Below are 55,581 nucleotides of genomic sequence, written 5' to 3' on the forward strand. Positions count from 1 at the left end.
CCAGCGGCGGCAGCACCGGCGGCTGCGGCGCCCAAGCCGGCGCGTGCCGCCGCCCCGGCGCGCGCCGCACGCCCGGCCCCGCGCGCCGCGGCCCGCCAGCCTGCGGGCGCGGACGACTGGGAAGAATTCTGAAGCCGGCGCGCGGGCCGGGCGCTCAGGCGCCTTGCCTGCGGCTATAGGCTGCCGCCGCCAGCCACGCCAGCACGCCGCCCAGCCCCCACGCCGCCGCGGTGGCCAGGGTAGCAGCGCCGTTGAAGCCGACCAGGTCGAGCCCCGCCACCTTGCTGGAATTGAGCGCCACATACCAGGTGAACAGGAACAGCGCGAGGAACAGCCGCGCGCCGCGCGTCAGCCCGCCCAGCAAGGCCGCGCCGGACGCCAGCGCCAGCACGCCTGCCGCCGCAGCGGCCGCACGCGCCGGCTCGGTGGCCGCCCAGCGCAGCGCCACCAGCGCCAGCGGCGCCGCCAGCACCAGGCTCGCGCACCACTGGCGCAGGAAGCGCCGCAGCGTCCCGCCCGGCAGCAGGGCCGTCATCGCATCGGCCCCATGCTGCCAGTCGCGCGGCGCGATGGCGCACACCACCACGCCCCAGCCCACCACGCCCACCTGCATCACGCCCGCCAGTTCCGGCGCGCCGGCCAGCAGCGCCGCCGCGCCCGTCGCCAGCAGCGCCAGGGCCGCCGCCGGCGACATGGCCAGCACCAGCGCCACCTCGGCCAGCACCTCGCCGGCGAAACCCGGCACGCGCATGGCCAGCGCCGGCAAGGGCCGCAGCAGCCAGCCCACCGGGCGCAAGGCGCGCTCGGCCAGCAGCAGCAGGCGGTTGCGGCGCGCCGCACGCTGGCGCACCCGGTCCGGCGAATAGCGGTGGAACAACAGCGCCGCCGGCAGCAGCACCAGCAGCGACAGCGCCAGCGTTGCGCAGCGCAGGCCAAGCGCAGGCCAGGTCCAGTGCGACTCCGGCAGCACGAGCGGCGCCAGCGCCGCGTCGAAGCCATTCCGCCCCAGGCTGAAATTGGTCGTCCCGTAATGCTCGCCCAGGGTGGTCAGCGCCACCGACAGGCCGGAAAAATCAAACAGCATGGGCCAGGTCGCGCCCGGATGCTCCATCACCCAGGCCAGCGTCGCGAGCTGCAGGCACCACAGGAAAAAGAACAGCACGTCGCCGCGCTTGCCGACCAGCGGCCCGAGGTTGTCGAACAGCACAGCGCACGCCGCGCAATAGCTGACCAGCGGCAGCAGCATCACCGCATACTCCTGCAGGTACACCAGCAGCTGCAGCGGGCCCTCGCCGCGCAAGGCATGCAGCGCCAGCGTCGAGCACAGGTACGCCAGCACCACCAGCAGCAGGTAGGCCACCCCGCCCAGCCAGCGCCCCAGCGACAGCAAGCCGTTGCCGGCACCGGTGGCCGCGATCACCGCGCCCATGCCGCTCTCCAGGTCCTGCGCGGTGCGCCCGCGCAGCAGGTAAAAGCCGGCCAGGCCGACCAGCATGCCGGCGATGTGGGCGCTGCCGAAGGCCAGCGCCTGGCTGGTGTAGAGCACGCGCCGGTGCTCGATCACCATCAACGTGACGCCCTCGGCCGGATCGGCGATCGCCAGCCAGCACAGGCCAACCGCCGCCAGCAGCACCACCAGCGTCGACAGGCGGCGCAGGCGCAGGCGCATCTCGTTCAGCGCGAGCACGCGCAGGGCATGCCAGCTCATGCCGCTTCCGCCAGCGCATAGCGCTGCGCCATCAGGGCCTCTTCCAGGCTCGGCTCGACCGCCTGCGCGCCGGCGAACGGCAGCCCGGGGTGCGCCACCCGCAGCTGCACCTGCGCGCCCTGGCGCTGCGCCTGCAGCACATGCAGCTGGCCGCGCAGGGATTCGTATTCCGCCGCGTCCACGCTGGCTTGCCACACCTGGCCGCGCGCACGCTGCAGGATCGTCTCCGGCGTCTCGAGCGCCAGCAGGCGGCCCTTGCGCATGATGGCCAGCTGCCCGGCGATGCTTTCCACGTCGGGCACGATATGGGTCGAGACGATCACCAGCTTGCCGAAGCCCAGCTCCGACAGCAGGCGCCGGAAGCGCAGGCGCTCCTCCGGGTCCAGGCCGGCCGTCGGCTCGTCCACGATCAGGATGTCGGGATCGTTCAGCAGCGCCTGCGCAATGCCCAGGCGGCGCCGCATGCCGCCGGAAAAGGAGGCCGCCGGGCGCGCCGCGTGTTCGGCCAGGTTGACCAGCTCCAGCAGGTGGCGGATGCGCGCCGGGTCGCGCACGCCCTTCAGCGCGGCAAAGTACTGCAGGCATTCCAGCGCCGACAGGTTGGGATAGACCCCGAACTCCTGCGGCAGGAAGCCCAGCCGGCGCCGCATCGCATCCGGCGTGCGCACGATATCGGCGCCGTCGAACAGGATGCTGCCGGACGTCGGCCGCGCCAGCGTCGCCACCAGCTGCATCAGGGTGGTCTTGCCGGCCCCGTTATGGCCGACCAGGCCGACCACCCCGGTGCCCAGAGTCAGCGACACATCATCCACCGCCTTCAGCTCGCGGTAGGCCTTGCAGACATTGCGCAATTCAAGCATGCGATCATCCCCCTTTTTATCAATGGGGCAACTGTAGCGGCCCGCGCCGGGCGGCGCAGCCGCGCTGCGACGAACGGTCGTTTCCGCCGGACGAATTGCATTAGTTTGCAACTAGTTTCACTAGTGGAAATTCCACTTGCATTTTCCCCACAGTTATCGCCGCTTCCAGGCAAATAGTCAGGCATAAAGCGGCTTTCCCGCCTGCAACAGGCATATAATGGGTCGCACACAACGCTCACGCCACACCAAGGACCCAAGTGCCAGGCTTTCCGGTTTCGACCATTACCAAGCGCCTCCACCAGCTGCTCGGCGCCTGCCTGCTTGCGCCGCTGTTTGCCCTGGCCCAGTCGCCGCTCGATGCCGACATCGCCCAGATCCGCGAGCAGGTGCGTTTCGTCCCCGAGAAGGCGCTGGTGCAGCTGCAGCAGATGGAAGCGCTGGCGCGCACCGCCCCGCCCCTGACCCGCGCCGAATTCCTGTCCCAACTGTCCCTGACCCACCGCAGCCTGGGCAAGTTCGACAGCGCCCTGCTGCTGGCCGAAGAACTGCATGCCTACGGCCGCGCGCAGGACAACAAGATCATCATCGCCAAGGGCCTGCTGACCAAGGCCTATGTGCGCTCGGCGATGAACGAGCGCCAGCTGTCGCACGAACTGGCGTTTGAAGCGGAAAAGCTGGCCAATGCCACCGGCGACCTGGTGCTGCGGGTGCAGGCCACCATCACCGCCGGCCAGAGCTACGCCGAGCAGGGCAACTACCCGGTGGCGCTGAACCGCCTGCAATCGGCCGTGGAGCTGGCGCAGAAGGTCAGCGACGACAGGGTGCCGCTGGCCAGCGCCCTGAACGCCCTCACCCTGCTATACACCCAGATGCGCGAGTACGACAAGGCGTGGGAAGCGCTGGCCGAGACCTTCGAGGTGTCGGAAGCGCTGAACTCGCCCGGCCGCATGTCGATCGCCAACAACACCGAATACGGCCTGGCCATCGACACCCGCCAGTACAAGCGCGCCATGCGGTCGCTGCTCAACAACCTGGAGCTGACGCGCAAGATCGGCGCCAAGCGCATGATCGCCACCACGCTGGTCAACCTGTCCGACATCAATCTGAAGCTGCACGAATTCTCCACCGCGCTGCGCTTTGCCAACGAAGCCGCCGCCGCCGCGCGCGAAGCCAGCGACGACAGCGTGGAGGCCACTTCCCGCATCAACGCCGGCCAGGCCTATATGGGCACCGGCAAAGTCGCCGAGGGCAAGAAGGCCTTCGCGCAAGGCATGGCCTACTTCGAGAAGACCGGCGACAAGCCCGAGCTGCAGGCCCTGCTGACCGAATACGGCCAGGCCCTGGAACGGGTGGGCGACTACCAGGGCGCGGTGCAGGCCTACCACCGCGAGCGCGCCATCTCGAACGAGCTGTTTGAAGCGCAGCGCAAGAAAGCCATGTGGGAGCTGCAGGAAAAGTACGACACCGAAAAGAAAAAGCGCCAGATCGAATCGCTGTCGCACGAGAACGAGGCCAAGAGCGCCGAGCTGACGGCGCGCCGCCTGCAGCAGCGCATCTGGTGGCTGCTGGCCGTGGTGTTCGCGCTGGCCGCCGTGATCGTCGGCCTGCTGTACCGCAAGGTGCGCCAGGCCAATGCCCAGCTGGAGGTGAAGAACCTGGAGCTGAAGGCGCAGTCCTCGCTCGACCCGCTTACTTCGCTCTACAACCGGCGCCACTTCCAGGAATACATGCGCACGCACAACCAGGTGGAGCGGCGCGGCGCCAACGGCGAGGATATCGTCGGCGCGCTGTTCCTGATGGACGTCGACCACTTCAAGCACGTCAACGACACCTACGGCCACGCCGCCGGCGACGCGGTGCTGAAGATGATCGCGGAAAGCCTGCGCGTGGCGCTGCGCGAGACCGACATGATCGTGCGCTGGGGCGGCGAGGAATTCCTGGCCTTCCTGCCGGCCATCCCGCGCAACGGCGTGGACGAAATCGCGCGCCGCATCCTGGGCTGCATCTCGTCGCAGCCGGTGCCGTTCCAGGACCACCTGATCCACGTCAACGTGTCGGTCGGCTTCGCCCCGTTCCCGCTGGCGCCGGGCGGCACGCCGCTGCCGTGGGAGCGCGCCGTCAACCTGGTGGACATGGCGCTCTACCTGGCCAAGGCCCACGGCCGCAACCGCGCCTACGGCGTGCGCGGCTTCGAGAACTTCGAGCAGACGTCGATGGAAGCCATCGAGCAGAACCTGGAACAGGCCTGGCGCGCCGGCTATGTCGACCTGACCCTGGTGCTGGGCGGCGCGCCCGACGAGCCGCCGCCCTCCAACGTGGTGCCGCTCAAGGCCAAATCGGGCAACTGACGGCGCTGGTGTTGCGTGCGAGGCGCGCTAGTCCTTGCCCTTGCGCGCCTCGCGCGCCGACTCCTGGATCTCCTTGCCGGCCTGCTCGACCTTCTCGCCGATCTTCTCGGTCGCCTGGTTCAGCTTTTCGCCCGCCTGCTGCGCCGCCGCGTCCAGCTTTTCGCCGGCCTGCTCCAGCTTCTCGCCGGCCTTCACGGCCGCCTGGTCGATCTCGCGCCCGGCCTGCTCGGCCGGCCCGATGCGCTTGTCCTCCGGCTTCTGGCAAGCGCTGGCAGCCAGCAGCAGGCAGCCCGCCAGCAGCACCCTGGTCATGCTTTTCATGGTCTCTCCTTTCCGTAAAGCATAAACAAAATCTTACGCTAGAATACCCGCATGGACGCGCACATTCCCATCCTGAAGCGGGCGGGCATGGTGCTGGTGGTGCTGGGCGCCTGCGACCTGCTGGCCATGCGGTCCGGCCTTTCCCTGCCCGGCGCGGCAGCCGGCATCGGTTTGCTGTGCGGCAGCCTGCACGTGGCGTCCGCCGTGCGCTGGCTGGCCGTGTTTGCCCTGTTCTCCCTCGGCGTGATGCTGCTGGCCTGGCCCCTGCTGCAGCCGGTCGACCTGACCCTGACCCAACTCAAACTGCAACCGCGCATGCTGCCCGCGCTGGCTGCCAGCGCCACCTGGCTGGTGCTGCTGCACTGGCTGTACCGCACGCTGGGCGCGCCCGCCGTGCTGGCCGCGCGCCGCGCCGCCGGCCACAAGCCGCGCCATATGGGCCTGCCGGCCGCCGGCGGCGCCGTGCTGTCGCTGCTGGCCTGCCTGCTGCTGTTCCAGCTGCTGAACGGCGAAGCGGCGCAGCGCGCGCGCCGCGCCGCCGAGCGCCAGTTCGGCCCCGACTACCGCTATCACGTGGCCGCGCTGCGCGTCTCGGACGGCGCCGGCGGCAAGCGGGTGGAGGGCCTGGTCATGGCCTGGAATGGCAGCGAAATCCGCAACATCCCCGTGGCGTGGCAGGAAGACGCTAGCGGCGGCCGATAAGCAGGGCGCCGACCAGCGCGGCCAGGCCGAAGACCAGCAAGGTGCTGGACAAGGCCAGGTTGAGGAATTTGGACAGGTTGAGCACCCCGAGCGCGGCCGCGCCGAGGAAGGCCATGGCGCAGAACATCAGCCAGCCGGCGGTCTCGGCGGCCGCCATTTCGGCGCCGTGCGCGCGGGCGTGGCGCCGGAAAATGTGGCGCAAAGCGTTGGATGCCAGCAACAACAAGAGGAAGACGCCAGCGGCGGCGAACAGGCTGTCCTGCATTTTGCCCTCCATCCCGGCCGGCACGATGCGCGGCCCCTGGAGGCTAATGGTAGCACCGCGCCTTAATCGGCGACGATCTTTTTCGGCGGCGGCGGCGGGGCGAAGGCGACGGTATCGCCTTCCGGCGCACTGTCCTGCGCGTCCGAGAACTCCAGCCAGCGGTCAAGGCTGGCGCGCCGGCGGATGCTGATGCCCTTGGTGCTGATGTAGCCGACCTGTTCGAAATTCTCCGGCTTGCACACCATCTTCGAGGTGGTGGGCAGGTTGTCCAGCAGGCGGTCGTACGCCTTGCGCGCCTTCTGTTCCCACTTGGCCAGGGTCGGCTCGTTGAAGCGGTTGCTCTCGTAGTAGATGGTCAGCGTGTGGTCATGGTTGCCAAAACCGACCACGGCCGCCCCCTTGCGCACGGCGGCCAGGATATCTTCCTTGATATTGGCGGTAGGGACGAAGACCGCCGCGCGGCTGTCCTCCTTGTCGGGCCGCTGCAGCGGCAAATCCTGGCCAAACTGTACACCCATTGCTGCTCCCCGCAAGATGGTGGTCCGGGCGATAAAAAAGTTTCTTCCCGGCTATATTTGTCCGATTCTACATCGGCCCCCTTCCCGGTACAAGCGGCGGCACGCCGTATAATGCGCAGGCCTCATCCTCTTTATAGCCGCAAAATGACGCCTTTTCCACCTGCCGCATGGGATTCCGCCGCCCGCCATGTGCGCGACCTGCTCGCCCACGCCATTGAATACGCCCCGCCGCAACAGGCTTTAGTGGTTTTCGACCAACGCAGCGCGCTGTCCGAAGTGCTGGCGGCGGCCTACCGCGCCGCCCTGCCGGCCGGCCGCTTCATCGATTTCGACACGGTGCAGCCGGACCAGGTGCTTGCGGCTTTCGAGCAACTACAGGCGGGCGACCTGGTGGTGCTGGTGCAGACCACCAGCTTCCGCCTGAACGAATACCGCATCCGCATGGAGCTGTTCAAGCGCGGGCTGAAGGTGATCGAGCACATGCACCTGTCGCGCATGCCGGGCGAACAAGGCCTGGTCTACATCGACGCCCTGGCCTACGACCCGGCCTACTACCGCGGCGTGGGCCACGCCCTGAAAGCGCGCATCGACCGCGCCCGTAGCGGGGTGGTGGAAAGCGGCGGCGAACGGCTGGTGTGGGCCTCGCCGTTCGAGGAAGCCAAGCTCAATATCGGCGACTACAGCGCCATGAAAAACGTGGGCGGCCTGTTCCCGATCGGCGAGGTGTTCACCGAGGCGCAGGACCTGGAGTCGGTCAACGGCCGCTGCAAGGTGTTCGTGTTCGGCGACACCACCTTCCACGTCAACCGCCCCGCCACCCCGATCACCATGATCGTGGAAAAGGGCCGCGTGGCGGGCGCCGAAAACAGCACGCCGGAATTCGACAATATGCTGTCCATCATCCGCGCCCACGAAGGCGAAGTGTGGGTGCGCGAGCTGGGCTTCGGCATGAACCGCGCCTTCTCGCGCGAGCGCACGGTGGACGATATCGGCACCTACGAGCGCATGTGCGGCATCCACCTCTCGCTGGGCGCCAAGCACGGCCAGTACCAGAAGCCGCAGTTCAAGCGCAAGGACGCCCGCTTCCACGTCGACGTCTTCGTCCAGACCGACGCGGTCTACCTGGACGACGACCAGATCTACCGCGATGGCGGCTGGGTGGCCGGAAACTGATCCGGCGCCGACAGGGTGGCCAGGAATGCGGCCATGTCGCGCACGTCCTGCTCGCCCAGCTTGAGGCGCTCCAGCTCGGACTTGCCGATCTTCGCTTTCGGCGCGGCGCGGTAATGCGCCACCACCTCGGCCAGGCTGCCGACCTGGCCGGCATGCATGTACGGCGGGCGCAGCGCCACGTTGCGCAGGCTTGGCGTCTTGTACGCGCCCTCCAGCGCAGGCCCGTCGGCGATGAAACGCAGCTCCCCGCATTGCTCGGGTTTGGCGTCGCTGAACGGGCCCAGGCAATTGAATTCGTCCGCCAGGACCTTCGCGATGCCGGCGCGGCGGCCCAGCACTTGCGGCATTGGACCGTGCGGCGCGATGCCGGTGTTGTGGAACTGCTGGTCCGTCAGCATTGGACCGGCATGGCATGTCACGCAGCGGCCAGCGCCGATAAAGAGCCGCAAGCCATTCTTCTCAGACACGGTGAGCAGCTGTTCCGCCGACTTGTCCCCCGCCAGCACGCCATCGATGTAGCGGTCCAGCCGCGACGCCTTGAATTGCAGCGTCTTCTCATACGCCGCAAGCGCCTTGCCGATATTGGCGAAAACGCGCGACACCTCTTGCTGGGAAGCCTTGTCCATGGCCTGCCATGCGGCTTGCTGCTGCGGCGTGCCGAGCGGGCTCGCATCTGACGGCAGCTTCCGCAGGTCCGGCAGCAAGCCAAACAGCGCCTCATACTCGTTGCGATAATGCTGCTGCACCACACGTGCAAAGGCCAGTCGATTTCCGCCATGTTCAGCCGCGTCCTCCAGCGGGCCAAGCGCCTGCGCCCAGAGACTGTCCTTTCGCCCATCCCAGAACAGGAAGGCGCTGTAGCCGCTTCCCGTCACCGGCATGGTGCGCCGGATCCCCGTGCCAACACCCTGCCCGACCGCCCGGCCATCCTGGAACTGCTGTTTCGGATCATGGCAGCTGGCGCAGGACACCTTGCCGTTGCTGCTCAAGCGCGGATCAAAGAACAACTGCCTGCCGAGGGCAACCGCCTGCGGCTTGCCTTCCACGCGGTTGGAGGGATCGGCCGGTACCGGCGGCAGTTGGCTGAGACGAAGCGTCGCCAGGATGGCGCGCTCGTTCCCGTTCCAGTCGGCGGCAACGGCGCTGGCCGCCATTACTGCGGCAATACAGAAGAAGACCAGGCGCCTCATGGCAGCACCAGGTTAAAGGTCACCTGGTCGGGTCCCGGTGCGGCATCGATGCTCAACTTGAGTTCCCACCAGCCGGACATGCTGAACTTTACGCCTTCCAGCAGGTAGCGCCCCTCGCCCAGCTCCTGCGTCACGCGCGGCTGCGTCGGCAGGCCATGGTGATGCTGCGGCATGCCGCCGTCGACCACGAACCTGGCGCCGGTCACCGGCAGCCCGGACGGCCGCTTCAGGCTGACTTCCCAGGCATGCAGTTTGCCGAGCAGCACCGGCTCCGCCACCGGCTTCACCTGCACCGAATAGCGGCGATCAAGCGTGGTACGCTCGCGCGCCAGATCCAGCCCGCTTGGCGGCGACATGCAGCCGCTCAACGCCAACATAGCCACAAAAGCAAACATACGGAACATACAATCCTCCTTCAAAGTCGTGATGGGAGGACTGTAGACTTTGCTATCGTGGGAAGGTCAAGCGTTGTTCGGGGCCGCGCTTCGCCACGTCCAGTTGGTGATTGACCTGAGCAGCCATTCGGCGGGGCCGTAGGTGTGGCGCTTGAGCCACCACGTGCTGAGGGCCATTTGCGTGAAGTAGATGGCAAACACCAGGGCCATCACCGCCAGCGGCGGCAGCTCGTCGCACAGGCGCAGCCCGTAGCCGGTGAACAGCAGGGCCATCACCACCGACTGCATCAGGTAATTGGTCAAAGCGATCTTGCCCATCGGCGCCAGCGCCGCCACCAGGCGCGCGCCGCAGCGGCCGTCGAACAGCATCAGCAGGCCCGCCACGTAAGCGGCGGTGAGGAACGGCGCCGTGAGGTAGCTGAGCGCCGTGGCGAACATGGTCATCGCACCGCCCGGATCGTACTCGGAGGCCGCCGCATACAGCGTCGCCCCCGCCAGGCCAACCGGCAGCCCCACCATCAAGACGCGCGGCAGCAGGTGGCGGAAGGCATCCACATGCGCAAACAACTGCACACGCCCCGCCGCGCGGCCGAGCAGGAACATGGCCAGCGCGCTCGGTCCCTGCGCGAACAGCAGCAAGGCCACGGTCGACGGGAATTCGCTGGCGATGTACGCCTGCGACGCACGCCAGTCGCCATGGAAGGCCGCCAGCTTGGCCAGCGCCGGCCTGGCATCGGCCTGCATGCTTTCCGGCGCCAGCATCACCACGGCGCCGAGCAGCGCCAGCATCAGCGCCGACAACAGCAGCAACAGCACAGCCCAGCGCACCGCGGCGCGTTGCGAGGCGCTCCACAGCACCAGCACGAAACTGAGCAAACCGTACAGGTGCAGGATGTCGCCGTAAAACAGGAAGAAGCCATGCAGCACGCCCAGCGCCAGCAAGCCGCAAGCGCGCCGCAGCATGCGCGGGCGGAATGCCGCCCCGGCCCGCTCCGCCGCCGCCATCTGCAAGGTGAAGCTGTAGCCGAACAGGAAGGAAAACAGCAGGTAGAACTTGGTCTCGAACAGCAGCGCCTCGACGAAGCGCACCGCCAGGTCAAGCCCGCCGGCATAACGCGGGTTGTTGATGCCGACCGCGAAATAAGGATCGGCAAAAGCCCAGATGTTGACGGCCAGGATGCCCAGCAGCGCAAAGCCGCGCAAGGCGTCGACATTATGGAGGCGGAATTGGTTCATCCCGCGATTATATATTTTGCAACCCAGCCTCCGCCAGCGCCTTATCCCAAGGCGGCACCGGCTGGTATTCCGCCACCAGGAAATCGATCAGGGCCCGCACCTTGGGCGAGAGCTGCCGCGTGGCTGGATACAGGGCGCTCAGGTGGTTCAGCGGCAGCTCCCAGTCCTGCAGCACCGGCACCAGGCGCCCTTCCAGGATTTCGCGCCAGGCCAGGAAAGTAGTGCTGTAGACGATGCCCAGGCCGCGCAGCGCCGCATGCTGCAGCACCAGCCCGTTGTTCGCCGTGAAGGCGGGCGTCACGCGCACGGTGGCCTGCTCCTCGCCGCGCGAGAAATGCCAGGCCACGCCGCCCGTCAGGTGGCTGAAGTGCAGGCACTGGTGGCGATGCAGGTCGCCCGGCGTCTCGGGCCGGCCAGCGCGCGCCAAATAGGCCGGCGACGCGCACAGCACGCCGCGGCAAGGCGCCAGCGGCCGGATCGCCAGGGCCCGGCTGTCCGGGATGCCGCCGACGCGGATGGTCAGGTCAAAGCCATGCTCGATCGGATCGAGCAGCGCGTCATCCACGTGCAGCAAGGGCGCCAGCTGCGGGTGCGGCAGGCTGAAACGAGCCAGCGCATCGGCCAGCCACTCGCTGCCGAAACTGGACGGCGCCTGGATGCGCAGCGGCCCCGCCAGCTCGATCCCCGCGTGCGTCACCACGCGCGCCGCCTCCTGCGCCTGCAGCACCGCCAGCGCGCACGGTTCCAGGTAGGCCTGGCCCGCGTCGGTCAGGCTCACATCGCGCGTGGAACGGTGCAACAGGCGCGCGTTCAGCTTTTCCTCCAGCGCGAGTACATGCTTGCTCACCATGGCGCGCGACATGCCCAGCCGGCGCGCCGCGCCGCTGAAGCTGCGCTGGCGCGCCACCTCCACGAAGATTTCCATTGCCCTGAGCTGGTCCATGGTGTCGATTGTCTCCATTTTGGAGACAATGTGTCAACCGTTTGCGCATTGTTCACAACCAATCGCCTCCTTACAATGACCTGTATCAAGAAAAGGAGAGCTGCACATGCTGACCGACGCCCAGAAGGCCCAATACGCCAAGGATGGCTTCATCGTCATCCCCGGTTTCAAGACCGCCGCCGAAATCGCCGCCCTGCGCGCCCGCGCCGCCCAAGTCGTGAACGACTTCGACCCGACGGTGGCGCAAGGCATCTTCACCACCAGGGAGCAGGAGAAGAAGGCCGACGACTACTTCCTCGGCTCCGACAACACCGTACGCTGCTTCTTTGAAGAAGAAGCCTTCGGCCCGGACGGCCAGCTGAAGCAAGCCAAGGAACTGTCGATCAACAAGATCGGCCACGCCATGCACGACCTGGACCCGGCCTTCCGCGCCTTCACCGCCGACGCCCGCCTGGAGCAGATCGCGCGCGACATCGGCCTGGCCGAACCGCAGGTCTGGCAATCGATGTACATCTTCAAGCAGCCCGGCATCGGCGGCGAAGTGCGCTGGCACCAGGACGCCACCTACTTCGACACCACCCCGGTCAGCGTCACCACCTTCTGGTTCGCGCTGGAAGACGCCACCCTGGAAAACGGCTGCATGTGGGCCGAACCGGGCGGCCACCGCTCGCCGCTGCGCGAACGCTTCGTGCGCGAAGGCGACCAGGTGCGCGTGGAAAAGCTGGACAACACCCCATGGCCGACCGACGCCACCGCCGTGCCGCTCGAGTGCAAGGCCGGCTCGCTGGTCTGCTTCCACGGCCTGCTGCCGCACTACAGCGCCCCGAACCGCTCGCCGGTCTCGCGCCACGCCTACACCCTGCACGTGACCGACGGCCGCACCGAATACTCCAAGCGCAACTGGATCCAGCGCGACGCAACCTTCCCCGTGCGAGGCTTCCTGTGAAAATCAGCATCTTCGCGCCGCACTGGGGCAGCAACGACCTGCCGCCGGACGTCTTCATCGCCAAGGTCAAGGAGGCCGGCTTCGACGGCATTGAAATGTCGCTGCCGCTGGACCGCGCGCAGCGCGACAACTGGGCCTACAAGATCGCCAACGCCGGGCTGGATTTGATTGTCGCGCAATGGGAGACAGTGTTCCACAGCGACTTCGCCGCCCACAAACAGGCGCTCGGCGAACTGCTGCGCAACGCCTGCGAAGTGCAGCCGGTGCTGGTCAACTCGCACACCGGCAAGGACTGGTACACCCCGCAGCAGAACGAAGAGCTGATCGCCCTTGCGGCCGACATCTCCAAAGAGTACGGGGTGCCGGTGGTGCACGAAATCCACCGCAGCCGTTTCAGCGGCCACCCGATGCTGCTGCTGCCCTACCTGGAGCGCCTGCCGGCGCTGCAACTGAACGCCGACCTCTCGCACTGGTGCGTGGCCTGCGAATCGCTGCTGGAAGACCAGCCAGCCACGCTGGACAAGGTGCTGCCGCGCGTACGCCACATCCACGCCCGCGTCGGCCACCAGCAAGGCCCGCAGGTCGCCGACTTCCGCGCACCGGAAAACGCCGACGCGCTGAAAGCGCACCTGGCATGGTGGGACCGCATCATCGAGCTGCGCCGCGCCGACGGCGCCCAACGCATGACGCTGACGCCGGAATTCGGCCCGGCGCCGTACACCTACACCCTGCCCTACACCGGCCAGCCGGTCAGCAATGCGTGGGATCAGAATGTGGCGATGCTGAAGCTCTTGCGCGAGCGGTACTGCCAGTAAGCCTGCAAGGCCCTGGCAGCAGGGCCTTACTGCGCCAAGGCACGGCCGTGCTCAGCGAGCCATGCCTTGAACCGCGCCAGATCCTGGAACAGACCCTCGGCGCCGCGTTCGCGGAAAAAGCCCTCCTTCGCCCTGACGCATCACGTCACCGAACTCCTCAAACAGCAAATCCCCCTCAGCGACGACAGCCTCCATTAACGCCCACGCCGACATTGGCGCCGGCAATGGAGTGGGATGGCCGAAACGAGGTGTGGCGCCTTGACACATTTACCGGTGCGGTCATACAAGGACGATGAATCGCATGGGTGCTCGGCTGGTCGAGTCAGAGGCGTAACTGATACCGCATGGGGCGTGGTTCCTTTTTTGGATGCCCCGTCTAATTGAGTCTAAACCGAGATATTCCGGTCTAAAGCGGTCTAGAAATGCAGGGGGCCTCAATTTTTTAGACCGAAATAGACCCTGCGCGGCAACCCTTAGACCGGTTTAGACTTTTTGCCTGTCCCGTTTAGACCGAATTAGACTGCTCGGAGAGGGGTTTTAGACTGGCTAGACTGCGCTCGCCATCCCTCAACCGGTATGTGCCGGCGCGTACCCAGTAGTCGTCCCCCGGAAATCGCAGCCAGACAAAACGCCAGGCGTTGCGTCCTTTGGCGTTCCGGTAGAAAACATTCTTCCATTGGAACCCTCGCATAGCCTGACCTCGTTCCCTCAAGGCGCTTCGCTCCATCTCAACTGCCAGCCAACGCTTCACGAGGTCGGTAACAAATGCGTCCAGCTTGACGCCGGGGTGCGCATCCATCAGGTACAAGTCGAGTTTCAAATAATCGGTCACTGGCAGGTGGACTGCCTGTCTTGCATCGTAGTCCATGATTCGGCCCCTTCTAAAATAGTCTAAAACTTGGACTACGGAACTGAAAAATAGTTCACTTTAGACTATCGGCCTCGAAAAAATAGACCGTATTAGACCGGGCCCGCGAATTCTTAGACCGGTTTAGACTTCGACACACGACTTTTAGACCGGTTTAGACTCAACGAGTACGAATTAGACCGATTTAGACTGGGGGGCGCCATGAAATACCCCTGGGGTATGTCCTCAATGGGTGAATGCTGTCCCGCATCGGACCGGCCTCTCCGTTAGGAAAGGCTAACTAACTCCCGGCCCTGAGTTTCGGGCAGAAGAATGACAGCAAACAGCACCAGTCCATAAGCGCCGACAACAAACAACGCGATCGCATGTCCAACACCGAGAAGTGCCACGAAAGACATCGCCCGCCGCGAAGCCCAGGCAAGCACCCAGCTACTGCTCAAGCGGTTTGAAGGCCACTGGGCTGCTTAACAAACAGGTTGCGTTCGAGCTGGGCTTAAGCGAGATCACGATCAAGCTTCATCGCGCATCCGTGATGCGGAAGATGGATGCCGGCAGCCTGGCCGATCTCGTCAGAATGTCTGAGAAACTTGCCGGCGTGGGCTTCTCTTCTCCTCGACTGCCCTGACATGCGCAACACCAGCGCAGCAACGACCTGCCGCCGCTGGAACTGCTGCCCGAGCGGTACCGCCAGCAGGCGCTGCCAGCGGTCTAGGAGTGCAGCAAGCTGGCCGGCTGTTCGCCGTGGCCGCCGGCTTTGGCCGCGGCATCCTGCACACTGCATACGCGGTTGCGCCCAGTGCGCTTGGCGTGATACAGCGCCTTGTCGGCTGCAGCAAGCAGTGCCTCCGGCGCGGCATCCACCACCTCCATGGTGGTCGCCACGCCGAATGAGGCGGTGGCCGGCACCCGCCGCCCCTGGTAGCTGAAGACCAGCGACTGGATGGCTTCCCGTACCTCGGAAGCACGGCGCATCGCATTTTCCAGGTCGCACTCCGGCAGGATCAGCACCATCTCCTCGCCGCCATAACGGCAGGCGATATCGCATTTGCGGATGGACTCGCGCAGTATGCGTCCCACTTCGCGCAGCAGCCCATCCCCCGCCTCGTGGCCAAAGTCGTCATTGACACGCTTGAAGTGGTCGAGGTCCACCAGCACGACCGCAACAGGCTTGCCATTGCGCGCTGAACGCGCCAGCTCGCGCTTCAGCGTTTCGTCCATGAACCGGCGGTTGTACAACTCCGTCAGCGGGTCGACCACCGACTGCCTGCGCAGCGACAGGCGCAGCTGGACATTACTGAGCGACACGGCAACCTGCTCGGACAGGCGCTCAACCCATGCGCGGTCGATCGCCCCCATCACGGTGACGACACCGATGACATCGCCCTGCGATACGAGGGGCACGCACAGCCGGGGCGCCGCGGTGAGGGAGTGCGCGACATGCTTGCAATGCAGGCCCGCTTCCCCCTGAGAGAAATGCGCGCTGCCGCTGCGCAGGCCCCAGCACTCCGACGGCTCCAGGCTTTCCGGCTCCGCCGAATCATCGCCCCATGAAGCTTTGCGTTCGAGCAGGTCACGCGAGTTGCGGTACAGGTACATGGTACCGGTGGTCTCCGGCAGCAGCCAGCTCAGGTAAGCGGAAATGATCTCCGACGACTCGTCAAGCGTCTGCGCCATGTCCAGCGCATGCATCAGCTGCGCGCTGCCGGCCAGCTGCTCATTGTGCCGCTGTGCTTCCTGCGAGCGCGCTTCCAGCGCGGCGCTTGCCTCGCGGGCAGCCGCTTCCGCCAGCCGGCGCTTGCGCGATGTGGTGTGCGCAGTCACCAAGACGGCGCACAAGGCGAGGATATTCGCGATGCCGGCCGCGATACTGATATTGGAAGCCGTACGGGTATTGGCCAGCAGCTGCTCGCGCAGTTCATCGCGCAACAGACGGTATTCGCTGATCTGCTCCCCGACCAGGCTGCGCAGCAGATCCATTTGTTCCTTACCCTTGCCCTGGACCACGACCGCTTGCGCCGCCTCGAAGCCCGATTGGCGCCGCAAGTTCACGGTCTGCCCCAGTTCAGCGAGCTTGCGGTCGATGGCCAGCTCGATCTGGCGCAACGATTCGGCCTCCTCGGCATTACGCGGTCGCCCGCGCAATTGCTCGCGCAACGAGGGCAGCATGCCCAGGGCGCCCTCGTACGGCGTAAGATAGGCCTCGTCGCCGGTAATCACATAGCCGCGCTGCCCGGTTTCCGCATCGCCCAGCATGCCAAGCAGCACCGTATAGTATCGCTCGCGCTTGGCGAGGTCGGCCAGTTCATGGATCACCTCATTAATGCGGCGATCGACAAGGTAAGGAATGGTCGAGGCTACGCCAACGACCACCGCGACGATGGCCGTTGTTAACCGCAGTGTCGCATTGAGCCGCATGCAAGCACCCCGCTAATGTCCTGGACGCGGCATCGGAACGCGGCACCCCGCCCGCCGCAAGGCGCGCGCCAGTGTGCTCTCCAATGCGTTTGGCGTGAATGGCTTGATCAGGTATCCATGCGCGCCCATTTGCAGCGTGGTTTGCACACTGCCCGCATCGTTATGGGCGGAAGCGACCACGATAACCATGTCCGGATTGATTTCGATAATCCTTGGAATCAGGTTAATGCCATTCCCGTCTGGCATTTCCAAATCAAGGATCACGATATCCGACGGCGTCGATGCCAGCTTTTGCTGCGCAGCCAGCAAGGTGCCCGCCTCGCCTACGACCTCGTAGTCTGTCTCGCCCAACAGCAGCCGCATGAGCGACCTGGTGGCTTCGACATCGTCGATCAAGAAAACGCGATACCCCATCAAGCGGCCTCTCGCTGAAAAGAACGATAAGCAAGTATGCCACGCATGCCAAGCCATTCCGGCGCGCCCGATGATCTTTTTTGAGTCGCGCAAAACTATCAAATCGCAATGATGAGGCGCCGCCCGGACTTGCGTGGCATGGCCACATTGCGGCAAACTCGCGAGTTGAAAATTATCCAACCAGCCGACCGATTCCGTCGTTGCTGGGCAACCCCACGAAAGAGGCCTTTCGTATGAAAGTCTGCATTATCGGCGCCGGCGCAATCGGTGGCTTTATCGGAACCCGCCTGGCCGTTGCCGGCCGCTGCGAGCTGTCCACGCTTGCGCGCGGCGCCACGCTGCAGGCATTGCAGCAGCATGGCTGGCGCCTGCAGATGGGCGGCGAAACATTGACAGCGCCGGCGCGGGCCGCGGCCGACGCGCGCGAACTTGGGCCGCAGGATTTGCTGATCATCGCCGTCAAGGGTCCGGCCCTGCGAGAGCTGGCGCCCACGCTGGCGCCGCTGCTTGGCGAGCACACGATGGTGCTGCCGGCAATGAACGGGGTGCCGTGGTGGTTCGGCGAGGGCATTGCCTCCCTCGGCACGCAACCACTGGAAAGCGTGGACGCTGGCGGCGTCATCTCGGCCGCCCTGCCCGCACACCGCGTGCTCGGTTGCGTGATCCATGCCAGCACGCAGACGCCCGAGCCGGGACTGGTGCGGCACGTCATGGGCAATGGCCTGATCGTTGGCGAGGCATTCGGCGGCGAATCGGAGCGGGCGCGCCGCGTGGCGGACCTGCTGATCCACGCCGGCTTCAACGTCACGCTGTCGCCGCGCATCCGCTACGACATCTGGTACAAGCTGTGGGGGAATATGACGACCAACCCGGTAACCGCCATGACCGGCGCGACGGCCGACAAGCTGCTGGACGATCCGCTGGCCAGCGCCTTTTGCATCGCGGCCATGCGCGAGGCGGCGGAGATAGGCCGTCATATCGGCTGCGACATCAGCGAGTCGCCGGAAGACCGCCACAACGTCACGCGCAAGCTGGGTGCGTTCAAGACCTCCATGCTGCAGGACGCCGAGGCGGGGCGTCCGCTGGAACTGGACAACCTTGTGGGCGCCGTGCGGGAAATCGGCCAGCGTGTCGGCGTGGCGACACCCAACATCGACGCCCTGTTCGGCCTGGCGCGCCTGTTCGCACGCTGCCACGGGATGTACCCCGCGTGATGCATTTGCGCGCCGCCACCATCGCGGACTTCGAGATAGTCGCGTCCTGGATCCCAGATGCGGCGGCGGCCCGCCGCTGGGCGGGGCCGCTCCTGGTCTATCCCTTCGCGGCATCCGACTTGCCAGCCGCACTGGCGATTCCCGGCTGCGAGACCGCCAGCGATTGCCTGGTGGACGGCGACCAGAGGCCGTCAGGTTTTGGCCAGCATTGGGTATCCCAGGCGGGTGCAGTGCACCTGGGCCGCATCATTGTGGCCCCGGAGGCGCGGGGACGCGGTATCGGGCGGCTTCTTTGCCAGCATTTGATCGACGCCGCCCTGCATAGCACGCAAGCCACGGCGGTCACTTTGCGGGCTTATAGAAGCAATGCCGGGGCGGTCGCTCTCTACGAGAGCCTCGGCTTTTCAGAGGTAGCGTCCGAATCGACCGACGAAATTCTGTTCATGAGAAAGATGGTCCGCTAATGCCCCGCCCCGCCGCGCCATGCAGGCACGCGCAAGATACACTTTCGTTTGGTGTTGCCGCCTCCGCGCCGGTGCGTTCACCTGCGCATGATCACTAAAGCCCCGCTCCTCGGCCATGGAACGATTCACGAACATAGAAGAATTGGTGCGCTTCGAGCGTCGGTGGAAATTTATCTTCACGTCCTTCGCGTTTGTTTTCGCGGGCGCATTACTGGAGCACATGGTGCGAAATCCGAGCGGTGAGGAGGCCATGTGGTGCTATGGCTTGGGCACGGCCGCCTTTTTCGGCGCCCTCTTCTCGGCACATAAACTACGTGACGCAAGGCGTGAAGCTGGCGTTCGAGGCGGACTGGATTTGCTGGCCGAAGACTGCTCGGCGGGGGACCTTGATGACTAGTCCACGTATTCCCTACCCGCCGCACTGGCTTTCAATTATGTTTGCATCGAGCTGCATGCCGTTGCAAGCGGTCCTTGCCGCCCCAGATCCAGTATGCGAGCCGCTCAAGAATTTTGCCCTCTCGGTCTCACCTGGGGACTCAAGAGCTGTCGACTTCATGACAACATGGGGCGCCAATTTCAAGGACTCGCCCGATCCCGCGTTATCAGCGAAGCGCTGCAATCATTTTGGATACGCGCCGGCACAGGAACTCTGCGCAGTGTTACTGAAACATGGCGCCACAGAATTTGCGGGCATCAATTTCAGGCGTGCGCTGGTATGTTTATCATTCCCACAGCACCCCACCTGATCTCGGGAATGTCACCGTGAACTTCGACAGCAACGGTCACCACCGCCGCGTCGAGCTGGGACTGGTCGAGAATCCTGCCATCGGTGGCATGATTTTGAGAATCAGGGCCGAAGGGTATTGAGGATAGAATGGATCGTGTCACCTCGATCGCATCAGCCGCCCTATGCCAAAAATTGCGCTCATCGCCTCCTGCCTACTACTGTCGGCCTGCGCTTCCATCGGACCAGCTGGTTCGGCCAGCTCGCGCGCCACGCCGTACCTTGACTACCACCAGCACCTGGTCAGCCCTGCCTTTGCGCCGATCGTCAAACTGCCGGAACGGGATGGCGCGATGCTGGTGCGCGAACTCGATGCTGCCGGTATCGAGCGTGCAGTCGTGCTCTCGGTCGGGTACAGCTTCGCCGACGAGCGCAAGGCGCTGGTCGATCCCGACCGCCTGACGCGGGAGCAGAACGATTGGACTTCCGCCGAGGTGGCGAAGAATGCGCCTCGCCTGTATGGTTTTTGCAGCGCGAATCCGCTGCGCGCCGAGGCGCTGGGTGAGATCGGACGGTGCCTGGGACTGCCCGGCATGGTCGGCATCAAGCTCCATCTCGGCAACAGCGGCATCAGCCTGCGCAACGCCGCGCACGTCGCTGTGCTGCAGGACATATTCGCCCTCGCGCAGCGCAGGATGGCGACGGTCCTGGTCCATATGCGTGCACGCGGCGGCAGCAATTACGGCGCCGAGGATGCAAGGATCTTCCTGGACCAGGTTGTGCCGGCGGCGCCTGGCATCGACATCATCGTGGCCCACATGGGTGGCTCCGGCCCCGGCTATCCGCCGCAGAATGACGACGTGATGGCGGCCTTCGCACACGCTGCGGACCGTAAGGAAGCGGCGATGAAGAACATCTATTTCGATGTCGCGACCAACGTCACCGAACAAACCTCCCCCGCCGAAGCGCAGCTCGTAGCACAGCGCATCCGCCAGGTGGGCGCCAGCCGGGTCCTCTACGGCTCAGACCTGAGCCCTCCGGGCGGCAGCATCCTGCGTGGATGGGAGATATTCCGCTCCAGGGTTCCGCTAGGGGCGGATGAATTCCGGCAGATTGCGGGCAACCGGCTGCGTTTCGCGCGGGACTGAAGATGCTCCGCATTCGTCGCCGCCTCTGTTTGTTGACTTGCGCGCTGCTGCTCCCCCTTGCTGCGCTCGCGGGGGCCAAAGACGCGCCGCTCGAACTGCGCATCGCCGTGCCATCCGACCGGCAAGCCACCTACTTCATCCGCCTGCTCGAAGAATCGCTGCAATTAATTCACCAGCCCTACCAGATCGAGTACGTGAAAGACATTCCTGCCCGGCGAATGTGGTCGATGCTGGGCAGCGGCGGCATCAATATCTTCTATGGCATGCAAACGAAGGACAAGGACCGCAGCAGGCAACTGGTGACGGTGCGCCATGGGCTGACCAATGGCTTGATCGGCCAGCGCGTATTGCTGGTCCGCCGCGGCGATGCCGACATCTTCGCACGCGTGAAGTCCTTGCAGGACCTGAAGTCCAGCGGCATGGTCGCGGGATTCGGCGCCGGCTGGGGCGATACGAAAGTGTGGAAGGCGGCCGACTTACCGTTTTATGAACACAGTGCGCCGTGGTCCACCATTTACGCCATGGTGGCAGCGGGCAACCGCAATGTCGATTACCTGCCGCGCGGTGTGAACGAGGTGCTGGCGGAGGCGCGCCAGCACCCCGAACTGGTCGTGGAGCAGCGCCTGCTGATGGTGTACCCCGGCGACCTGGTTTTCTACCTGTCCTCATCCGCCGCCGGCTATAGGCCCATCATCGAGCGCGCCTTGCGGGAGGCGGAAAGCACGGGACTCAAGGAGCGGCTGCTGGACGAGGCATTCGGTGCGGACATCAAGGCACTCGGTCTCAAACGCCGTTTGCGCCTGCAGCTTTCCGCTCCGGCAAAGTAGGCCCCTTGCGCTGCCCTATTGCTTTCAAAACGTAAGCTACCTGAATCCAGTCCAGCCCATGTGCCGCCGCACACAAACGGACCAGGCGGGATCAGTTGGAACTTTCGGCCCGATCGGCCATACTTTCACGGCATATAAATTTAACTCTTCAACAACCATGGCACCGAATTCCACCGACGCGCGCAAACAATCTCCGTTCCGGATGCTGGCGCTCATTACGCTGTTGCTGGGCATTTTGGAGCTGGTGATATGGGTCCAGGGCGGCGGCACGGCTACTCCCCACCTGCTGACAGGGCTGGGCTTCCTGCTCATTACGCCGAACGCGTACATCAATCCGGTGGACGGCAATGCGAAGGTCAGCACGCTGTTCAAGGGCCAGCCACGCGCGCAGGAGGCGGGCCTGCCGCAACTGGCTGGCCTGCTTGGTACCCTCTTGCTGGTCGCCAGCTTTGCAGTCCGCTGGTTTTAAGTAAAGGAGAAAGCAATGTCTGACTTGAAGAAACCGGAGAACCAGACACTCATCGGCCTTGGCATGAGCCTGGGCGTCGCGATTGGCTGCGCCATTGGCATCGCCTTCGGTAACCTTGCGCTGGGTCTTGGCGTCGGCATTGGCGTCGGCTTTGGCCTGGGTATGGCGATAGCGAAACGGCGCGGCTGAAGCCGGATGATCAGCCGCCGCCACTTCCTGTTGGCCGGTGCGGGGCTTCCGCTCCTCTCGGCGTGCGCCAGCGACATCATCTCGCTAAGCGACCGCCCGCCTGAGGTGCTGACCAGGGAACTTGGCGTCGGCGCGGCATCGTACGTTGTACTCCGTGGTGGCAAACCTGTCCCTGCGGTCGCACTCTCCGGCAAGCCCGATGCGATTTTCCAGGCGGCGTCGCTGACCAAACCGGTGGTGGCACTGGCTGCACTGCGCCTGGTGCAGGCGGGCCGGCTTGAACCGGGTGCGCCGGTTTCGCGCTACCTGCCAGGCGGCTATAAGCACTTCCACAATCCCTTGCGGCGGGCGGCTGGCGATGCATTTGATCTGCTCCCTGCGAGTACGCTGGAACGCGTGACTGTGGCCCAGCTGCTGAACCACAGCGCGGGCTTTCCCAACTGGTCGAGCGGCGCCTTGTCTTTCAAGTCCGAGCCGGGTGCGCGCTGGGGTTATTCCGGCGAGGGCTACGTGATGCTGCAAGAGGTGATCGAGGCGGTCACGCAAACCGGCCTGGCAGCCTATCTCGAACAGCAACTGTTCGCGCCACTCGGCATGGTGGATTCCAGCCTGGTGTGGCGCGACGCTTTCGCCGGGCGCGCGGTGGGCGGTGCCATGATGCTGGGCGTGGAGCAGCGCATGCGCTTCCAGAGTGCCGTGGCGGCATCCTCGCTGTACACCACGGCTGCGGACTACGCGCGCTTCATGTCGGCCCTGCTGACGGACGAATCGCTGCTGGCGATGACACTTTCCACGTCCGTGGAAGCGGATAAGCCGCTTGGCCTGGCGTGGGGCCTGGGCTGGGGCATCGAACAAGGCGCCGGCGGGCCGTATCTCTGGCAATGGGGGAACAACCCAGGCTTCCGCGCCTTCGCCATGGCCTCCACCGTGTCGAAAGACGGTTTTGTCGTCCTGACGAACAATGCGAACGGCATGCCGCTCGCAGCCTCCCTGGCGCGGCTTGTCCTGCCGGCCGAACACAATGCCTTCCGCTTTTCCTGGGTGTCCTAGATGCTGAACTTCCTTCGCCTTGTTGCCCTTGTCCTTGGCTGCACCTTGACGGTGGCGCCGCTGTTTCTCGCACTGAAGTTCGCTTACGGCGTGGGCGAGCCGCCAAACGGGCATTGGGACATGCTCTACTTCTCCATGTTCCTGCTGCTTGGATTGCCGTTTGGGCTGGGCCCCTTGATGATCAGCCTCCCCAACACCGTGGCGGGACCGCAAACGCCGGTAGCACGCCTGTTCGCCGGCGGCTTCCTGCTCGTGACGATCGCCACGCTTTTGCTGATCGGCTTCGACGGCACGGTCACCCGCATCGCATCGCCCGCGATCCTGCTGCTGGAAGCCGCTTTGTTTGCACTCTTTATCTGGCCTGCACGGCCATTCCCGAGGAACGCATGAAAAAAATCCTGTTTGCAGTCCTGGCAATCGGCCTGTCCGCGCCGGCATTGGCCCAGTCCGAGGCGGAAGCGCTGTTCGCCAGGTACCAGGCGATGGAGCGCGCCTTTGATCCGGAATTGGTGAACCTGTATTGCGACACCGCGCTGATCCGCAATGTCCGCACCTATCCGGACGGCCAGCAGCGCACGCTCGAGCTGCCCGCCCCCAGGTACAAGGAGTTGATCCGCAACGTGATGCCGCTGGCGAAGGCCAAGGGCGATGTCAACTCCTACACCGAAGTCACCTTCGCGCAGGAAGGCGGCAACACCCGCATCAACGCGACGCGCTATTGGGCCGCTGCGGGAATGCGGTCGGCATCCTGGAAGAACTGAGCCAGTCGCGGGGCTGACGGTGATCCTGTATGGCGCGGCGGCTTCCGGCTCGGTGGCGGTCGAGGCGGCGCTCACGCTGCTGGATATTCCGTTCGAGCTGATCGAAGGCGAGACCTGGTCGTCGGAAGCGGCCCGCGCCCGCGTGGGAACGCAGAACGCCATGCGCCAGGTTCCGACCCTGCTGCTGCCGAACGGCGAGACACTGACCGAAAGCGCGGCGATCCTGGTCCACCTGGCGGATGCGCATCCTGCGGCAGGGCTGGCGCCGCGCCTGGACGATCCGATGCGCGGGCAGTTCCTGCGCTGGATGTTCTTCGTCTCGTCGGCGATCTACTCCCTGCACTGGATCAAGCCGGACGTCGGGCGCATCGGCGCCCCCCCGTCTGCGCGGGACGATGTGGTGAACGCAGTCCATGAGCGCATTGCCTTCTGCTGGCAGGCCATGGATGCGCAAATACAGCCCGCCCCCTACCTGCTGGGCGGGCGCCTTGGCGTGCTTGACCTGTACGTGGCGGTCGTCTCGCGCTTCGGCCCCTGGCGCGAACGCTTTTATGCCGAGGCGCCGAACATGGCCCGCGCCATCCGGCTGGTCGACGACGATCGGCGCCTGCAGGAGCTCTGGGCGCGGCGCTTTTAAGCTACTCCGCCTTGCGCAGGATGAATTGCGGGAAGCGCGCCTTCACCTGAGCGACCAACGCATCGTCCAGCGCGGCCGGGTGGCCCAGGTTCAGCACGTCCTGCGTGCGGCAACCGGTGGAACGGAAATCCTGCAAAGCATAGCTGGTGCAGCCCATGCCGGCGATCTGCCGCGTCAGCGCCGTCAGGTGGGCGGGCGTGGTCAGGCTGGGGTGCACCGTGGTGCGGAACTCATAGGGCACGCCACTGGCCAGGATCAGGCTTGCCGCGGCCTGCGCGGCGACGGCGCTGCCGGGGACGCCGGTCAGTTCATCGTAGGCGTCGAACGAGGTCTTGATATCGAGGCCGACCCAGTCCAGCAGCGGCAGCACCGAACGCAGGCGCTCGGGATAGATGCCCGCCGTATGCAGCCCGATCTTGAAGCCGAGCGCCTTCACCTCGCGCATGGCGTCCTCCAGCGCCGGGTCCAGCGTCGGCTCGCCGCCCGAAAAGACCACGGCGTCCAGCAGGCCGGCCCTGCTGGCCAGGAAGGTGCGCACATCCTGCCAGGGCATCAGCCCCTCGCTGGCGCGCGGCTGCAGGTGCGGGTTGTGGCAATAGCCGCAGCGCCAGGGGCAGCCCTGGACAAAGACCACGGCCGCCAGCTCGCCCGGATAGTCGGTCGACGTGAAGCGCGCATAGCCGCCGACCTTGAGCCCGCGTTCAGCCATTGTCCGGCCGCTCGACGAAACAGGTGCGCTCGCGGAACTCGCCCTTCTTGCCGATGTTGAAGGACGAGTACGGGCGGTGGTAGCCCATCACGCGCGTCCAGATTTCGCAGGGCTGGCGTTCCTCGTCGCTGAGTTGGATGGCCGGCGATGGATGGGTGTCGTGCTTGGTCATGCGATCTCCTTGAGAAGTTTGCGTGCGATGATCTCTTCATCGCACTTGGGACAGAATTCGTGCTTGCCGCTCAGGTAGCCGTGTTTCGGGCAGATCGAGAACGTCGGCGTGACGGTGATGTACGGCAGGCGGAAGCGGCCCAGCGCGCGCTGCACCAGGCGGCGGCAGGCATCGGCGCTGGACACCTGCTCGCTCATGTACAGGTGCAGCACGGTGCCGCCGGTGTACTTCCTTTGCAGCTCGTCCTGCCGCTCCAGCGCTTCGAACGGATCGTCGGTGAAGCCGACCGGCAGCTGCGACGAGTTGGTGTAGTACGGCATCTCCGGCGTGCCGGCCTGCAGGATGTGCGGCAGGCGCGCGCGGTCTTCCTTGGCGAAACGGTAGGTCGTGCCTTCCGCCGGCGTCGCCTCCAGGTTGTACATATGGCCGGTCTCCTCCTGGAATTCCAGCATGCGCGCGCGGATATGGTCCAGCAGCCGCAGCGCCAGCGCGGCGCCCGCTTCCGTGGTGATGTCTTCGCGGTCGCCGGTGAAGTTGCGGATCATCTCGTTGACACCGTTCACGCCCAGCGTCGAGAAGTGGTTGCGCAAGGTGCCGAGATAGCGTTTGGTGTACGGGAACAGGCCGCCATCCATCAGGCGCTGGATCAGCGCGCGCTTGATTTCCAGGCTGGCCTTGCCCAGCTCGAGCAGCTGGTCCACGCGGGCCAGCAGCGCCGCTTCATCGCCCGCATGCAGGTAGCCGAGGCGGGCGCAATTGAGCGTGACCACGCCCAGCGAACCGGTTTGCTCGGCGGAGCCGAACAGGCCGTTGCCGCGCTTGAGCAGCTCGCGCAAGTCCAGCTGCAGACGGCAGCACATGGAACGGATCATGTTCGGCTTCAGTTCCGAATTCACGAAGTTCTGGAAGTACGGCAAACCATAGCGCGCCGTCATCTCGAACAGCAGCTGCGCGTTCGGGCTGTGCCAGTCGAAGTCGGGCGTGATGTTGTATGTCGGGATCGGGAAGGTGAAGGCGCGCCCCTTCGCGTCGCCTTGCATCATCACCTCGATGTAGGCGCGGTTGATCATGTCCATCTCGGCCTGCAGGTCGCCGTACGTGAAGGGCATTTCCCGGCCGGCGATCAGCGGCACCTGCTCCCGCAGGTCTTCCGGACAGGTCCAGTCGAAGGTCAGGTTGGTGAACGGGGTCTGGGTGCCCCAGCGCGAAGGCACGTTCAGGTTGTAGATCAGCTCTTGCATGTACTGGCGCACCTGCTCGTACGTGAGCCCGTCGTTGCGCACGAAGGGCGCCATATAGGTATCGAAAGAACTGAACGCCTGCGCGCCGGCCCACTCGTTCTGCAGCGTGCCGAGGAAGTTCACGATCTGGCCGATCGCGCTGGACATATGCTTGGGCGGACCCGACTCCACTTTGCCCGGCACGCCGTTCAAGCCTTCGTTCAGCAAGGTGCGCAGCGACCAGCCGGCGCAGTAGCCGGCCAGCATGTCCAGGTCGTGGATGTGGAGGTCGGCGTTGCGGTGCGCCTGCCCCACCTCCGGCGGATAAACGTGATCGAGCCAGTAGTTGGCGACCATTTTCCCGGAGATGTTGAGGATCATGCCGCCCAGGGAATAGCCCTGGTTGGCGTTGGCGTTTACACGCCAGTCGAGCTGCTGCAGGTATTCGTTGATCGACGATTCGACGTCCACCGTGGTCTTGGATTTCATGTTTTCACCACTACATATTGTGCGAAACGAAATATTACACACTAAATGTAGTGAGGATACCCTGCGCCGCGGCGATTATTTGATTTTCTTGATCCAGATTAAGTCCGGCGCCGCCGCTGGCGCTACTGCATATGCAGCAGGTCGTGTTCGGACATCTCTTCCCGCGCCGGCACCTTGCGCGGCAGCGTGAGGATGACGGTGGTCCCTTTGCCCTGTTCCGATTCGATGTGGATGGTGCCGCGCAGGATGCCGGTCACCAGGTTGTACACGATATTCATGCCCAGCCCGGAGCCGCCCTGCCCCATCTTGGTGGTGAAGAAGGGATCGTAAATCTGGTGCAGGGTGCGCGGGTTCATGCCCACGCCGTCGTCGGCGAAGCGCAATTCCACCGACGCCTCGTCCACCTCGCCCACGCTGATCGTGATGTGTCCCTGCTCGCGGCCTTCGAACGCGTGCATCAGGGCGTTCTGAATCAGGTTGCTCAGCACCTGGCCCACGCTGCCGGGATAAGAGACGAAGCTCAGCGTCTCCGGCATGTTCACCTTGACTTCGCAGTTGGCGCGCCGCAGCTGGGCCGAATAGGTGGCCAGCGTATCGTGCACCACCCCGTACAGGTTGAACGAGCGGCGCTTGTCGGACGTCTGGTCCACCGCCACCTGCTTGAACGAATGGATCAGGTCCGCCGCCCGCGTCAGCGAATTGGTGATGATGGAACAGGCCATGCGCGCATCCTTCAAATGCGTGTCGAGCGCGGAGCGCTTGATGCCGCCCTCGCCCAGCTGGCGCTCGAAATCTCGGCACATATCGCTCAGCGCCGTCGCTGTCAGCAGGCTGTTGCCGATCGGCGTATTGAGTTCATGCGCAATGCCCGCCACCAGCGCACCGAGCGACGCCATCTTCTCGGAGGTGATCAGGCTGGCCTGCGCCTGCTTCAGCGTCAGCAGCACCGCCGACAGGTCCTTGTGCGCGTTCTCCACATTGGCCTTTTGCAGCGCCAGCTCGGTCAGGCTGCGCTCCAGGCCATGCTTGGTATCGACCAGCGCCGCCTCGGTCTGTTTGCGTTCGGTGATGTCGATGATGACCCAGACGCAGCCCTTGCGCGCATCCTTCGGGTCCAGCATGCGGCCATTCACCATGCACCACAGCTTCTTGCCGTTGGCGCCCACCAGCTCCAGCTCGAAGTGCATGTTGCCGCCCTCGGGGCCAATGGCAAACGGGTCGCCGTGGCCGGCCGTCAGGACCGAGCTGGAACGCCCGGCCAGCTCGCCCGCCTGGTAGCCCATCATCTCTTCCAGTCCGCTGTTGCAGCGCACGATCACGCCGTCCACGATCAGGCCAATGCCGACGATGGCACTGTCCTGCAAGGCGCGCAGCTCGTCCGCCGTCACGCGCAGCTTTTGCGCCAGCACGCGGCGCCGCTGCAGGGTCATGATCTGCGCGCCGATCAGGGCGCTGATCACAAAGCCGGCCAAACCGATCACGGAAATCAGCACATAGTCGCGGCCATAACGCGCGCCCTCGTGCCCTTCGAAGCTCATGGTCCAGCGCCGCTCGCCTACATCGAGCGGGATCTTCGCCGTCAGGCCCGGCAGGGCCGGCAGGCGCTTGCCCGAGCCCACCTTGCCAAAGCTGTCGAACAGCAGGTTATCGACCGAGGGCGCCATGCCGCCGCCGCCGTGCAGGTAGCCGCCATCGTTGATGCTGATGTACAGATGCTGCAGCATGGGGCTGTCGATCACCTCCGACATCAGGTCGTTGACGCGGAAGACGATGGCGACAAAGCCGATCAGGGCGGCATCGCGCTCGGCCTCCGTCAGCAGCGAGGCGCCGCGCTTGTAGATCGGCGCGCGCGCCACGAAGCCGGGCTGGCCGCTGTTGTCCTGCACCAGGGTGATGCGCTCGGTGGCCACCACGCGGCCGGTCGCCTTGCCCAGTTGCAACGCCTGGTAATGCGGCGGCAGTGCAGCCAGGTCGAGGCCAAAGGCATTTTCATTGCCCTTCATCGGCTCGTTGTATTCGATCAGGTAGTGCTCGGCGCGCACCGAGGCCGGGTGCACCTTGTAGTCGGGATAGCCGCCCGACTGCAGGCTGTCGTCGGCGCGGATGCGCGCGGCATAGGCGTCCAGCTGGGCCGACGGCACGCGCCGCACGAACTGGATGGCCTGGAAACCGGGATAGCGCCGCTTCAGGTCCAGCTCGCGCACATAGCGGCTGAACTCCAGGCGCGACACATCGTCATCGACCGCGAACACACCCTTAATGCTCAGCAACATGTCGAAGTAGGTTTGCAGGCGCACCTGGGTGTCGCGCGAGATCTTTTGCGTGTCGCGCTGGAAGGTTTCGCTGGTTTGGCGGTCCTGCACATCCATGACAAACATGCAGACCCACACGGTAACGCAAATACCGACAATGAAGGCCAGGTATCCGTGTATGCGCATGCTTGCTCCGGACGGGATAGTGTGGACGACTATAGCATAGGGAAATCCACAATACGCCCGGGAAATTTTACATTGTTGCGTCCTGGTATCGAGCCGCGGTTTCCCGCACTTCCTCTTCGGCCGCCAGCAAAGCGTCGACCACGTCCGGATCGAACTGCTCGCCGCTGCCCTGGCGGATCAGCTCGATGGCTGTCTCATGCGTGAAGGCTGGCCGGTAGACCCGCTCCGACACCAGCGCATCGTACACATCGGCCACCGCCACCAGGCGCGCCGACACGGGAATCGCATCGCCGGCCAGGCCCTGCGGATAACCGGAGCCATCGTAGCGCTCCTGGTGGCTATAAGTGATTTCGCGCGCAAAGCGCAGGAAGGCGTTGGAATAGCCGAGTTCGCGCTCGACCCCGGCAATGGCATCGCGGCCGTGCACGGTGTGCTGCTTCATGACCTCGAATTCCTCCGGCGTCAGGCGGCCCGGCTTGAGCAGGATCGCATCCGGGATGCGCACCTTGCCGATATCGTGCAGCGGCGCCGCCTTGAACAGCAGCGGCAGGTAAGGTTCCACCAGCTCATCGGCAAAGCGCGGGTTGCCCTGCAGGCGGCGCGCCAGCGCCAGCACGATGTGCTGGATGCGGCGCAGGTGCGACGGGTCCTCCTCATCGCGCAACTCGGCCAGGCTGGCGATGGCCCAGACGGCGGCATCGGCCATCTGGCTGATCTCGCGCAGCTGGCCGCGCTGGCGCTGCACCTGGGCGCGCGCCTGGCGCAGCTGCAGGTGGGTGGCCACGCGCGCGCGCAGCAGTTCCGGCACCAGGGGCCGCGCCACCACGTCCGACACGCCCTCGGCAAAGGCACGGCTCTCCAGCTCGGGCTGGCCGCGCTCGATCATGGCGATGAGGGGGATGCTGGCCGTATCGGGATTGCGGCGCAAGCCCTGGCACACGGCAAAGCCACCGTGCAGCACGTCCACCAGGATCAGGTCCGGCCGCGGCAATTGCTGCGCCAGCGCCTGCGCCGTCTCGCAATCCTGCACCGCGCGCACGGCATACCGGTCTTCCAGCAAATGGCTGAGCTGATGCAGGTGGTCGGCCGATCCGTCAACGATCAGCAGCAGCGGCTTTTGGTGTGGACTAGTCATTGCGGCATGATACCGCACGGGAACATCCGGCAGGGAATCTTAGTCCGCGAGCGCCGGCGTGCCATCCGGCAAAAAGGCGCCAAAACAACGGGTGCATTCAATGCAGAACAAATGCGCCACCCGCACATTCTTCTGGCGCAGCACCAGTTGCAGGTGGCCCTCCTCGCAAATCGGGCAGGTTTCACGCATGGTGCCGCAGGCCATCACGTCATCGGCCAGGTAATTATCGTCGTAGCGCACGCCATCGACCACGCGCTGCGGATCCAGTTCCACCAGGAACAGGACCGGCTCGGGACCGCGCTGGTCAGGCACCGGATAAGCGGCAGAATGATAGTGATTCATCTGATTCATTGTCATCCCCTTTGCCCAGCGCAGGTTATGGGCACTTTAACCATAGTCAAAGAATGGCCCTGTAGCAAGGTCAGCGGCAAAATTCGCTTGCAATTAAATCGCGCACTATCTATACTGCAGCACATGGATACCAAGACCCCCAACCTGGAACAGGTTCCCAAGCTGGACCAGCAACTGTGCTTCGCCCTGTACTCGACGTCCCTGGCGATGAACAAGCTGTACCGCAAGCTGCTGCGCAAGCTGGGCCTGACCTACTCGCAATACCTGGTGATGATGGTGTTGTGGGAACAGGACGAGCAAACCGTGTCCGCCCTGGGCGACCGGCTCTTCCTCGACTCGGCCACGCTGACGCCGCTGCTGAAGCGGATGGAGCAGGCCGAACTGATCACCCGCACGCGCTGCCCGCAAGACGAGCGCCAGGTGATCATTGCCCTCACCCCGCACGGCGACGCGCTGCGGAATGAAGGTGCCAAGCTGCCCGCCTGTGTTTTAGGCGCCAGCGGCTGCGACCTGGAGCAAGTGATCCGCCTGCAGCGCGAGCTGTCGGTCCTGCGCACCAGCCTGATGAACAACGCCTGACCCCCGGGAATGTCCGCCCTGGGGTCAGGAAGAAAAGTGGACATTTTCTTCCTGACCCCGAACTGGACATTTTTTTTAAACCAATTAAGTAGCACACTATTTAATCGTTAGCTAAAGGAGAGTTACCATGAAAAACGTTATCGCCGCTTCCGCCCTGTCCCTGTTCGCCGCTTCCACCTTCGCTGCCAGCCTGCCGGGCGTGGAACCGCAAACCGCGCAGTTCCTGAAAGCCATCGAGGGCGGGGCGCCGCTTGAATCGCTGAGCCCGGCCGACGCGCGCCAGGTGCTGGTCGGCGCCCAGAAAGGCGCACCGCTGCCGGCGGCCGATGTCAGCAGCAAAGTGGTCGAGATCGATGGCGAGAAGATCCGCCTGCACATCGTGCGCCCCGCCGGCGCCAAAGGCACCTTGCCCGTGTTCATGTTCTTCCACGGCGGCGGCTGGGTGCTGGGCGACTTCCCAACCCACGAGCGCCTGGTGCGCGACCTGGTGGTGAACTCGGGCGCGGCCGCGGTCTTCGTCGATTACACGCCGTCGCCGGAAGCGGGCTACGGTGTCGCCATCAAGCAAGCCTACGGTGCGACCAAGTGGGTGGCGCGCAATGGCAAGGAAATCAATGTCGATGGCAGCCGCCTGGCCGTGGCCGGCAATAGCGTCGGCGGCAATATGGCGGCCGTGGTGGCCTTGATGGCGAAAGACCAGGGCCAGCCGAAACTGCGTGCGCAGGTGCTGCTGTGGCCGGTGACCGATGCCAACTTCGATACCGCCTCCTACCAGCAATTCGCGGACGGCCATTTCCTGACCCGCAACGCCATGAAATGGTTCTGGGATAACTACACGACCGACCTGGCGCAGCGCAAGGAAGTCTATGCCTCGCCCCTGCAAGCGAGCACCGAGCGCTTGAAAGGCCTGCCGCCGACCCTGATCCAGACCGCGGAGTTCGACGTGCTGCGTGACGAAGGCGAAGCCTACGGCAAGAAGCTCGACGCCGCCGGCGTGGAAACCGCCACCATCCGCTACAACGGCATGATCCACGACTTCGGCCTGCTGAACGCGCTGGCCAAAGTGCCCGGCACCCAGGCCGCGATGCGCCAGGCCGGCCAGGAACTGCGCTATCGCCTGAAGTAATAAGAAAAGTTGCAAAACAAATGGGGTACGTCCCCATTTGTTTGTTTCAGGATTTTTACAAATAAATAAAGTGTTTTTTGGCAAGCTCACCTAGAATAGCCCAGCATTTAATAACACTAGCCTGGGGATTCGATGAAGCGTATTCATGTCGGTTTAGCCGCTCTTTGCCTGTCGGCGTCGGCCTTTGCTGCCGAGCCTTTTGATGACAAGTTCCGCCAGCTCGAGGAGCTGCTGCCTTCCGCTAACCAGTACCGCACTGCGTCCGGTGCGCCGGGCCATGCGTACTGGCAGCAGCGGGCGGATTACACCATCCGCACCACGCTGGATGAGGCGAACCGCGCCCTCAGCGGCAGCGGCCAGGTGACCTATCACAATAATTCGCCGGATACCCTGCATTACCTGTGGCTGCAGCTGGACCAGAATATCTATAAGCCGAACTCGGACGCGCGCATGACCCTGACCGCGCCGTCGCGCGAGGCCTGGGGCCGCGCGCGCAGCGATGAGGAGGGCATGAAGTTCGAGGGCTTGCGCGGCATCCTGGCGGGCCGTGATTTCGACGGCGGCTTCAAGATCGCGGCGGTGAAGACTGCCGGCGGTGCGCCGCTCAAATACACCGTCAACCAGACCATGATGCGCATCGACCTGCAGCAGCCGCTGAAGCCGGGCGAGAAGTTCACCTTCTCCATCGACTGGTCGTACAAGATCAATGAGCAGAAGGTGCTGGGCGGCCGTTCGGGCTATGAGTACTTTGCCGAGGATAAGAATGCGCTGTTCGAAATCGCGCAGTGGTTCCCGCGCATGGCGGCTTACTACGATGTCTACGGCTGGCAGCACAAGCAGTTCCTCGGTTCGGGCGAGTTCACGCTGGAATTCGGCGACTACGACGTGCAGATCACCGTGCCGGCCGACCACATCGTGGCCTCCACCGGCGAGCTGCAGAACCCGAACGAGGTGCTGACCGCGACCCAGCGCGAGCGCCTGGCGAAGGCGCGCACCAGCAAGACGCCGGTCGTCATCGTGACCCAGGCGGAGGCCGAGCAGGCCGAGAAGTCGGTGGCCAAGGGCACCAAGACCTGGCATTTCAAGGCTAAGAACGTACGCGACTTCGCCTGGGCCTCGTCGCGCAAGTTCATCTGGGATGCGCAGGGCTACAAGAAGGACGGCACCAATGTCATGGCCATGTCCTACTACCCGAAAGAGGGCAACCCGCTGTGGGAGAAGTATTCGACGGCGGCCATCGTGCACACCATCGAGCAGTACAACAAGTACAGCTTCGACTACCCTTACCCGACTGCGATCTCGGTCAACGGTCCGGTGGGCGGCATGGAGTATCCGATGATCTCCTTCAACGGTCCGCGTCCTGTAAAGGATAAGAAGACCGGCGAAATCACCTACACCAAGCGCGCCAAGTATGGCCTGATCGGCGTGGTGATCCACGAAGTGGGCCACAACTACTACCCGATGATCATTAACAGCGACGAGCGCCAGTGGACCTGGATGGACGAGGGCCTGAATACCTTCGTGCAGTCGCTGGCGCAGGAGGCGTGGGAGGAGAACTATCCGACCGGCCGTGGCGATCCGCGCTTCATCGTGGACTACATGCGTTCCAAGAACCAGGTGCCGATCATGACCAACTCGGAGTCGCTGCTCCAGTTCGGCAACAACGCCTACGCCAAGCCGGCTGCGGCGCTGAACGTGCTGCGCGAGACGGTGCTGGGCCGCGAGCTGTTTGACTACGCTTTCCGCGAGTATGCGCGCCGCTGGAAGTTCAAGCGCCCGACCCCGGCCGACTTCTTCCGCACCATGGAGGACGCTTCGGGCACCGACCTTGACTGGTTCTGGCGCGGCTGGTTCTACACCACCGATGCGGTGGACGTGTCGATCGACGGCATCACCGAGTACGGCGTGAGCACCAAGAATCCGGAAGTCGAGAAGGCCTGGAAGAAGGCGCAGCACGACGGCGAGCCGGTTTCCATCATCGACCAGCGCAACAAGGGCATGGTGCGCAAGGTGGACGAGCAGCCGCACCTGAAGGACTTCTACAACGAGCACGATGACTTCACCGTCACCAACGCCGACCGCAACAAGTTCGCCGAGCAGACCGCCGACCTGGAACAGTGGGAAAAAGACCTGCTGGCGCAGGGCAAGCACCTGTACCTGGTGGACTTCTCCAACCTGGGCGGCCTGGTCACCCCGCTGGTGCTGCAGATCGAGCTGAAGTCGGGCAAGAAGTACATCGAGCGCATTCCGGCCGAAGTCTGGCGCTATTCGCCGAAGAAGATCACCAAGGTCATCGTGACCGACGAACCGCTGGTGTCGCTGGTGCAGGACCCGAACTGGGAAACCGCCGACATCGACCAGTCGAACAACGCCTGGCCGCGCAAGATCACCCCTTCGCGCCTGGAGCTGTTCAAGTCGCGTCCGGCGGAGAACATGATGAAGGACTTTAACACCCCGCTCAAGCAGAAGGACGCCAAGAAGGAATGATGCGTTTCAAAGCCGTCCTCGCGGCGGCGCTGCTTTGGTGCAGCGCCGCCGCGCAAGCCCATAATTTCCACGTTGGTTTGACGGAGATCAGCTTCAACCCGCGTACCGGCAGCACGGAAGTGGTACATACTTACACAGCGCATGATGTGGAAGCGCTGTTGATGAACCTGTACCAGCGCCACTTTGACCTTGGGTTGGAGGAGGACCAGGCCGTGTTCCGCCGCTACATCGAAAAGCAGTTCCGCATTTCCGTCGACGGCAAGCCTTTGCCGCTGCAGTGGGTCGGCATGCAAGCCAATGTCGACACCGTCAACGTCTACCAGGAAATCGAGAAGACCACCCTGCCGCCAGGCGCCGTCCTGCTGGATGCGGTGCTGACCGACTTCCTGCCGCAACAAGCCAACAATGTGAACGTGAGCGGTTTCGGCCGCCCGGCCGCTTCCGTTGTTTTCAACCGCGAACGCCGTGAACAAGCACTCCCTTAAGCGCGCGCCGCTGCCAGCCCTGGCGCTGGCAGGCGCGCTCGCGCCCTTGCCCGCCTGGGCCGACGACCCTTTCCTGCAACGCGTACTGATCGAGGGCGCGCGCGCCAGCCAGGTCGGGGTGGCCGATTCGGCCGGCATGGGCAGCGTGTCGCAGCGCCAGCTGGAGGCGCGCACCATTTACCGCCCCGGCGAGCTGCTGGAGGCGACGCCCGGCCTGGTGGCCAGCCAGCATAGCGGCGAGGGCAAGGCCAACCAGTTCTACCTGCGCGGCTTTAACCTGGACCACGGCACCGACCTGCGCACCACGGTGGACGGCATGCCGGTCAACCAGCGCAGCCACGCGCATGGCCAGGGCTGGACCGACCTGAATTTCATCATCCCCGAGCTGGTGGCGCGCCTGGACTACAACAAGGGGCCGTACAACGCCAGCACTGGCGACTTTTCCTCGGCCGGCGCCACGGCCATCCATTATTCCAGCCGCCTGGCGCAGGACCAGGCCAGCCTGACGGCCGGCCAGGGCGGCTACGGCCGCGTCCTGCTGGCCGGCACGCGCGAGCGCGAGGGCGCCGTGCCGGGCGCCTGGCTGTACGCGCTGGAGACGGCGCACAACGACGGGCCGTTCACGCGCGGCGACAATTTCCGCAAGCTCAATGCGGTGCTGCGCTACAGCGAGGGCTTCGCCAACAACGGCTACACCCTCACCGCCATGGCCTATCGCGGCGCCTGGAACGCCACCGACCAGATCCCGCAGCGCGCCGTCGACAGCGGCCTGCTGGGGCGCTTCGACGGCATCGACCTGAGCGACGGCGGCCAGGCGCGCCGCTTCAGCCTGTCGGCCGCCTGGGCCCGCAGCGACGAGCAGCAGACCACGCGCGCCAGCGCCTACATCATCAACAACCGGCTGCAGCTGTTCTCCAACTTCACCTACTTCCTGGACGACCCGCTGCACGGCGACCAGTTCGCCCAGCCCGACCGGCGCGTGACCAGCGGCCTTGAGGCCAGCCACAGCTGGCATGACCATATGGACGATATGGCGTGGAGCACCACCGTCGGCGTGCAGGCGCAGAACGACAATATCTTCAACGCCCTGCAGCACACCGAGGCGCGCCAGGTGCTGGACACCGTGCGCGCCGACCATATCGTGGAAAGCAGCGCCGCGCTCTACCTGGAGCAGCACCTGCGCCTGGCGCCCTGGCTGCGCGGCGAGGCGGGCCTGCGCCTGGACCGCTACCGCTTCACTGTGCGCAACCGCGATGGCGCGGCCCATGCCGACGCCACCCTGTTCAGCCCCAGCATCAGCCTGGCCTTCGGCCCCTGGTCGCGCACCGAGTTTTACCTGAACGCCGGGCGCGGCTTCCACAGCAACGACGCGCGCGGCGTGACCCAGGCGCAGGACCCGGCCACCCCGCTGGCCAGGTCGCGCGGCCTGGAGTTCGGCCTGCGCAGCGAGGCGCTCAAGGGCCTGCAGACCGTGCTGGCCGTATACCGCCTGGACTTCAATTCCGAACTGGTCTACCTGGGCGACGCCGGCAGCACCGAGGCCGGGCGCCCGAGCCGCCGCTACGGCATCGAGTTCTCCAACTACTACAAGCTGGCCAAATGGCTGTCGCTGGACGCCGACCTGGCCTTCGCGCGCGGCCGCTTCCGCCACGGCGCACCGGGCGAAGGCGAGCGCATTCCCGGCGCCGTCGAAGGCGTGGCCCAGCTGGCCGCCACCTTCACGCCCGCCGGTCCCTGGTCGGGCGCCCTGCGCCTGCGCTGGTTCGGCCCGCGCCCGCTGGTGGAGGACAACTCCGTGCGCTCCAGGGCCAGCGCCACCGTCAACGGCCGCCTAGCCTACAGATTTGGCCCGCGCACCACGCTGGAGCTGGAGGGCTTCAACCTTGCCAACCGCAAGGTCTCCGCCATCGACTACTTCTACGAGTCGCGCCTGAAGGGCGAGGCGGAAGCCCGGGCGGACGTCCACTTCCATCCCATCGAATCGCGTTCGTTCCGCGCCAGCTTGTCGCACGCTTTCTGAACCGGGAAACCGGGGCCCCGGCCACGCCGGCCGCGCCATTTAAGTACAATAGGGGCATGATGACGCCCCTGCCCCAATTGATCCACACCTTGCGCAGCGCCGGCTACGCGCTGCTCAAGCCCGCCGACGTGGCCGCACTGGCCGGCTGCTCGCTGGATGAACTGAATTCGCTGGTCCCCGCCTGGGACGACCTGGCCCCGGACAATTACCTGAAGGACGGCGGCCGCTACCGCCGCCGCCGCCATTCCTGCTTCGTGCAGGACGGCGCGGCCCTGGAGCAGACCGCGCACCGCGCCCACTGGCAGCCGGTCGAATACAACGCCCTGCACGGCGGCATGCGCCGCCTGTTCGAGCCGATCGCGCCGCACACCGTGGCCAACCCGGCCTGGGCCAGGCTGGTGGCGGCCATCGGCCGCGCCTGCGGCCAGGTGCGCGGCCAGGGCCCATGGTACGTGGAAGCGCACCAGTTCCGCATCGACACCACGGACGGCATCGGCCGCCCCACCCCGGAAGGCGCGCACCGCGACGGCGTCGACTTCGTGGCCGTGCTGCTGGTCGGCCGGCATGGCATCAAGGGCGGCGAAACCCGCGTGTTCGAGGCCGACGGCCCGAACGGCAAACGCTTCACCATGACCGAGCCGTGGACCCTGCTGCTGCTGGACGACGCGGCTGTCATCCACGAATCGACCCCGATCCAGCCCGTGGCCGGCCATGGCCACCGCGACACCCTGGTCCTCACCTATCGTGACGGTGGATTCCAAGGGGGCTGAAAAGGCGGTATAGTCTGAACACCCAACCATTCAGGAGGTGTCTTGGACTCCAGCTACGATATCGCGCCCGATGAGCTGGAAGTACTCATCGTGGAAGACAGCCCGACCCAGGCCGAACGCCTGCGCCGGCTGATCCAGTCGACCGGCTACCGTGCCCGGGTGGCGGCCAATGGCAAGCTTGCGCTGGACGAGATCAACCAGCGCAAGCCGCACCTGGTGCTGTCCGACATTGTCATGCCGGAAATGAACGGCTATGAGCTGTGCCGCGCCATCAAGGCCAACCCGGAGCTGCGCGATATCCCGGTCATCCTGGTCACCTCGCTGACCGACCCCAAGGACATCATCCGCGGCATCGAATGCGGCGCCGACAACTTCATCCGCAAGCCCTACGCCGAAGACTACCTGCTGAACCGCATCGGCCAGATGCTGGTGAACCAGAAGCTGCGCAAGAACGCCAATATGGAGGTCGGCATCGCCCTCTACCTGGGCGACCAGAAGCACTTCATCAACGCCGAGCGGCAGCAGATCCTCGACCTGCTGATTTCCACCTATGAACAGGCGGTGCAGGTCAACAGCGAGCTGCAGGCGCGCGAGCGGCAGGTGATCGAGCTGAATATGCGCCTGGCGCACCACGCCGGCGAGCTGGAAACCATCAACCGCGAAATCGCGCTGAAGAACCTGGAGCTGGCGGAGGCGAGCCGCATGAAGTCCGCCTTCATCGCCAATATGTCGCACGAGCTGCGCACGCCTCTGAATGCCATCATCGGCTTCACCGGCGCCTTGCTGATGAAGCTGCCCGGCCCGCTGACCGATGAACAGGACCGCCAGCTCAACACCATCCGTTCCAGCGCGCGCCACCTGCTCTCGCTGATCAACGATATCCTCGATGTGGCCAAGATCGAGGCCGGCAAGGTCACCCTGTCGCTGGAAGCGGTGCACTGCCAGCAGCTGATGGGCGAAGTGGCCGACACCCTGCGCCCGCTGGCCGCGCAAAAAGGGCTGCAGGTGTTCATGGAACTGCCCGAGCAGCCCATCATCCTGCAGACCGACCGCCGCGCCCTGGCCCAGATCCTGATCAACCTGGCCAACAACGCCATCAAGTTCACCGAGAAGGGCATGGTCAAGCTGACCCTGTCCGAACACCAGGACGACCAGGGCCAGCAGATCACCGAGTTCAACGTGATCGACAGCGGCAGCGGCATCAAGGAAGAAGACCAGGCCAAGCTGTTCCAGGCCTTCTCCCAGCTGGACAGCACCTCGACCCGGCATGCGGAAGGCGCGGGCCTGGGCCTGTACCTGAGCCAGAACCTGGCCAACCTGCTGGGCGGTTCGCTGTTCTTCAGCAGCGACTTCGGCAAAGGCAGCACCTTTACGCTCGCACTCAAATGTCGGCACGCATCCTGATCATCGAGGACAACCAGGCCAATATCGACCTGATGACCTACCTGCTGCAGGCTTTCGGCCACCACCCCATCCTGGCCACGGACGGCGAAACGGGGGTGGCGCTGGCCGCCAGCGAGCAGCCCGACCTGATCCTGTGCGACCTGCACCTGCCCAAGCTGGACGGGCTGGGCGTGGTGGCGAAACTGCGCGCCGATCCGGCCACGCGCGCCATCCCCATCCTGGCCGCCAGCGCGCTGCCCGTGACCGACGGCTGCGCCGCCCTGCGCCGCGCCGGTTTTTCCGGCTGCCTGCCTAAATCGCTGGAGCCGGATGCCCTGATCCCGGCGCTGGAATCGTTCCTGCCGCCGCAGCTGCGCGCCGGCGCCGTACCGCAGGCCGGTAGCGCACCGGAGCCCGCCGCCGCCGCGCCCGCCGCAACGGCGCCGGCCGCGCCGCGCGCGCGCGTGCTGCTGCTCGATGCCGCACCGGAAAACGCCGGCCTGGTGGCCGCCATCCTGGCCCATACCGGCTACGCCGCCAGCAGCGCCGTCAACCCGGCGCAGGCCGGCGCCCTGCTGGACAGCCACAGCTTCGACCTGGTGGTGTGCGACCTGGGATTGTTCGAGGCCGGCCGCCTGTCCTTCCTGGCCGATGCGCTGGAAATGGCGCCCGGGCTGCCGGTGCTGCTGCTGCGCCCGGACGACGAGGATGAGCTGGGGAGCCTGGGCGTGGGACGCCGCCGCGGCGTACTGTCGCACCCGCTCGACCCGCAGCAGCTGGTGGCCGCGATCGACGCCCTGCTGGCTTAGGCCAGCGCGAACCAGCCCAGCGCTACCAGGCTGAAGGCCACGGCCAGCAGCGCCATGGTGTTCTCCGAGCGCTCATCGGCGCTCAGCATCTTCCACAAGAACTTCAACATCGCTGCCTCCTTGCCCTTGCACGGCATCCCAGCGCCAGGCGGCGCCCAGGCGCAGCCGCAAAAAATCGAGCAGCACGCGCACCCGCAACGGCAGGTTGCGGCCATGCGGCAGGATCGCCTGCAGCGGCGCCGCCGGCATGCTGTAGCCCGGCAGCAGTCGCTGCAGCCGGCCGCTCAGCAGGTCGTCGCCGACGTCCCAGATCGATTTTACTACGATGCCCGCGCCGTGCAGCGCCAGCCCATGCGCGGCCTGGCCGTCGTTGGTGGCAAAGGCGGCCTGCACCCGCACCGTGGCGGGCGCGGCGCCGTGGAAATGCCACTCGGCGCGGCGCGCAGCGCCGATCACGATGCAGCGGTGCGCCGCCAGTTGCGCCGGATGCTGCGGCGTGCCGTGCTGCGCCAGGTAGGCCGGCGCGGCGCACACCACGCGGAAGTTGGGCGCCAGCCGGCGCACCGCCAGGTTGGGGTCCGGCACGCTGCCGAAGCGGATCGCCAGGTCATGCCCGCTTTCCAGCAGGTTGACCACGGCGTCCTCCAGGTCGAGCTGCACCTGCAGGTTGGGGTGGCGGCGCTGGAATTCGGCCATGGCGGGCACGATATGCTGGCGCCCCAACTCGGTCGGCACGCTCAGGCGCAGCAGGCCGTCCACCGCGCTGCGGCTGTTGCTGAGCAGTCCCTCGGCCTGCGCCACCTCCTCCAGGATGCGCAGCACACGCGCATGCAGCTGGGCGCCGTCCTCGGTCAGCGCCTGGCGCCGGGTGGTGCGCTGCAGCAGGCGCAGGCCGACGCTGCGTTCCAGTTGCGCCAGGCGTTTGCTGACCACCGACAGCGGCAGCTGCAGTTCGCGCGCGGCTGCCGACATGCTGCCGGCGGCAACGATACGGGCGAAGGTGCGCAGCGCGGGCAGGTCATCCAGCATGGTCGATTCTCCACATTTCGGAAAAGATGAATTCGTATTGAAGGGCTATTTTAGCGATATTGCGCGCCCTATCATGCCATTCTTTCCCAAGGAGATAATATGAAACACTTGCTTACCCTGCTGCTGGCCAGTCTCGCGACGGCCGCCCATGGCGCGCCGGAAGCGGCGCTGCTGCAACCACGCGTGCAGTTTGTCGATGCCGCGCTGCCGCCCGGCCAGGCCGAGGCCAGCGCCCTGGCGGCGCGCCGCTATGCCACTTTCTGGGACAACGGCGATGCGGCGCTGGCGCGCGCCGCGCTGGCGCCCGGCTTCACCGACCGCACCCTGCCGCCCGGCCGCGAGCAAGGCTTGCCCGGCGCGCTGGCCGCCTCGCGCCTGGTGCGCGCGGCGGTGCCGGACATGCGCGCCGAGATCGAGCAGCTGATCGTCAGCGGCGACCGCGCGGTGGTGCACCTGCGCTTCAGCGGCCATTTCACCGGCAGCATCAACGGCGTGCAGGGCACAGGGCAGGCCGTGGAATTCAGGGCCACCGACATCTACCGCATTGCCGACGGGCGCATCGCCGACAACTGGCATATCGAAGACAACCTTGCCTTCCTGCGCCAACTGGGCGTGATCAAGGAGTGACGCCATGCGTGACGAAAAACCTGCAGCCGGCCGGCCGGCACGGCGGCGCTTCCTGCGCCAGGCGGGAGCCGGCGCGCTGGCCGCCGGCGGCATGCTGGCCGCCGGCGGCCCGGCGCAAGGCGCGGCGGCGGACGGCGGCTTCTGGCCGGGCGGAGCGCGCCTGGTGGTTTCGATTTCGATGCAGTTCGAAGCCGGCGGCCAGCCGGCCAAGGGCAGCGACAGCCCGTTCCCCAAAGTGGACTTCCCGCCCAGCGTGCCAGCCGACCTGGCCGCCAACACCTGGTTCGCCTACGGCTACCGGGAAGGCATCCCGCGCATGCTCGACCTGTGGGACCGCCATGGCGTGCAGGTCACCTCGCACATGATCGGCGAAGCCGTGCGCCACCAGCCCGAGCTGGCGCGCGAGATCGTGCGGCGCGGCCATGAAGCCGCCGCCCACGGTCCGCGCTGGAGCGCGCAGTACGCCATGGGCCGCAACGCCGAACGCCGCTTCCTGGCCGATGCGGCGGACATGGTGCAGCAGGTGACCGGCCAGCGCCCGCTGGGCTACAACTGCAACTGGCTGCGGCGCGGCCCGCACACCCTGCCGCTGCTGCAGGAGCTGGGCTACCTGTACCACATCGATGACCTGAGCCGCGACGAGCCGTTCATCGAGCAAGTCAACGGCAAGGACTTCGTGGTGGTGCCCTACACCCTGCGCAACAACGACATCCTGCTGGTGGAGGGCCGCAACTACTCGCCCGCCCAGTTCCTGCAGCAGCTCAAGCTGGAATTCGACCAGCTGTACAGCGAGGGCGGCGCGCGCCGCCGCATGCTGTCGCTCAGCGCGCACGACCGCATCAGCGGCACGCCGCAGATGGTGCGCGTGTGGGATGAATTCCTGCGCTACGCCCGCGCGCATCCGGGCGTGCTCTTCATGCGCAAGGACGATATCGCGCGCTACGCGCTGGCCAGCCCGCTCACCGTGCGCGAGGCGGAAACCATCTGAGTTCAGGCCAGCAGCTGCAAGCCCGCGCCGGCCGGCAGCTGGGGGAAGATGCGCGCCAGCGCGCTGGCGTCCAGGCGCAGGTGGCGCTCCGCGATGTGCGCCAGCACCTGGCGGAAGTCGGTGGTGACCGGCAGGTCGCGCCCTTCGTTGAGCTGGCCGTCGGCCAGGCCGCGCCACTCGCCCGCCACCTGGCCGCCCTGCACCTTGCCGCCCAGCAGCCACATGGCGTTGCCGTGGCCATGGTCGGTGCCGCGGTTGCCGTTCTCGCGCGCGGTGCGGCCGAATTCGGACATCACCACGATCACCGTGTCGTCGAACATCGGCCCCAGGCGCTGCGCCAGGGTCGCCAGGCCCTGCCCCAGCGGCTGCAGGCGGCCCGCCAGCTGGCCCGTGCCAGCGCCCTGGTTGGCGTGGGTATCCCAGCCGCCCAGCGCGACGAAGGCCAGCTGGATGTTGGGCTGGTTGCGCATCAGGGTGGCCAGGCGCCCGGCATCGTCCGGGAAGCCGTTCGGCAGCGGGGCGCCGTTGTCGGCCGCCTGCATCTCCGCCATCATGGCCGCGTTCAGCACCTCCTGGTGCGCGGCCCGCCCTTCGGCGTAGGCCTTGCCGAAGCGCTCGTTGCCGGCGTACAGGCGGTCGAAGGCGCGCCCGATGGCGGGCCGGTCGAGCGGCGTGGCGCGCGTGCCGGCCGCGCCGTTGGCCAGGTTGGTGGCGGGCATCGCGCCGCCCAGGATGCGCGGCATCACCGGCCCGATGGACAGCGCGCGCGTGGGCGTGCTCTCGCCCGGCAAGGCGCCCAGCAGGCGGTTCATCCAGCCGTCCTGGGTGCTTTTCATGCCCGGCGTGCCGGACTCCATGAAATCCTGCGCATCGAAGTGCGAGCGGCTGGCGTCGGGCGAGCCGCTGGCATGCACGAAGGCCAGCTTCTTCTGCTGCCACAGCGGCAGCAGCGGCGCCAGCGCCGGGTGCAGGCCGAAATAGCCGTCCAGGTTCAGCGCGCCGTCCTCCCCGCCCGGCCTGGCCAGGGCGATATTCGGGCGCAGGCGCGCGTAGTCGGGGTCGGCCACCGGGGCCACCACGTTCAGGCCGTCCACCGCGCCGCGCAGCATGACCACGACCAGCTTCTTGGCGGTGGGGGCGCTGCTGCCCGGCGCCAGCGTGGCGGCCCAGGCGTGCGGCCCCAGCGGCAGCAGCAGGCCGGCGCTGGCGGCAAAGGCGTTCAGGAATTGGCGTCGTTGCATGGCGATGGCTCCGGATTATTTTTGCATGAAGTCAGGGCTGCCCAGCAGCATGGCGGCGCGCAGGCGTTCGTTGCTGTCGGCCACGATGTCGGCGGTGCGCCTGGAAATGCCGGCCCCGAGCGCCTGCTGCAGCGTAGCGGCATCGGCGCCGGGCGCCAGGGTCAGCGCGTAGCTGATGCGGCGCGCCAGGCCGTCGGGATTGAGCCAGGCGCTTTCCGTGTTCTTGTAGCCGTCCGGCGTCTGGCAGCCGTACAGCGGCATGCCCAGGCGCGCCAGGATGCCGGCCAGCGGCTTGGCCTCGGTCATCGGCACCGCCGCCGCGCGCGAGGCCGACACCACGTACTGGTACGGCGTCTTGAACTTGGCGCCGGCATACTGCTGGTCCATGAATTCCTGGCTGGCGAACAAGGTGCGCAGCACGGAGCGGATATCGCCATTGCTGGCGCTCCACGTTTGCGCCATGCGCTCCACCAGCGCCGGCGGCGGCGTGTCGGCCACGAAGTACTGCGCCAGCTTGCGGCTGATATGGCGCGCCGTGGCCGGGTGCGCCGCCAGCACGTCCAGCGCGTACTCTCCTTCGGCCACGCCGCGCACGGTGACCGGCTTGCCGAGCCAGGTCTTGGCGCCGTTGTCGTGGCGGCGCGGGTCGAACACGAACTGCGCATCGCGCCGCGGCGCGTAGGTCCAGCCGGTCAGCATGCGCGCCAGCTCCGTCACGTCCTTCTGCGTATAGCCGCCGTCCACGCCCAGGGTGTGCAGCTCCATCAGCTCGCGCGCGTAGTTTTCATTCAGGCCGCCAGCCTTCGAGACCCAGTTGTCCAGGTAGAACAGCATGGCCGGGTGGCGCGCGGTGGCGCCCAGCATCTGGCGGAAGGAACCGAACACATAGGGGCGGATGGCGTCGCGCTCGTAGCTCGCCACCAGGGCGCGGTCCTGGCCCTTGCCGGCGAAGACATTGAAGTGGTTGTACCAGAAGTCGACCATCACCTCTTCCAGCTGGCGCGGACTCTCGATGGCGCGCAGCAGGCGCGCTTCGGCCGCTTCGGACGCCATCTGCGCCACCACTTCGCGCCGCGCGCCCTGCTCCATGCCGCGCGCCTCCTGGAAGCGCGCCAGCGCCTCGCCGGCGCTCCATTTCAGCGTTTCCAGCTGGTCCAGCCGCTGCGCCAGCGCTGGCGGCAGGGGCGGCGGATTGAGTTGCTCCTCCATATAGGCCTGCACGCCCACCTGGCGCAGCTTCTCGATATCGCCCGGGCGCGGCCCGTAAGCCAGCCGGTTGAGCACGTGCAGCGCCGCCTGGTCGCCAGTCAACGGCGCCGCCCCCACGGCCAGCGGCGAAATGAGCGCGAAAGCGGCAAGCAGCAGGAAAGGTCGCATGGTGTCGTCCCGATACAATGATTTGCAGTGATTTCTTTATACGCTAAGCGCCGAATTAAAGGCAAAGACTCCTTTGTATCGGGATGTTAATTGTTTGATTTATATGCTTTAATTCACGTTGCGCAAAAAGAAAGGCAAGCATGAAAAGATTTCAGGGCACGCTAACCGTATTTGCCATGCTGGCGCTCAGCGCCTGCGGCGTAACCGGGCCCGCGAGCAAGGTGGCGCAGGACGCGCCGCAGCAATGGCAGACGCCCTTGCCGCACAATGGCAGCACCGGCGAACTGGCCAGCTGGTGGCAGCGCCAGTCGGACCCGCTGCTGGTGCAGCTGATCGAAGCCGCGCAGGCGGCCAGCCCCACCATTGCCAGCGCCCAGGCGCGCTTTGCCGCCGCCAGCGCCGAACGCACGGCAGCCGGCGCCGCCCTCGCCCCCTCGCTCACCGGCGTCCTCACGTCCACCCGCATGAGCCGGCAGTCGGCCGACTCCTCCACCAATACCACTTCCCAGCTGCTGGCCCAGGCCCAGTGGGAGATCGACCTGTTCGGCGGCGGCCGCGCGCGCCGCCATGCGGCCATCGCGCGCGCCGAAGGCGCCCAGGCCGGCTGGCATGAAGCGCGCGTCAGCGTGGCGGCCGAAACGGCCAACCAGTACTACAGCCTGCGCGCCTGCGAAAAGCTGCTGACCGTGGCGCGCCTGGACGCGGCCTCGCGCGCCCACACCGCGCGCCTGACCGACATCACCACCAAGGCCGGCCTGCAGTCGCCTTCGGCCAACGCGCTGGCGCGCGCCAGCGCCGCCGACGGCAACAACCGCGCCGTGGCCCAGCGCGCCGCCTGCGACAGCGAACTGAAAGTGCTGGTGGCGCTGACCGCCATTCCCGAACCGGAACTGCGCCAGCGCCTGGCCGACAGCGCCAGCGGCGCCGCCCTGTCGCCCGCTTCCGGCGTGGCCATCGAATCGGTGCCGGCGCAGGTGCTGGCGCAGCGCCCGGACGTCTTCAGCGCCGAGCGCGAGCTGGCCGCCGCCAGCTACGACGTGGCCAGCGCGCGCGCCGACCGCCTGCCGCGCCTGGGCCTGACCGGCTCCGTGGGGCGCGGCCGCCTGCATGCCGAAGGCCGCGACATCACCGCCAATGTGTGGACCATCGGCCCGCTGCAGATGACGCTGCCCATCATCGACTGGGGCGTGCGGCGCGCCAATGTGGACGCCTCGCGCGCCCGCTACGAAGCGGCCGTGTCCAGCTACAAGGCCAGCGTGCGCCAGGCCGTGGCCGAAGTGGAACAGGCCCTGGTGGCGCTGCAAAGCACGCAGGAACGCGCCGCCGACGCCCAGGCCGCGCTGGACGGCTACCGCACCTTCTTCGTCGCTACCGAAGAGCGCTACAAGAACGGGCTGGCCAGCCTGCTGGAACTGGAAGATGCCCGCCGCACGCGGCTGGCCGCAGAAAACACAGTCGTGACCCTGCAGCGCGAACGCAGCGCCGCCTGGATCGCCCTGTACCGCGCAGCAGGCGGCGGCTGGACCGCGCCCGCCGCGCCTTAAGACCGGAAAGAATTTATGAAACCACTGCACCGCACCCCCTCCGCCATCGCCGCTCTCGCCGTCGCCAGCGCCCTCGCCGCCCTGGCCCAGGCGCCCGCCGCCCTGGCCGACGACAAGAAACCGGCCGCCGCCAAGCCAGCGCTGACGGTAAGCACCGTCAAGCCGCAGAAGGCCAGCCTGCCGATCCGCCTGACCGCCAACGGCAACGTGGCCGCCTGGCAGGAAGCCATCATCAGCAGCGAGTCGAACGGCCTGCGCCTGGCGGAAGTCGAGGTCAACGTGGGCGACGTCGTCAAGAAGGGCGAAGTGCTGGCCGTGTTCGCGCCGGAAACCCCGCAAGCCGAAGTGGCGCAGGCCAAAGCCGCGCTGATGGAAGCGCAGGCCGCCGCCGCCGAAGCCAAGGCCAACGCCGACCGCGCGCGCTCGATTGAAAGCACGGGCGCCCTGAGCGCCCAGCAGATCAGCCAGTACACCACCGCCGAAGCCACCGCCCAGGCGCGCGCCGCGTCGGCCAAGGCCATGCTGGCCGCCGCCGAACTGCGCCTGCGCCACACCAGGGTGGTGGCGCCGGACGCCGGCGTGATCTCGGCGCGCAGCGCCACCGTCGGCGCCGTGGCCGGTCCCGGCACCGAGCTGTTCCGCATGATCCGCCAGGGCCGCCTGGAATGGCGCGCCGAAGTCACCGCCGCCGACCTGCGCAGCATCCGGATCGGCGCCAGCGCCGTGGTGAAAGCCGCCAACGGCAGCGAGCTCACCGGCAAGGTGCGCATGGTGGCGCCGACCATCGACCCGCAGACGCGCTCCGCGCTGGTGTACGTCGACCTGCCCCCCAACACAGGCAAACAGCCGCCGTTCAAGGCCGGCATGTTCGCCAGCGGCCAGTTCGAACTGGGCTCGTCCGATGCCCTGACCGTACCGCAGCAGGCGATCACCGTGCGCGACGGCTTCAGCTACGTGTTCCGCCTGAACCAGGACCAGCGCGTGAGCCAGATCAAGGTGCAGCCGGGCCGCCGCATCGGCGACCGCATCGAAGTGCTGTCCGGCCTGGCGCCGGACGCGCTGATCGTGGCCGCCGGCGCCGGCTTCCTGAACGACGGCGACCTGGTGCGCAATGCCGGCGCGCCGGCGCCGGGCCAGGCTGCCGCCGCCGTCAAGCCGGCGCCGGCTGCGCGTTAAGGGAGACGCCGTGAACTTCTCCGCCCTCTCGATCAAGCACCCGGTCCCGGCCATCATGCTGTTCATCCTGCTCTCGCTGGCGGGCTGGATGGCCTACATGGCCAACCCGGTGCAGGACTTCCCCGATATCGAACTGCCCATCGTCAACGTCTCCGCCTCCCTGCCCGGCGCCGCGCCGGCCCAGCTGGAGACCGAGGTGGCGCGCAAGATCGAGGATTCGGTCGCCACGCTGCAAGGCGTGAAGAACATCTACTCCAAGGTACTGGACGGCACCGCCACCATCACGGTCGAATTCATCCTGGAGAAAAACCTGTCCGACGCCGTCAACGAAGTGCGCGACGCCGTGACCCAGGTGCGCGCCGACATGCCCGGCGAAATGCGCGACCCGGTGGTGAGCAAGGTTTCCACCGCCGGCCGCGTGATCCTGACCTTCGTCGCCACGCCCAAGGAAGGTACGAAAATCGACGACGCGGACCTGAGCTGGTACGTCGACAACACCGTCTCCAAGAAGCTGCTGTCGGTGAAAGGCGTGGGCGCCGTCAAGCGCGTCGGCGGCGTGACGCGCGAGATCCGCGTCGAACTGGACGACGAACGCATGGCCGCCCTGCGCGTCTCCGCGCTGGACGTCTCGCGCATGCTGCGCCAGGTGCAGAAGGAAGCGCCGGGCGGGCGCGGCGACATCAGCGGCGCCGAGCAGTCGGTGCGCACCATCGCCACCGTGCGCAGCGCGCAGGAACTGGCGCAGATGGACATCCCGCTGGGCGACGGCCGCCACATCCGCCTGGAGCAGGTCGCCACCGTCACCGACACCGTCGCCGAACCGCGTTCGGAAGCGACCCAGGACGGCAAGAAGGTGGTGGCCTTTGAAATCTTCCGCACCAAGGGCGCCAGCGAAACCCAGGTCGCGGCCGACTCGCGCGCCGCGGTGGAAGAACTGCGCAAGGCGCATCCGACCATCGCCATCACCGAAACCATCGACAACGCCGACCCGGTCGACGAAAACTTCGACGGCTCGATGGAGCTGCTGTACGAAGGCGCCCTGCTGGCGGTGCTGGTGGTGTGGTGGTTCCTGCGCGACTGGCGCGCCACCCTGGTGGCCGCCTCCGCCCTGCCGCTGTCGGTGCTGCCGGCCTTCCTCGGCATGTACTGGATGGGCTACACGCTGAACACCGTGACCCTGCTCTCGCTGGCCCTGGTGGTGGGCGTGCTGGTGGACGACGCCATCGTCGAAATCGAAAACATCGAGCGCCACCTGCACATGGGTAAAACCCCGATGCAGGCCGCCATGGAAGCCGCCGACGAAATCGGCATGGCGGTGATCGCCACCACCTTCGCCCTGGTCGCCGTGTTCCTGCCGACCGCCTTCATGGGCGGCATCCCCGGCAAGTTCTTCAAGCAGTTCGGCTGGACCGCCGTGATCGCCGTGCTGGCCTCGCTGGTCGTGGCGCGCCTGCTGACGCCGATGATGGCGGCCCACCTGCTGAAACCGACCAGCAAGCCGGTGGAAGAAGACGGCTGGATCATGCAGCGCTATATGAAGACCATGCGCTGGTGCCTGGAAAACCGCGGCAAGACCGCGCTGGCGGCGGGCGCCTTCTTCATCGGCTCCATCATGCTGGTCGGCCTGCTGCCGACCGGCTTCGTGCCGCCGGCCGACCGTGGCCAGACCATGGTCAACCTGGAACTGCCGCCCGGCTCCACCCTGGCCGAAACGCGCGCCATCGCCGAACGGGCGCGCCTGGCCATCATGGAAGTGAAGCCGGTGACCCATGTCTTCAGCTCCATCGGCGGCGGCTCCTCGGGCGACGCCTTCGCCCCTGGCGCGGCGGCCGAAGCGCGCCGTGCCGTGCTGACCATCACCACCAAGCACCGCAGCGAACGCAGCGAATCGATTTCCGACATCGACAATATGATCCGCGACAAGCTGGCCAACCTGCCCGGCGCCCGCTTCACCGTCGGCCCGCCCGACACCGGCGTCAAGATGCAGCTGGTGCTGCGCTCGGAAGACCCGGTGGCCCTGCTCGACTCGGCGCGCAAGGTCGAGCGCGAGCTGCGCACCCTGCAGGGCATCGGCAACGTCACCTCCAGCGCCTCGCTGGTGCGGCCCGAGATCATCGTGCGGCCCGACTTCGCCAAAGCCGCCGACCTGGGCGTGACCGCCAACGCCATCGGCGAGACGGTGCGCGTGGCCACGGCCGGCGACTATGACTTCGAGCTGACCAAGATGAACCTGGCCGAGCGCCAGGTGCCGATCCGCGTCAAGCTGCCCGACAGCGTGCGCGCCGACCTGGACGCCATCGGCCGCCTGACCGTGCCAGGCCGCAACGGCCCGGTCATGCTGGCCAATGTCGCCAGCATCACCATGGAATCGGGCCCGGCCCAGATCGACCGCCTGAACCGCAGCCGCAACGTCACGCTGGACGTCGAGCTGGGCAGCCGCACCCTGGGCGAACTCGATGAGGAAGTGCGCCAGCTGCCGTCGATGAAGAACCTGCCGCCTTCGGTGACCAAGGCGGAACTGGGCGACACGCAGGAAATGCAGGCCCTGTTCGCCAGCTTCGGCATCGCCATGCTGATCGGCGTGCTGTGCATCTACGGCGTGCTGGTGCTGCTGTTCCACGACTTCCTGCAGCCGCTGACCATCCTGGCCGCGCTGCCGCTGTCGATCGGCGGCGCCTTCGTCGCCCTGCTGGTGACGCAGAAGGCGCTGTCCATGCCGTCCATGATCGGCCTGATCATGCTGATGGGGATTGTGACCAAGAACTCGATCCTGCTGGTCGACTACGCCATCCTGGCGCGCGCCGAAGGCATGAGCCGCTTCGACGCCCTGGTGGACGCCTGCCACAAACGCAGCCGGCCGATCCTGATGACCACCATCGCCATGGGCGCCGGCATGATGCCGCTGGCCCTGGGCTGGGGCGCCGACCCGAGCTTCCGTTCGCCGATGGCGACCGCCGTGATCGGCGGCCTGATCACCTCCACCCTGCTGTCGCTGCTGGTGGTGCCGGCCGTCTTCACCTACGTCGACGACGCCGAGCACCTGTTCAAGCGCCTGGTGCGCAAGGTGAAAAAGCCGCACAAGCACGCCGCGCCGGACCCCGAGGCCGCCCAGTAAGACCGCGCCCGCCGGACCGACGTCCGGCGGGCTGGCCTGTTCAGACCACCGGCGGGTCGGTTTCGCGGGCGTAGGTGCGGTGGCCGGCCAGGGCCTGGCTGAAAGCGGCCAGGGCGCCTGGCAGGTCGGCCGGCGTGGTGCCGATCAGGCCGGGGTCCTGGGCGCCGCCCGGCAAGGTGGCCGGGATGCCGGCGGCGGCCAGCAGCGTGGCGCCGGCGCCCACCACCAGCAGCGGTTTGCAGTGGCGGTATTGTAGGGTGACGAATTCCACCGCCAGCGCATTGGTGGCGAGGTTTTCGGCAAAGCCCTGGCCATCCGGTACCGCGACGGCATCAAAGACCACCGCCGGTCCCGTCTCCAGCGACATGTCGGCTTCCAGCCCGCCGATCGTGCCCACGCGCGGGCCGACCAGGCGCGTGACCGCGCCCTGCCCTTCCAGCTCGGTCTGCAGCGTATCCACCATCACCTCATCCACGCCCGGCGCCACCAGGATCGCCACCTTGCGGCCGCGGATGCCGGTTTCGCCCGGCCGCGACAGCAGCGACAGGCTGGGCGAGGGCTGGTAGGCCGGCAGCTCGCCGTCGTAGGCCATGGGCTGCGGGTCCGGCACCAGGGTGCCCAGCCGCAGCGCCACCATGTCGGCCAGGGCCGCGTCCACGTTCACCAGCATGGCCAGCGTGCGTTCGCGGATGGCGGGCACCTGCACCTTGCTCAGCTCAAAGCTGAACGCGTGCGCGATGTGCATCTGCTCGGCCGGCGTCTGGCTGTGCCAGAACAGGCGCGCCTGCGCATAGTGTTCGGCAAACAGCTGCGGCTTGCCGCGCACCTTGTCCTCCGCCACCGGCTGCGGGAAGCTCATGAAGCCCATGCGGCCGGCCTGGAACGGGCAGCCGCCGCCCAGCGAGTTCGGTTCGTAGGCCACGCGGCCACGATTGATGGCTTGCCGGTGCATGCCGTCGCGCTGGTTGTTGTGCACCTGCGCCACCGGCGCGTTGATCGGGATTTCGTGGAAATTCGGTCCGCCCAGGCGGCTGATCTGGGTGTCCACATAGGAATGGATGCGCCCCGCCAGCAACGGGTCGTTGGTGAAGTCGATGCCGGGGATGATGTGGGCGGCGCAGAACGCCACCTGCTCGGTCTCGGCGAAGAAATTGTCCGGGTTGCGGTCCAGCACCAGCCGGCCCACCGTCTGCAGCGGCACCATTTCCTCCGGCACGATCTTGGTCGGGTCCAGCACGTCGAACGGGAAGGCGGCCGCGTCGTCCTCGCTGAACACCTGCAGCGCCAGCTCCCATTCCGGGTACTCGCCCAGCTCGATCGCCTCCCACAGGTCACGCCGGTGGAAGTCGGGGTCGGCGCCGGAAATGCGCACCGCCTCGTCCCACACCAGCGAGTGCGTGCCCTGCTTGGGCAGCCAGTGGAATTTGACGAACTGCGATTGGCCATTGGCGTTCACCAGGCGGAAGGTGTGCACGCCGAAGCCCTGCATGGTGCGGAAGCTGCGCGGGATGGCGCGGTCCGACATCACCCACATCAGCATATGCATCGATTCCGGCATCAGCGAGACGAAGTCCCAGAAGGTGTCGTGCGCGCTGGCCGCCTGCGGCATGCCGTTGTGCGGCTCAGGCTTGACCGCGTGCACCAGGTCGGGGAACTTCATCGCGTCCTGGATGAAGAAGACCGGGATGTTGTTGCCGACCAGGTCCCAGTTGCCCTCGTCGGTATAGAACTTGACGGCGAAGCCGCGCACGTCGCGCGCGGTATCGGTGGAGCCGCGTTCGCCGGCCACGGTGGAGAAGCGCACAAACACCGGCGTGCGCTTGCCGGCCGCCGCGAACGGCGCCGCGCGCGTCAAGTCGGACAGCTCGCGGTAGCACTCGAAATAGCCGTGCGCCGCCGAGCCGCGCGCGTGCACGATGCGTTCCGGGATGCGCTCGTGGTCGAAGTGCGTGATCTTCTCGCGCAGGATGAAGTCTTCCAGCAGCGTCGGGCCGCGCAGGCCGGCCTTCAGCGAGTTCTGGTTGTCGGCGACCGCTACGCCCTGGTTGGTGGTCAGGGGCTGGCCGCCGCTGTCGGTGCGCACGCGGTCGAGCGGGCCGTTGTTCGGGTTCTGGCCCTGCGGCGGCACGCCGCTGCCGGCCTTGGGCGAGGCGGCATTTTCGCTGGCGGTGCTGGCCGTCTGCAGCGGGTCGCTGGTGCTGCTCGATGCGCCGGCCGGCGGGATGCCCGCGCCATGCTCGGCTGCCTTGTTGACGTTATAGGGGAACTGCGCGGCCAGTGCAGCGCCGCGCTTTGCCGGGTCGGGTTTGGAGGTAGGCACGGCGCGCTCCCGGTTCAGTGCTTGCGTGAACCGAGCAGCTTGGAGACAGCGTAGCCGGCGGCCAGCGCCACCAGCAGCGAGGTGCCGGGGCTCTTGCGCACGTAGTTGCGGCCGGACTCGGCGAAGCGCTTGTAGGCCGCACTCAGCTGGTCGCCGCGCGCGCCCATCTGGTCGCCCAGGCTGCTGATATTGTCGGCCACCTTGTCGACCGTGCTGTGCAGGCCGGCGCGCAGGTCCTTGGCGGGATTGTCGCTCTTGCTGATGTTGTGATCCATGATCGTGGTCCTTATCGTGGTGGTTGGATGGAAGGGTCACGATACGGCTGTCCCGCTGCATCCACCGTGCGCCAGCTAACGATGTGCGCCTGCGATTTCTGGCAAGCTGTTTTGCATGATTCCTGTCGATCCAGTTCCTGGCGCCACGGCGCCGGTGCCGGCCACGCTGGCTGCCCGTGCGGCGCCGCTGGCGCCTCCCGCCACGGCGGCGGCAAGCGCCAGCGCGCCGACGGTGTCCTCGCTGGGGCAGTTCCTGTCCAACCTGGTCCTGGCGCAGCGCAGCGTGCGCGAGCTGGCGGCCAGCGGCGGCGATGCGGCGGCGTTTGCGGCGGCGGCGCAGCAGCTGGTGCTGAATGTCAACGCCAATGCGCCGCCGGCGCTGGCGGACGTGCTGTCGGCGCAGCAGCCGGTGCTGGCGCAGGCCGGCATCAATGTCGGCAACGGCGGCGCACTGGCGGCCGATGCGGGGGCGCTCAATGCGGCCTTCCGCGCGGCGCCGCAGGAGGCGCTGGCGGCGCTCGACACGGCGATCGGCACGCTGGCGCAGGCGGCGGGCGCCCTGCAACCGTCCACCGTGGCGCAGGCGCAGCTGGCGGACGAGGCGGACGCGGCGGACGCGGTGGACGGGGACGCGGGCGCGCGCGCGCTCAACCTGGCCGAGCTCACTGCGCAGGAACGGGCCGCAGCCGGGCGCCTGGCGGAGACGCGGCGCGTGGCGCAAGCTGCGCTGGAAAGCAATACGCTCGAGGATACGCAGCAGCAGCGTGCGGCGGAACTGCGCGCTGCCGAGCTGCGGCAACTTGAAAGCACGCGCGAACAGGACATGGCGGCGCAGGCGCTGGCCGAGCGCATGGAGGCGGCCCGGCGCGCGTCCCAGCAGCAGGCCGAGGCCAGCCAGCTGGGACGCAGCCGCGCCGAGCGCGTCGCCGATGAGCGGCTGGCTACTGCGCGCCGCCTGGTTGCCGAGCAGGCCGAATCGGCCGAGGCCGAAGAGCTGGTGGCGGCGCGCCTTGCCCTGGCGCGCCAGCAGGCAGCCAGCGGCGCCGGCAGCGCCATCCTGCCCTCCGGCGCCGCCGCCAACGGCCAGGCCGCCGCAGCGCCCGCCACAGGCCGCGC

At 66.5% G+C, this 55,581-nt stretch carries 53 protein-coding genes and 1 pseudogene (1 of these 54 only partly in view); 31 read left to right on the forward strand and 23 right to left on the reverse strand.

What is annotated here, in order from left to right; translation table 11 throughout:
• Positions 1 to 154: 154 nt before the first annotated feature.
• Both ACE3TQ_RS16455 and ACE3TQ_RS16460 read right to left on the reverse strand, forming a co-directional pair.
• Positions 155 to 1,708, reverse strand: coding sequence for a hypothetical protein (locus ACE3TQ_RS16455; RefSeq protein WP_374583366.1), 1,554 nt, complete (start codon positions 1,706 to 1,708; stop codon positions 155 to 157).
• A complete protein-coding gene (locus ACE3TQ_RS16460) occupies positions 1,705 to 2,568 on the reverse strand; it encodes an ABC transporter ATP-binding protein (RefSeq protein WP_374583367.1) in 864 nt (287 codons plus the stop codon). The genes ACE3TQ_RS16455 and ACE3TQ_RS16460 overlap by 4 nt, the downstream gene beginning before the upstream one ends.
• A gap of 257 nt (positions 2,569 to 2,825) precedes the next feature.
• Here ACE3TQ_RS16460 and ACE3TQ_RS16465 point away from each other — a divergent pair, with 257 nt between their 5' ends.
• Entirely contained in the window at positions 2,826 to 4,916 is a 2,091-nt protein-coding gene (locus ACE3TQ_RS16465; RefSeq protein ID WP_374583368.1) for a diguanylate cyclase, read from the forward strand.
• A 27-nt stretch (positions 4,917 to 4,943) separates the two neighbouring features.
• Here the strand turns inward: ACE3TQ_RS16465 and ACE3TQ_RS16470 are convergent, their stop codons facing one another.
• Positions 4,944 to 5,237 (reverse strand): hypothetical protein, encoded by a 294-nt coding sequence (locus ACE3TQ_RS16470; protein WP_374583369.1) that lies wholly within the window; start codon positions 5,235 to 5,237, stop codon positions 4,944 to 4,946.
• A gap of 51 nt (positions 5,238 to 5,288) precedes the next feature.
• On the opposite strand from ACE3TQ_RS16470, the gene ACE3TQ_RS16475 reads away from it, so the two are divergent.
• Positions 5,289 to 5,939, forward strand: coding sequence for a hypothetical protein (locus ACE3TQ_RS16475; RefSeq protein WP_374583370.1), 651 nt, complete (start codon positions 5,289 to 5,291; stop codon positions 5,937 to 5,939).
• On the opposite strand, the gene ACE3TQ_RS16480 is transcribed toward ACE3TQ_RS16475, so the two are convergent.
• A complete protein-coding gene (locus ACE3TQ_RS16480; RefSeq protein WP_374583371.1) occupies positions 5,923 to 6,204 on the reverse strand; it encodes a hypothetical protein in 282 nt (93 codons plus the stop codon). The two genes, ACE3TQ_RS16475 and ACE3TQ_RS16480, sit on opposite strands and share 17 nt — an antisense overlap.
• A 62-nt stretch (positions 6,205 to 6,266) precedes the next feature.
• A complete protein-coding gene (locus ACE3TQ_RS16485) occupies positions 6,267 to 6,722 on the reverse strand; it encodes a hypothetical protein (protein ID WP_374583372.1) in 456 nt (151 codons plus the stop codon).
• A 144-nt stretch (positions 6,723 to 6,866) separates the two neighbouring features.
• Here ACE3TQ_RS16485 and ACE3TQ_RS16490 point away from each other — a divergent pair, with 144 nt between their 5' ends.
• Positions 6,867 to 7,895, forward strand: a complete 1,029-nt coding sequence (locus ACE3TQ_RS16490; protein ID WP_374583373.1) for a hypothetical protein — start codon at positions 6,867 to 6,869, stop codon at positions 7,893 to 7,895.
• On the opposite strand, the gene ACE3TQ_RS16495 is transcribed toward ACE3TQ_RS16490, so the two are convergent.
• From ACE3TQ_RS16495 to ACE3TQ_RS16510, 4 genes are all read right to left on the reverse strand, one after another.
• Positions 7,862 to 9,085 (reverse strand): cytochrome-c peroxidase, encoded by a 1,224-nt coding sequence (locus ACE3TQ_RS16495; protein WP_374583374.1) that lies wholly within the window; start codon positions 9,083 to 9,085, stop codon positions 7,862 to 7,864. The two genes, ACE3TQ_RS16490 and ACE3TQ_RS16495, sit on opposite strands and share 34 nt — an antisense overlap.
• Positions 9,082 to 9,441, reverse strand: a complete 360-nt coding sequence (locus ACE3TQ_RS16500; protein ID WP_374583375.1) for a FixH family protein — start codon at positions 9,439 to 9,441, stop codon at positions 9,082 to 9,084. Before ACE3TQ_RS16500 ends, ACE3TQ_RS16495 begins: the two co-directional genes overlap by 4 nt.
• Positions 9,442 to 9,546: 105 nt before the next feature.
• On the reverse strand, positions 9,547 to 10,716 hold the full coding sequence (locus ACE3TQ_RS16505; protein ID WP_374583376.1) for a DUF418 domain-containing protein: 1,170 nt from the start codon (positions 10,714 to 10,716) through the stop codon (positions 9,547 to 9,549).
• A 7-nt stretch (positions 10,717 to 10,723) separates the two neighbouring features.
• Positions 10,724 to 11,659 carry a LysR substrate-binding domain-containing protein gene (locus ACE3TQ_RS16510; protein WP_374583377.1) on the reverse strand — a complete coding sequence of 312 codons (936 nt, stop codon included), beginning with the start codon at positions 11,657 to 11,659 and terminating at the stop codon, positions 10,724 to 10,726.
• Positions 11,660 to 11,765: 106 nt separating this feature from the next.
• Between ACE3TQ_RS16510 and ACE3TQ_RS16515 the strand changes: the two genes are divergently transcribed.
• Positions 11,766 to 12,605 (forward strand): phytanoyl-CoA dioxygenase family protein, encoded by an 840-nt coding sequence (locus ACE3TQ_RS16515; protein ID WP_374583378.1) that lies wholly within the window; start codon positions 11,766 to 11,768, stop codon positions 12,603 to 12,605.
• The gene (locus tag ACE3TQ_RS16520) at positions 12,602 to 13,420 is read left to right on the forward strand and encodes a sugar phosphate isomerase/epimerase family protein (RefSeq protein ID WP_374583379.1); all 819 of its coding nucleotides are present in this window, start codon (positions 12,602 to 12,604) and stop codon (positions 13,418 to 13,420) included. The genes ACE3TQ_RS16515 and ACE3TQ_RS16520 overlap by 4 nt, the downstream gene beginning before the upstream one ends.
• Positions 13,421 to 13,925: 505 nt before the next feature.
• Here the strand turns inward: ACE3TQ_RS16520 and ACE3TQ_RS16525 are convergent.
• Positions 13,926 to 14,288, reverse strand: a complete 363-nt coding sequence (locus tag ACE3TQ_RS16525; protein ID WP_374583380.1) for a hypothetical protein — start codon at positions 14,286 to 14,288, stop codon at positions 13,926 to 13,928.
• Positions 14,289 to 14,742: 454 nt separating this feature from the next.
• Between ACE3TQ_RS16525 and ACE3TQ_RS16530 the strand changes: the two are divergent.
• Positions 14,743 to 14,913: pseudogene (locus tag ACE3TQ_RS16530) on the forward strand (LuxR C-terminal-related transcriptional regulator); the annotation flags it as partial.
• An 83-nt stretch (positions 14,914 to 14,996) separates the two neighbouring features.
• Here ACE3TQ_RS16530 and ACE3TQ_RS16535 read toward each other — a convergent pair.
• Positions 14,997 to 16,703, reverse strand: a complete 1,707-nt coding sequence (locus ACE3TQ_RS16535) for a diguanylate cyclase (protein WP_374583381.1) — start codon at positions 16,701 to 16,703, stop codon at positions 14,997 to 14,999.
• A gap of 12 nt (positions 16,704 to 16,715) precedes the next feature.
• The gene (locus tag ACE3TQ_RS16540; RefSeq protein ID WP_374583382.1) at positions 16,716 to 17,099 is read right to left on the reverse strand and encodes a response regulator; all 384 of its coding nucleotides are present in this window, start codon (positions 17,097 to 17,099) and stop codon (positions 16,716 to 16,718) included.
• 251 nt (positions 17,100 to 17,350) lie between these two features.
• Between ACE3TQ_RS16540 and ACE3TQ_RS16545 the strand changes: the two genes are divergently transcribed.
• From ACE3TQ_RS16545 to ACE3TQ_RS16595, 11 genes are all read left to right on the forward strand, one after another.
• Positions 17,351 to 18,331: a 2-dehydropantoate 2-reductase gene (locus ACE3TQ_RS16545; protein WP_374583383.1), complete on the forward strand. Its 981-nt coding sequence runs from the start codon at positions 17,351 to 17,353 to the stop codon at positions 18,329 to 18,331.
• Complete coding sequence (locus ACE3TQ_RS16550; RefSeq protein WP_374583417.1) at positions 18,331 to 18,795, forward strand: GNAT family N-acetyltransferase; 465 nt, start codon at positions 18,331 to 18,333, stop codon at positions 18,793 to 18,795. The genes ACE3TQ_RS16545 and ACE3TQ_RS16550 overlap by 1 nt, the downstream gene beginning before the upstream one ends.
• A 115-nt stretch (positions 18,796 to 18,910) precedes the next feature.
• On the forward strand, positions 18,911 to 19,192 hold the full coding sequence (locus ACE3TQ_RS16555) for a hypothetical protein (RefSeq protein ID WP_374583384.1): 282 nt from the start codon (positions 18,911 to 18,913) through the stop codon (positions 19,190 to 19,192).
• A 512-nt stretch (positions 19,193 to 19,704) separates the two neighbouring features.
• Entirely contained in the window at positions 19,705 to 20,667 is a 963-nt protein-coding gene (locus ACE3TQ_RS16560) for an amidohydrolase family protein (RefSeq protein ID WP_374583385.1), read from the forward strand.
• A 2-nt stretch (positions 20,668 to 20,669) separates the two neighbouring features.
• Complete coding sequence (locus ACE3TQ_RS16565; protein ID WP_374583386.1) at positions 20,670 to 21,494, forward strand: hypothetical protein; 825 nt, start codon at positions 20,670 to 20,672, stop codon at positions 21,492 to 21,494.
• Between the two features lie 157 nt (positions 21,495 to 21,651).
• The gene (locus ACE3TQ_RS16570; RefSeq protein ID WP_374583387.1) at positions 21,652 to 21,963 is read left to right on the forward strand and encodes a hypothetical protein; all 312 of its coding nucleotides are present in this window, start codon (positions 21,652 to 21,654) and stop codon (positions 21,961 to 21,963) included.
• A gap of 15 nt (positions 21,964 to 21,978) precedes the next feature.
• Complete coding sequence (locus ACE3TQ_RS16575) at positions 21,979 to 22,152, forward strand: hypothetical protein (protein WP_374583388.1); 174 nt, start codon at positions 21,979 to 21,981, stop codon at positions 22,150 to 22,152.
• A 6-nt stretch (positions 22,153 to 22,158) separates the two neighbouring features.
• Positions 22,159 to 23,202, forward strand: a complete 1,044-nt coding sequence (locus ACE3TQ_RS16580; RefSeq protein WP_374583389.1) for a serine hydrolase domain-containing protein — start codon at positions 22,159 to 22,161, stop codon at positions 23,200 to 23,202.
• The gene (locus ACE3TQ_RS16585) at positions 23,203 to 23,592 is read left to right on the forward strand and encodes a hypothetical protein (RefSeq protein ID WP_374583390.1); all 390 of its coding nucleotides are present in this window, start codon (positions 23,203 to 23,205) and stop codon (positions 23,590 to 23,592) included.
• A complete protein-coding gene (locus ACE3TQ_RS16590; protein ID WP_374583391.1) occupies positions 23,589 to 23,963 on the forward strand; it encodes a hypothetical protein in 375 nt (124 codons plus the stop codon). The genes ACE3TQ_RS16585 and ACE3TQ_RS16590 overlap by 4 nt, the downstream gene beginning before the upstream one ends.
• Positions 23,964 to 23,982: 19 nt before the next feature.
• A complete protein-coding gene (locus tag ACE3TQ_RS16595) occupies positions 23,983 to 24,600 on the forward strand; it encodes a glutathione S-transferase family protein (protein WP_374583392.1) in 618 nt (205 codons plus the stop codon).
• Between the two features lies 1 nt (position 24,601).
• Here the strand turns inward: ACE3TQ_RS16595 and ACE3TQ_RS16600 are convergent, their stop codons facing one another.
• The 6 genes from ACE3TQ_RS16600 to ACE3TQ_RS16625 form a co-directional block, all read right to left on the reverse strand.
• On the reverse strand, positions 24,602 to 25,309 hold the full coding sequence (locus ACE3TQ_RS16600) for an anaerobic ribonucleoside-triphosphate reductase activating protein (protein ID WP_374583393.1): 708 nt from the start codon (positions 25,307 to 25,309) through the stop codon (positions 24,602 to 24,604).
• Complete coding sequence (gene nrdD, locus ACE3TQ_RS16605) at positions 25,302 to 25,481, reverse strand: anaerobic ribonucleoside-triphosphate reductase (protein ID WP_374583394.1); 180 nt, start codon at positions 25,479 to 25,481, stop codon at positions 25,302 to 25,304. Before nrdD ends, ACE3TQ_RS16600 begins: the two co-directional genes overlap by 8 nt.
• Entirely contained in the window at positions 25,478 to 27,190 is a 1,713-nt protein-coding gene (locus ACE3TQ_RS16610; RefSeq protein WP_374583395.1) for a ribonucleoside triphosphate reductase, read from the reverse strand. Before ACE3TQ_RS16610 ends, nrdD begins: the two co-directional genes overlap by 4 nt.
• A 122-nt stretch (positions 27,191 to 27,312) precedes the next feature.
• A complete protein-coding gene (locus tag ACE3TQ_RS16615; RefSeq protein WP_374583396.1) occupies positions 27,313 to 29,628 on the reverse strand; it encodes a CHASE domain-containing protein in 2,316 nt (771 codons plus the stop codon).
• A gap of 67 nt (positions 29,629 to 29,695) precedes the next feature.
• The gene (locus tag ACE3TQ_RS16620) at positions 29,696 to 30,763 is read right to left on the reverse strand and encodes an HD domain-containing phosphohydrolase (protein ID WP_374583397.1); all 1,068 of its coding nucleotides are present in this window, start codon (positions 30,761 to 30,763) and stop codon (positions 29,696 to 29,698) included.
• 39 nt (positions 30,764 to 30,802) lie between these two features.
• Positions 30,803 to 31,114 (reverse strand): hypothetical protein, encoded by a 312-nt coding sequence (locus ACE3TQ_RS16625; RefSeq protein ID WP_374583398.1) that lies wholly within the window; start codon positions 31,112 to 31,114, stop codon positions 30,803 to 30,805.
• Between the two features lie 123 nt (positions 31,115 to 31,237).
• Here ACE3TQ_RS16625 and ACE3TQ_RS16630 point away from each other — a divergent pair, with 123 nt between their 5' ends.
• From ACE3TQ_RS16630 to ACE3TQ_RS16665, 8 genes are all read left to right on the forward strand, one after another.
• Positions 31,238 to 31,693, forward strand: coding sequence for a MarR family winged helix-turn-helix transcriptional regulator (locus ACE3TQ_RS16630; protein WP_374583399.1), 456 nt, complete (start codon positions 31,238 to 31,240; stop codon positions 31,691 to 31,693).
• A 127-nt stretch (positions 31,694 to 31,820) separates the two neighbouring features.
• A complete protein-coding gene (locus ACE3TQ_RS16635) occupies positions 31,821 to 32,819 on the forward strand; it encodes an alpha/beta hydrolase (RefSeq protein ID WP_374583400.1) in 999 nt (332 codons plus the stop codon).
• Positions 32,820 to 32,951: 132 nt separating this feature from the next.
• The gene (locus tag ACE3TQ_RS16640) at positions 32,952 to 35,306 is read left to right on the forward strand and encodes a M1 family metallopeptidase (protein WP_374583401.1); all 2,355 of its coding nucleotides are present in this window, start codon (positions 32,952 to 32,954) and stop codon (positions 35,304 to 35,306) included.
• The gene (locus ACE3TQ_RS16645; protein WP_374583402.1) at positions 35,303 to 35,791 is read left to right on the forward strand and encodes a DUF6702 family protein; all 489 of its coding nucleotides are present in this window, start codon (positions 35,303 to 35,305) and stop codon (positions 35,789 to 35,791) included. Before ACE3TQ_RS16640 ends, ACE3TQ_RS16645 begins: the two co-directional genes overlap by 4 nt.
• 136 nt (positions 35,792 to 35,927) lie before the next feature.
• Positions 35,928 to 37,811 (forward strand): TonB-dependent receptor, encoded by a 1,884-nt coding sequence (locus ACE3TQ_RS16650; RefSeq protein WP_374583418.1) that lies wholly within the window; start codon positions 35,928 to 35,930, stop codon positions 37,809 to 37,811.
• A gap of 56 nt (positions 37,812 to 37,867) precedes the next feature.
• Complete coding sequence (locus ACE3TQ_RS16655; protein WP_374583403.1) at positions 37,868 to 38,581, forward strand: 2OG-Fe dioxygenase family protein; 714 nt, start codon at positions 37,868 to 37,870, stop codon at positions 38,579 to 38,581.
• A gap of 42 nt (positions 38,582 to 38,623) precedes the next feature.
• Complete coding sequence (locus ACE3TQ_RS16660; RefSeq protein WP_374583404.1) at positions 38,624 to 39,985, forward strand: hybrid sensor histidine kinase/response regulator; 1,362 nt, start codon at positions 38,624 to 38,626, stop codon at positions 39,983 to 39,985.
• Positions 39,967 to 40,773, forward strand: a complete 807-nt coding sequence (locus ACE3TQ_RS16665) for a response regulator (protein WP_374583405.1) — start codon at positions 39,967 to 39,969, stop codon at positions 40,771 to 40,773. The genes ACE3TQ_RS16660 and ACE3TQ_RS16665 overlap by 19 nt, the downstream gene beginning before the upstream one ends.
• Positions 40,774 to 40,845: 72 nt before the next feature.
• On the opposite strand, the gene ACE3TQ_RS16670 is transcribed toward ACE3TQ_RS16665, so the two are convergent.
• Positions 40,846 to 41,802: a LysR family transcriptional regulator gene (locus ACE3TQ_RS16670; RefSeq protein WP_374583406.1), complete on the reverse strand. Its 957-nt coding sequence runs from the start codon at positions 41,800 to 41,802 to the stop codon at positions 40,846 to 40,848.
• 99 nt (positions 41,803 to 41,901) lie between these two features.
• On the opposite strand from ACE3TQ_RS16670, the gene ACE3TQ_RS16675 reads away from it, so the two are divergent.
• Both ACE3TQ_RS16675 and ACE3TQ_RS16680 read left to right on the forward strand, forming a co-directional pair.
• Positions 41,902 to 42,429 carry an ester cyclase gene (locus tag ACE3TQ_RS16675; RefSeq protein ID WP_374583407.1) on the forward strand — a complete coding sequence of 176 codons (528 nt, stop codon included), beginning with the start codon at positions 41,902 to 41,904 and terminating at the stop codon, positions 42,427 to 42,429.
• Between the two features lie 4 nt (positions 42,430 to 42,433).
• Entirely contained in the window at positions 42,434 to 43,417 is a 984-nt protein-coding gene (locus ACE3TQ_RS16680) for a polysaccharide deacetylase family protein (RefSeq protein ID WP_374583408.1), read from the forward strand.
• Positions 43,418 to 43,419: 2 nt separating this feature from the next.
• On the opposite strand, the gene ACE3TQ_RS16685 is transcribed toward ACE3TQ_RS16680, so the two are convergent.
• Together ACE3TQ_RS16685 and ACE3TQ_RS16690 are read right to left on the reverse strand one after the other, a co-directional pair.
• Positions 43,420 to 44,658, reverse strand: coding sequence for a DUF1501 domain-containing protein (locus ACE3TQ_RS16685; RefSeq protein WP_374583409.1), 1,239 nt, complete (start codon positions 44,656 to 44,658; stop codon positions 43,420 to 43,422).
• A 15-nt stretch (positions 44,659 to 44,673) separates the two neighbouring features.
• On the reverse strand, positions 44,674 to 46,035 hold the full coding sequence (locus ACE3TQ_RS16690) for a DUF1800 domain-containing protein (protein ID WP_374583410.1): 1,362 nt from the start codon (positions 46,033 to 46,035) through the stop codon (positions 44,674 to 44,676).
• Positions 46,036 to 46,175: 140 nt separating this feature from the next.
• Between ACE3TQ_RS16690 and ACE3TQ_RS16695 the strand changes: the two genes are divergently transcribed.
• From ACE3TQ_RS16695 to ACE3TQ_RS16705, 3 genes are read left to right on the forward strand one after another with little or no spacing between them, the layout of a single operon-like run.
• Positions 46,176 to 47,579: an efflux transporter outer membrane subunit gene (locus ACE3TQ_RS16695; RefSeq protein WP_374583411.1), complete on the forward strand. Its 1,404-nt coding sequence runs from the start codon at positions 46,176 to 46,178 to the stop codon at positions 47,577 to 47,579.
• A gap of 15 nt (positions 47,580 to 47,594) precedes the next feature.
• On the forward strand, positions 47,595 to 48,755 hold the full coding sequence (locus ACE3TQ_RS16700; RefSeq protein ID WP_374583412.1) for an efflux RND transporter periplasmic adaptor subunit: 1,161 nt from the start codon (positions 47,595 to 47,597) through the stop codon (positions 48,753 to 48,755).
• A 10-nt stretch (positions 48,756 to 48,765) separates the two neighbouring features.
• Entirely contained in the window at positions 48,766 to 51,870 is a 3,105-nt protein-coding gene (locus ACE3TQ_RS16705; protein ID WP_374583413.1) for an efflux RND transporter permease subunit, read from the forward strand.
• A gap of 40 nt (positions 51,871 to 51,910) precedes the next feature.
• Here ACE3TQ_RS16705 and ACE3TQ_RS16710 read toward each other — a convergent pair whose 3' ends face one another.
• Positions 51,911 to 54,190, reverse strand: a complete 2,280-nt coding sequence (locus tag ACE3TQ_RS16710) for a catalase (RefSeq protein WP_374583414.1) — start codon at positions 54,188 to 54,190, stop codon at positions 51,911 to 51,913.
• 14 nt (positions 54,191 to 54,204) lie between these two features.
• The gene (locus tag ACE3TQ_RS16715; protein ID WP_374583415.1) at positions 54,205 to 54,465 is read right to left on the reverse strand and encodes a hypothetical protein; all 261 of its coding nucleotides are present in this window, start codon (positions 54,463 to 54,465) and stop codon (positions 54,205 to 54,207) included.
• Positions 54,466 to 54,580: 115 nt separating this feature from the next.
• Between ACE3TQ_RS16715 and ACE3TQ_RS16720 the strand changes: the two genes are divergently transcribed.
• Positions 54,581 to 55,581 carry part of the coding region annotated (locus tag ACE3TQ_RS16720; RefSeq protein ID WP_374583416.1) for a hypothetical protein on the forward strand (this coding region is incomplete at its 3' end). The annotated region continues 768 nt past the right edge of the window, so 1,001 of the 1,769 annotated nt are shown.

The sequence above is a fragment of the Pseudoduganella sp. genome (assembly GCF_041914865.1).
Taxonomy (GTDB): Bacteria; Pseudomonadota; Gammaproteobacteria; order Burkholderiales; family Burkholderiaceae_D; genus Rugamonas.

Excerpts from the sequence above, each read along its gene's own strand:
- ACE3TQ_RS16480 (WP_374583371.1), bottom strand. The coding sequence starts at position 6,204 with ATGCAGGACAGCCTGTTCGCCGCCGCTGGCGTCTTCCTCTTGTTGTTG.
- ACE3TQ_RS16665 (WP_374583405.1), top strand. The coding sequence starts at position 39,967 with ATGTCGGCACGCATCCTGATCATCGAGGACAACCAGGCCAATATCGAC.
- ACE3TQ_RS16455 (WP_374583366.1), bottom strand. The coding sequence starts at position 1,708 with ATGAGCTGGCATGCCCTGCGCGTGCTCGCGCTGAACGAGATGCGCCTG.
- ACE3TQ_RS16575 (WP_374583388.1), top strand. The coding sequence starts at position 21,979 with ATGTCTGACTTGAAGAAACCGGAGAACCAGACACTCATCGGCCTTGGC.
- ACE3TQ_RS16610 (WP_374583395.1), bottom strand. The coding sequence starts at position 27,190 with ATGAAATCCAAGACCACGGTGGACGTCGAATCGTCGATCAACGAATAC.
- ACE3TQ_RS16470 (WP_374583369.1), bottom strand. The coding sequence starts at position 5,237 with ATGAAAAGCATGACCAGGGTGCTGCTGGCGGGCTGCCTGCTGCTGGCT.
- ACE3TQ_RS16635 (WP_374583400.1), top strand. The coding sequence starts at position 31,821 with ATGAAAAACGTTATCGCCGCTTCCGCCCTGTCCCTGTTCGCCGCTTCC.
- ACE3TQ_RS16620 (WP_374583397.1), bottom strand. The coding sequence starts at position 30,763 with ATGACTAGTCCACACCAAAAGCCGCTGCTGCTGATCGTTGACGGATCG.
- ACE3TQ_RS16695 (WP_374583411.1), top strand. The coding sequence starts at position 46,176 with ATGAAAAGATTTCAGGGCACGCTAACCGTATTTGCCATGCTGGCGCTC.
- ACE3TQ_RS16515 (WP_374583378.1), top strand. The coding sequence starts at position 11,766 with ATGCTGACCGACGCCCAGAAGGCCCAATACGCCAAGGATGGCTTCATC.
- nrdD (WP_374583394.1), bottom strand. The coding sequence starts at position 25,481 with ATGACCAAGCACGACACCCATCCATCGCCGGCCATCCAACTCAGCGAC.
- ACE3TQ_RS16585 (WP_374583390.1), top strand. The coding sequence starts at position 23,203 with ATGCTGAACTTCCTTCGCCTTGTTGCCCTTGTCCTTGGCTGCACCTTG.
- ACE3TQ_RS16550 (WP_374583417.1), top strand. The coding sequence starts at position 18,331 with ATGCATTTGCGCGCCGCCACCATCGCGGACTTCGAGATAGTCGCGTCC.
- ACE3TQ_RS16640 (WP_374583401.1), top strand. The coding sequence starts at position 32,952 with ATGAAGCGTATTCATGTCGGTTTAGCCGCTCTTTGCCTGTCGGCGTCG.
- ACE3TQ_RS16675 (WP_374583407.1), top strand. The coding sequence starts at position 41,902 with ATGAAACACTTGCTTACCCTGCTGCTGGCCAGTCTCGCGACGGCCGCC.
- ACE3TQ_RS16600 (WP_374583393.1), bottom strand. The coding sequence starts at position 25,309 with ATGGCTGAACGCGGGCTCAAGGTCGGCGGCTATGCGCGCTTCACGTCG.
- ACE3TQ_RS16655 (WP_374583403.1), top strand. The coding sequence starts at position 37,868 with ATGATGACGCCCCTGCCCCAATTGATCCACACCTTGCGCAGCGCCGGC.
- ACE3TQ_RS16535 (WP_374583381.1), bottom strand. The coding sequence starts at position 16,703 with ATGCGGCTCAATGCGACACTGCGGTTAACAACGGCCATCGTCGCGGTG.
- ACE3TQ_RS16495 (WP_374583374.1), bottom strand. The coding sequence starts at position 9,085 with ATGAGGCGCCTGGTCTTCTTCTGTATTGCCGCAGTAATGGCGGCCAGC.
- ACE3TQ_RS16625 (WP_374583398.1), bottom strand. The coding sequence starts at position 31,114 with ATGAATCAGATGAATCACTATCATTCTGCCGCTTATCCGGTGCCTGAC.
- ACE3TQ_RS16565 (WP_374583386.1), top strand. The coding sequence starts at position 20,670 with ATGCTCCGCATTCGTCGCCGCCTCTGTTTGTTGACTTGCGCGCTGCTG.
- ACE3TQ_RS16545 (WP_374583383.1), top strand. The coding sequence starts at position 17,351 with ATGAAAGTCTGCATTATCGGCGCCGGCGCAATCGGTGGCTTTATCGGA.
- ACE3TQ_RS16670 (WP_374583406.1), bottom strand. The coding sequence starts at position 41,802 with ATGCTGGATGACCTGCCCGCGCTGCGCACCTTCGCCCGTATCGTTGCC.
- ACE3TQ_RS16485 (WP_374583372.1), bottom strand. The coding sequence starts at position 6,722 with ATGGGTGTACAGTTTGGCCAGGATTTGCCGCTGCAGCGGCCCGACAAG.
- ACE3TQ_RS16715 (WP_374583415.1), bottom strand. The coding sequence starts at position 54,465 with ATGGATCACAACATCAGCAAGAGCGACAATCCCGCCAAGGACCTGCGC.
- ACE3TQ_RS16560 (WP_374583385.1), top strand. The coding sequence starts at position 19,705 with ATGCCAAAAATTGCGCTCATCGCCTCCTGCCTACTACTGTCGGCCTGC.
- ACE3TQ_RS16525 (WP_374583380.1), bottom strand. The coding sequence starts at position 14,288 with ATGGACTACGATGCAAGACAGGCAGTCCACCTGCCAGTGACCGATTAT.
- ACE3TQ_RS16580 (WP_374583389.1), top strand. The coding sequence starts at position 22,159 with ATGATCAGCCGCCGCCACTTCCTGTTGGCCGGTGCGGGGCTTCCGCTC.
- ACE3TQ_RS16645 (WP_374583402.1), top strand. The coding sequence starts at position 35,303 with ATGATGCGTTTCAAAGCCGTCCTCGCGGCGGCGCTGCTTTGGTGCAGC.
- ACE3TQ_RS16680 (WP_374583408.1), top strand. The coding sequence starts at position 42,434 with ATGCGTGACGAAAAACCTGCAGCCGGCCGGCCGGCACGGCGGCGCTTC.
- ACE3TQ_RS16570 (WP_374583387.1), top strand. The coding sequence starts at position 21,652 with ATGGCACCGAATTCCACCGACGCGCGCAAACAATCTCCGTTCCGGATG.
- ACE3TQ_RS16700 (WP_374583412.1), top strand. The coding sequence starts at position 47,595 with ATGAAACCACTGCACCGCACCCCCTCCGCCATCGCCGCTCTCGCCGTC.
- ACE3TQ_RS16615 (WP_374583396.1), bottom strand. The coding sequence starts at position 29,628 with ATGCGCATACACGGATACCTGGCCTTCATTGTCGGTATTTGCGTTACC.
- ACE3TQ_RS16510 (WP_374583377.1), bottom strand. The coding sequence starts at position 11,659 with ATGGACCAGCTCAGGGCAATGGAAATCTTCGTGGAGGTGGCGCGCCAG.
- ACE3TQ_RS16555 (WP_374583384.1), top strand. The coding sequence starts at position 18,911 with ATGGAACGATTCACGAACATAGAAGAATTGGTGCGCTTCGAGCGTCGG.
- ACE3TQ_RS16685 (WP_374583409.1), bottom strand. The coding sequence starts at position 44,658 with ATGCAACGACGCCAATTCCTGAACGCCTTTGCCGCCAGCGCCGGCCTG.
- ACE3TQ_RS16475 (WP_374583370.1), top strand. The coding sequence starts at position 5,289 with ATGGACGCGCACATTCCCATCCTGAAGCGGGCGGGCATGGTGCTGGTG.
- ACE3TQ_RS16460 (WP_374583367.1), bottom strand. The coding sequence starts at position 2,568 with ATGCTTGAATTGCGCAATGTCTGCAAGGCCTACCGCGAGCTGAAGGCG.
- ACE3TQ_RS16630 (WP_374583399.1), top strand. The coding sequence starts at position 31,238 with ATGGATACCAAGACCCCCAACCTGGAACAGGTTCCCAAGCTGGACCAG.
- ACE3TQ_RS16690 (WP_374583410.1), bottom strand. The coding sequence starts at position 46,035 with ATGCGACCTTTCCTGCTGCTTGCCGCTTTCGCGCTCATTTCGCCGCTG.
- ACE3TQ_RS16500 (WP_374583375.1), bottom strand. The coding sequence starts at position 9,441 with ATGTCGCCGCCAAGCGGGCTGGATCTGGCGCGCGAGCGTACCACGCTT.
- ACE3TQ_RS16490 (WP_374583373.1), top strand. The coding sequence starts at position 6,867 with ATGACGCCTTTTCCACCTGCCGCATGGGATTCCGCCGCCCGCCATGTG.
- ACE3TQ_RS16505 (WP_374583376.1), bottom strand. The coding sequence starts at position 10,716 with ATGAACCAATTCCGCCTCCATAATGTCGACGCCTTGCGCGGCTTTGCG.
- ACE3TQ_RS16590 (WP_374583391.1), top strand. The coding sequence starts at position 23,589 with ATGAAAAAAATCCTGTTTGCAGTCCTGGCAATCGGCCTGTCCGCGCCG.
- ACE3TQ_RS16650 (WP_374583418.1), top strand. The coding sequence starts at position 35,928 with ATGGGCAGCGTGTCGCAGCGCCAGCTGGAGGCGCGCACCATTTACCGC.